The following is a 51,125-nucleotide window of genomic DNA, read 5'->3' as shown; positions in this document are numbered from 1 at the left end:
GTGTCGTCTACTCGACAGAACCTTCATAAGCTGAATTTTTACCCGTGGTACTTCCTAGTTCGAAAGTCCTCCTTTCCGACTCAGAACCGAACTCTATATGAGTTGTCGGGAGATTTTCTTTTACCCTCCCTACATCAAACGGATCCATAGCTGATCTTCCTAGCGACTTACAACGTAAGAGGCCGATTAAAAGGGAGAAAAAATTATGGCCACCGTTTATGTCAGCATCGGAAGCAACATTAACCGCGAACATCACATCACAGAATCTCTCAAAGCGTTGAATAGTCACTTTGCACCTCTGAACATTTCTAATTTCTACGATTGTGAGCCTGTTGGTTTTGAAGGGGACAACTTCCTAAACCTAGTCGCAGGGTTTGAATGTGACCTTTCTATCGCTGAACTGGCTAAGGTTCTGCATAAAATCGAATTAGAAAATGACCGCAAGCGAGAAACTAAAGAATATGCCTCGCGCACGATGGATATCGATATCCTTCTTTACGGTAACGAAGTAGGCATTATTGATGGAGTAGAGCTGCCTCGAGGTGAAATCACCGAGTACGCTTTTGTGCTTCGACCGTTAGTTGATGTTGCCGCGCAAGAACGTCATCCCACTCTAGATATCTCTTTTCAGCATCTCTGGAACAACTTCGATCAGCTGAGTCAGAAAACCGAACTTATACCGTTCGAGGTCAGCTTCACTTAGTCCCTGTAACTGCTTTAAACAGAACGCTTGAGCTTTATTGATCTTTTCCTCTAATAGGCACGTAACTCACTCTACCTTCTAAGGATCGGAAACTGTTATGAATCACAATGCGATTATCACCATCACAAATCTCAGATTAAGAACCTTCATCGGCTTCAACGAAGAAGAAAAAACCAAGCAGCAAGACATCGTCATAAATGCGGAGATCCATTATCCCGCGAACAACCTTTGCCTCTCTGATGATGTGGAGAACGCACTTAACTACAAAAATATCTGCAAAAAAATTATTGAACATGTTGAATCTGGACGGTTTCTGCTTTTAGAAAAGTTAACCAGCGACGTACTCGGTATTTGTATCGACCATTCATGGGTCCGATACGCTCAGGTGAGAATTGACAAGCCTCATGCTCTACGTTTCGCCGATTCCGTCTCGCTCACCCTGAGCTATGAAGCAGAACTTGAAGATTAACTCATAAGGAGCGACTCAATGCTAACCACAGAAGCTGAAAAAGTAAGAGAAGCTTTGCTCGAAAAGGGACTAGAAACCCCGATGACATCGAGCGAAATGAACCCCGACCAGAAGTACAACCGCATCAAAGGGCTTTTGACGGAAGTTGTCAGTACGCTCGGGCTGGATTTAACCGATGACAGTCTCGCTGAAACACCTCATCGCATTGCAAAGATGTACGTTCACGAGATATTTTCAGGGCTCGACTACAATAACTTCCCCAAAATTAGTGTTATCGACAACAAAATGTCAGTTGATGAAATGGTTAAGGTATCGGATATAGATTTAACTTCGACGTGCGAACATCACTTCATCACCATCGATGGTTTAGCACAAGTGGCTTATATCCCAGAATCCAAGATTCTTGGGCTATCTAAAATAAACCGTATTGTTCGATTCTTTGCTCAGCGTCCGCAGGTTCAAGAACGCCTTACTCAACAAATCCTGGTCGCGATACAGGCTCTGGTTGAAACAGAAAATGTGGCTGTGACGATTAAAGCAACTCACTACTGCGTTAAATCGAGAGGCGTTATGGACGCTAACTCTGAAACCACCACAACCGCGCTTGGTGGCAGTTTCAAAACTAACCCTCAAACTAGAGCTGAGTTTTTACGATGAGTGAAACGATTCTAATAACTGGAGTGGGGAAGCGTTTAGGATTCGCTCTGGCGCAGCAACTTATATCTGACGGATACAAAGTCGTTGGCACTTACCGAAGCGACTATCCCCAGCTGAAAATACTGCGCGACAGTGGAGCCGACTTACAACAGGTAGACTTTTATCAACAAAGCAGCCTAGAGGGCTTTCTTCATTACGTTGGTCAAGAATATAAGACACTTCGTGCCATCATACATAACGCTTCCGACTGGAAGCCTGAGAACAAGACAAACCCCAGTGAAAATGCATCACAAATCATGCACCAGATGATGACGATTCACGCCACCGTGCCTTATCTGGTTAATTTAATGCTCAAAGACCAACTAATGTCTGGCGATAAAACGTCGGACATCATCCACATCAGTGATTACGTTGCGGAAAAAGGCAGTAAAAAACACATCGCTTACGCGGCCAGTAAAGCCGCACTCAACAACTTGACGCTGTCGTTCTCAGCGATGTTGGCTCCCAAGGTGAAAGTCAATACTGTCTCTCCTGCCATGATAAAATTCAATGAACATGATGACGAGGCGTACAAAACCAAAGCTCTGAAAAAAGCACTGATTCCCGCAGAGGCAGGCTTTGAAGAAGTGATAGATGGCATTAAGTTTGTTTTGGCTAGTCACTATATGACAGGAAGGACTTTGCACCTTGATGGCGGCAGGCACTTGAAGTGAAGTTCATGCGTTGTGATCTTGAGGCAGGATAGTCAACTAATCTATTCGTCTTTCATATCGTCTAACTACATTTTTTTAAGTTGTCCCTCGACACTTTTTGGGTTTTAGACATTAGAACGTGTTTGCATGGGCGACTCACCAAACAACTGCTTGTAGCTTTGGCAAAAATATCCCAGATGAAAAAAACCAAAGTCAAAGGCGATTTCATTGATGCACCGTTGTTCGCTCGGATTTTGCAGAATGCGCCGTACCTGGTTGAGACGTACATTTTGTATAAATTGTTTTGGTGATATGCCACAACAGGACTCAAAGGTGTATTGCAGCGTACGGCGACTGACATAAACCGCATCGCACAGTTCAGACACGGTGACGGGTTTACGGTACTGCGAGTTATCTAGGTACTGCCTAATTCGACGCATTGTGTTCTCACGCTGTGAGGCATTGGTTTTTTGCATATTTTGATTAGACGATTGAGCGAACAATTCGACCAACATATCTTGAACAATGGATTGATGAGTTTGAAAAGACCAGCGAGATTGACTCGGGGAGAGTAGTAAGCTCAAGTAAGCTTTTATTTGTTGGGTGTAGTGTTGAGAGCAACCAAGAAAGTGGCTCTTGCTGTTTAATGATTCAATCTCTAGCTGTTGCTGAATCATTTCAACCAGTGAAGGGCTTATGACTAACCCATAAATAGAAAAGGTTTCTGGCGTAAGTAGCTCAAAATCCGCTCCAGCCTCACGGATCAAAATACTATCAGGATTACCTTGTGCGTAATTGATGTGTAAAGGTCTATCGTTAGCACTGATCCCTAACCAAATCCCTTCATTAATACGACATTGCTGCTTGAGTTTTCGGTTGCTGTCTTCTCGAAATAGGTGCACGTGAGAAAATTTTCGTTCACGGATCTGACCTAGAAAACTTCCTTGACTCAGTTGGTCATATTCTTGCTGCCAGTTAAAGAGGCTGGCTGCCTGCTGATTTGCATCAAATGTGTTGAATGTGCACAAATTAGGTGCATAACGCATCAATTCTTCATCCTTTCTCATCATTCCATGACCTACCCATGTGACCCATATTAGTACAGTGTGTCTTTAAGTTTATGTTTATTAATGCTTTTTTATGTTTGCCGATTCTTGATATTCATTCGGTTCAAAAATCGCTTAATTACTCATATATACAAAAGGTTATTGAGCAAGAACTGAACCAGTTTATGAAGAGGGAATTTATGACAGCAGCTTATCGCCGACAACAAGGGCACCTGGTTTTTAACTTTGAGTCGTTAGCAGATCTGATGGCAAAGGCTACGCCAGAGCGTTCAGGGGATGTTTTGGCTGGTGTATCTGCGACTTCTGCTGCAGAGCGTGTTGTAGCTCAGATGACACTGGCAGACTTGCCCCTAAAGACGTTTTTAAATGAAGCGGTGATCCCTTATGAAAGTGATGAAGTTACTCGTTTAATCATTGATAGCCATGATAGAGAGGCGTTTAAAGCGATTGATCACCTTACAGTGGGAGACTTTCGGAACTGGCTGCTAAGTGATGAAGCCGATAGTCTCACGCTTGCAAAGCTGCGTCCTGGTTTAACTCCAGAAATGGTGGCTGCAGTGAGTAAGATCATGCGTAATCAGGATTTGATCCAAGTCGCCAAAAAATGTCGGGTAGTGACTGCGTTTCGTAACACCATTGGCTTGCCTAGTCGTTTATCCACCCGTTTACAGCCCAATCATCCAACCGATTCTCTCAATGGCATTGCAGCCAGTATTTTTGATGGTTTGATGTATGGCAATGGTGATGCTGTGATCGGCATTAATCCCGCAACAGATAATGTACCACAGGCAATTAAGTTGATGAATCTGATGGAAGAGGTCATTCAACACTACCAGATCCCGACCCAATCTTGCGTATTAACCCATGTTACCAACACGATTGAAGCGATTGAGATGGGCGCTCCGGTGGATCTCGTCTTTCAATCTATTGGTGGCACTCAAGGTACGAACGACACCTTTGGTATTAACCTTTCGATCCTTAAAGAAGCAAACGAAGCGGCGCTTTCGCTGAACCGAGGCACCGTTGGAAGTAACGTCATGTACTTTGAGACAGGGCAAGGAACATCTCTCTCTGCCAATGCTTTTCATGGTGTGGACCAACAAACTTGTGAGACACGGGCTTATGCCGTAGCGCGTCATTTTAATCCATTGTTGGTTAATACCGTGGTCGGCTTTATCGGCCCTGAATATCTCTTTGATGGAAAACAGATTATTCGAGCAGGGCTTGAGGACCATTTTTGTGGCAAATTGCTTGGCCTGCCGATGGGGTGTGATATCTGCTATACCAACCATGCCTATGCCGATCAAAATGATATGGATAACTTACTGACATTGCTCGGTGTCGCTGAGTGCTCGTTCATTATGGGGATTCCGGGTTCCGATGACATCATGCTCAATTATCAAACAACCTCGTTTCATGATGCACTTTATGCACGCAAGGTGTTGGGTTTAAAACCTGCGCCGGAGTTTGAGGAGTGGCTAACTCAGATGCAGATTTTTGATGATGTAAAAGATGTGCGCCTAAATGAACGACTCTCCGGCTCATTTGCTGGCGCTCTAGCACAACTTAATGGAGGCCCCGCACATGGGTAAGGTGGTCTCTATGGCAAAACATTCTGCTTCTAAGTTGGTAACTCAAAACCCTTGGCACGAGCTTAAAGGTTTTACATCGGCACGTATTGCACTGGGTCGAAGTGGAAATAGCGTTCCAACTAAAGAGTTGCTTTCATTTCAACTCGACCATGCACAGGCGATGGATGCCGTTCATTGTGCTTTAGATGTGGATTCATTGGTTGAGCTCATCGCTCAATCAAACTCGGTCATTCAACACACTTCTCAGGCACCAATTAAGGCGCACAGCAAAGCGACAGACAGATTCATGTATTTGCAAAGGCCGGATCTTGGTCGTGAGCTTGATGACGTCTGTTGGAATCAGTTGCAAGCCGTTCTTCATTCAGAGTCTCCCCCGTTTGATCTCGCGATAGTAGTGGCTGATGGCTTGTCTTCAATTGCCATTCAAAATCATGCAAATCCAGTCATTGAGCATCTGCTTTCTTTATTAGGGGAAGACGAAGTGCCGTGGCATGTTGCTCCTATTACTGTTGTGAGGCAGGGCCGAGTGGCAATAGGAGATGATGTTTGCGAGTGCTTACAAGCCAAGATGGTGGTGGTTTTGATTGGTGAGCGCCCGGGACTGACCTCTCCAGATAGCATGGGTATGTACCTGACTTGGCAGGCGAGAAGAGGAACAAAAGACTCTGATAGGAACTGCATTTCTAATATTCGCCCACAGGGGTTGGCTTATGAAGATGCGTGTAAGCGAGCGGTATACCTATTGAAGGAAGCTCGTCGGCTAGAGCTTTCAGGAGTCAACCTTAAAGACCGTTCGAGTATCGAGGAAGAAGGTGGTGAGCAGTTAGAAGACAAGCACACAGGCAATTTTTTAATTGGATAAAAGACAAAAATAGAGGGATTTACAATGTCAGAACATCAGGAATATTTGGCGCAAAGACAACTTAAAAGGGGCACTGCTGGGTGGATTTTGCTAGCAGGGTTAGGCGTTTCATACGTGATCTCTGGTGACTTTGCAGGCTGGAACTTTGGTATCGGTCAAGCTGGCTGGGGAGGCTTTCTTATTGCTGCAATTGCTATGGCGGTGATGTACTTTACCCTTGTCCTTTCTTTGGCGGAGATGTCTGCGGCTATTCCCGCTGCAGGAGGTGGCTATAGTTTTGCTCGACAAGCCATGGGACCAACGGGGGGATTTTTTACCGGCTTATCCGTCTTAATTGAGTATGCCCTTGCACCTGCCGCGATTGTCATTTTTATTGGCTCAGCGGTGAATGAACTAATGGGTATCGATGGTCCTCTTGTTTACGCGATCTTTTATGCCATCTTTATTGGTATTCATATGGCAGGGGTAGGAGAAGCTCTGAAAGTCATGATGGTCATCAGTGGGTTAGCCGTACTAGCAATTCTTATGACAGCAGGCGTATTGGTTAGTGAGTTTGATGCTAATAATCTGTTTGATATCGCTCCGGCAACCGCACAAGCCACAGAACTACTTCCTTTTGGTTGGTATGGTGTATGGGCGGCACTACCGTTTGCAATGTGGCTTTTTCTTGCGGTAGAAGGGGTTCCATTGGCTGCTGAAGAGGCGAAAAACCCGGCCAAGGATGTACCCAAAGGTATTATCGGCGCAATGTTATTCTTACTGGTCACCGCTACCTTAGTCGTTCTGCTGCTTGCGGGCGCTGTGGGTTCTGAAGCGATTGCGAATAGTGCCGTTCCTCTAGTCGATGCCTTGAAGTTGACCGGTAATCCAACCGTTGCAACGGCTGTTAATATACTAGGACTTGCAGGACTTATTGCTTCATTCTTCTCGATTATCTACGGTTATAGCCGCTTAGTGTTTGCATTGTCTCGTGCGGGTTACTTGCCTCAAAGCTTGTCGCTTACAAACAAAAACAAAGTGCCTGCTCGTGCTTTAGTGGTGCCGGGTGTGTTTGGTTTTGCTGTGTCATTGACCGGAGAAGGCGACCTGATCTTGGCGATGGCGGTAGTGGGGGCGACAGTGTCTTATGCATTAATGTCGCTTAGTCATATATTGTTGCGTATCAAGCAACCAGAGCTTCACCGTCCATACAAAACACCGGGTGGCATGCTGACTTCCGGCACTTCACTAGTGCTGTCGCTTATTGCAATGACGGGTGTTTATGCTTTTGACCCATCTGCATTCTTTATGACTATGGGACTCTTTGTGATTGGTGGTGCTTATTATGGCCTATATAGCCGTAATAAATTGGTCGCATCGACCGCTGAGGAAGAGTTTGAGATGCTGTCGGTTGCAGAGAAAGAGCTTGAGGCTACTAATTAGATTCAATTTCTAATGGTATTTAAGGCTCTAGTGCTTTGCTGGAGCCTTTATTACACTACTTGTAGTAACTTGCGTGTAAACCCCAATCGTCATCACCTCTAACGATAAATATTAATTTAGAAATAGTGCTGTTTTAGGATCATTTTCTTGGAACGTTTTTGTCCAGACACTTGTCATGATTTTTTATAACGAGTTAGATTCATAGCGACGAGCCCCGAAGTTCATTGATAGTGAAGTTTTCATCGCGCTAATCATGTCGATTGCCTTTCTCTAAAGATAAGTTGAAATGATGCAAAGGAAGAATTCGGCATAGATTATGAATGGGATTGATTCAGTAGACGGAATATATGATTCACTAGTAATTAGGATGAATTACTGTTCGCATGTGTATATGTAGCCTACTCCAGACTAATTTCCCTCACACCCCAACACTGCCACAAACGCATCCAAATACTTCTCTATAGTTAAATCCGCAGAAACTGGCGGAAGTTCTACGGTAATGCATGGCAGGTTTCTTTCCTGACACCATGTGCCGAATGAGCCTGGGGTTTCGTAATCCACGTCTTCAACGAGCGGTAGGTTGAATTGTTTGCTTAGCCAAGTGGCAAGCTCCGATTGGGTTGGGTCATCGACCATGGCGAGAGGTTCGTGGAAAGAGATGACGAATTTTGGCTTACGCTGTTCAATGAGTGTGATGAGGGACTGCACTTCAGGTTCAAGTTGTTCGGCTTGGCCGGTTTTCACTTTTACATCTCTGACTGGTGTGTGGGAGCTCCAGCGATAGACAGTGCCGTTTGCTGTCCAATTTTGAGTTGGGAAGGCACGGTTTAGGTCGACTTGGTTTGCGTTGGCACGTGTTCCTAATTGATTGCCATCTGGGTTCATAGACAGAATCACATCGTGTCGCAAGTTGGCGGCTGGCAAACTTCTTAGTGCACAAGACAAACCTGCGATAGAAGCGGTTTCGTCACCGTGCGTGCCTGCTAAGATCAGCCCGCGAGATTCGCTTTCTACTTGCGCGGGGAAATAGAGCAAGGGTGCGCCCAATACTGACTTTCCATATGTTAGCGGCTTTATTGAAAATGCAGCTCTTTCTGTTCTTGGAATTAAACTCACCTTAATCTCCTGATTGATCAAGTACTATCAAGTATTCACTATTGGCTATATTAGTCATTAACTAAGTCCATTAGATGAACCCCTTTAAATAAACCATAGCGTCAAAACTCGTCAACCGTCGCATTGTTAATTTTATTACTTGCTTCAAAGATAGGCTAGGAGAGCAAACAAACATGGATTTTAAAAAACATTCAACGGCTTTACTCATTTCATCTCTATTGACCCCTTTTATATCAGTAACTGCCGTTGCTGAAACCTTACCTGCTGGTGTTTCACTGGCAAAAGACCAGCATTTAGTTCGCGCGAACGATGCAGAAGCGGCGACGCTTGATCCTGCGAAAGCAGAAGGCCTGCCAGAAATGCACATCCTACGTGACCTATTTGAGGGTTTAGTGATCCAAGATCGCGATGGCAATATCACTCCAGGTGTCGCGGAATCTTGGGAAACCGAAGACAACCAGACGTTTGTATTCCACCTGCGTAAAGACGCGAAATGGTCGAATGGCGATCCGGTGACGGCCGATGATTTCGTGTATGCGTTAAGACGCGCGGTCGACCCGAAACTCGCTTCGCCAAACGTGTGGTATCTCAAGCTCACCAAGATCAACAACATTGCTGACGTAGCAGAAGGTAAGAAACCCGTTGAAGAGCTCGGTATTTCGGCCGTCGATAAGCACACGGTGAAGTTCGAGCTTGATAGCAAAGTGCCGTACTTTGTTGCGATGACAGGTCACACCTCCATGATGCCCGTTCATAAGGCAACGCTAGAAAACAGCGATAAGCCTTGGAGTGACCCTAAGCAGTTTGTCGGTAATGGCGCGTTTGTGTTGGACGAGTGGGTGGTTAACGAACGTATTGAACTGAAGAAGAACCCTAACTACTGGGACAGCTCAGATACCAATCTAACCCAAGTGACTTACATTCCGTTCGAAAACCAAAATGCTTCGATTAACCGTTATGCAGTGGGCGAGGTCGATATCACGTCTGATGTGCCGACACACATGGCGCAGCAGCTCAAAACCAAATACCAAGATGCGTTTACCGCGGTTCCTCTGCTGTGTACTTACTACTACGCGTTCAATACCACGCGACCTCCATTCGATGACGCGCGAGTACGTAAAGCGGTGTCTTATTCGATGATGCGTGATGTCATCACCAATGGTGTCACTCAGGTGGGTAACTTGCCGGCTTATACCTTTGCTCATGAATACACGGCAGGCTTTGATGCGACTCAGCCTGAATACAGCACATGGACTCAAAAGGAGCGCGACCAAAAGGCGAAAGAGCTGTTGAAAGAAGCGGGCTACGATGCGGCTAATCCATTGGATTTCAAATTGCTTTATAACACCAGTGAGTCGAATAAGTCGATTGCAGTGGCTATCGCTTCCATGCTGAAAGGCAATTTAGGCGCGCAAGTTGAGCTGGAAAATCAAGAGTGGAAATCTTACCTAGTATCACGTCGCCAAGGTGATTTTGATGTGATGCGCGCCTCTTGGTGTGGTGACTACAATGAAGCGTCAACCTTCTTGAGCTTATTGCGCTCTGAGTCTTCGGGTAACTTTGCGCGTTATAACAATGACAAGTACGACGTTGCAATGGACAGCGCATTGTCATCAACCAACGAGCAAGATCGCCAAGGATTCTATAATCAAGCGGAGCAGTTACTGGCTGAAGATATGCCTATCGCACCCATCTATTACTACATGCAGGCTCGTCTAGTGCGACCAAGTGTTGGCGGCTTTGCAAAGAACAACGTGGAAGGGCGTATCTATTCTAAGGATCTCTACATCAAAGAGTAATTGCGTTTGATTCACGCGGCGACACACCGCTAAGAACATGAAATAAAGAAAAGGGACGTTGATCATAAATATCTGATCAACGTCCCTTCGTCATTAATCTGTAACGGTAAGCGCAAAAAACTGAAACCTGATTGAAGTATTTTTCACTTTTATTTCAATCAGGTGAAGCCATGTTACCCCCTCTACGTGCCCTTGTTGCGTTCGAAGCTGTTGCCCGCCTCGGTTCTATTGGCGCTGCTGCGCGCGAGCTTTGTGTTACCCAAGCTGCGGTGAGTCAGCAGCTTAAAAGTTTAGAAACCTTTCTCGATACCACATTGTTTGAGCGAAGCTCCAAAGGCGTAAAGCTGACGTCAGCTGCCCAGCACTATCAACCGATTGTGGCAGGCTCACTTGCTCACCTTAAATTGCAGACTCAAATCTTGTTCGGGGAAAAAGAAACCGACGTGTTGAGCCTGCGCGTTAATCACACTTTTTGCCATAACTGGCTGTTACCTCGCCTGCCATCTTTTTATCAAAAATACCCTTTTATCAGGCTCGATATTCAGCTGGTGGACTGGCCATCAACCAATCCTTGTCAGAATGTCGATATCGAACTAACCAACGGCAAGGTCGAAAGCGAAGACACCCATAGTGAGCGACTGTTTCAGGAGCATAGGTAACTGGTGTGCAGCCCTTTCAGAGAAATTACGCTCAGCAATTCAGAAGATCAAACTTGAGCAACAACCAACTCTAACAATTAAGTCTAGTTTTGGTATTAGCTTGCTATCAGAAAAGGAAAAGTGGAAAGACTGTGCGATCGCGCGCTTTATCAAGCAAAGCTAAAAGGACGAAATACAATTGTGATTGAAGAGTCATACCCGGCATCAACAAAAGCGATCGGCAGCTCTTAGTTTGACTAAGAGCCAACATCCACACAAATTATTTTTGGCATGTTTAGCCCTAAAAGGCTTTCGTCGTGCAAAGTGATGACGAAAATCGGTAAATAAAAGTCAAAAATAAAAACGCGAGCGGTAGATTGCGATTTATGTTGGTGCTACGTTATGAGCAATTTATAACATATAAGTCATGACACATTAGACTGAGAGATAGCAGCTAACGATGAACAAGACAAAAAGATATCCGGCCAGCATAGTATTCAGCTACCTAATACTTTCATCTTTATGGGTTTTATTTTCTGATCTCGCGGTTGAATCATTATCAAATGACTTGCGTGAACATGCCTTAGCACAGACAGTCAAAGGTCTGGTATTTATCATTCTAACGTCTGCTCTGTTATGGGTAATGGTTCGGAAAAATAATCGCGATTTAGAGAGCGCCAACGATCTTGATAGTGTCACCGGGCTTCATAGCCCATCAGTTTTTTATCGATATTTAAATAAAAGACTGAAAAATTCTCAAGCCATTGACCATTATGTCCTCTTCTTATTAGACATTGATAACTTCAAATCTGTCGCTGACCAGATCGGATTCGAAAATACAAATTCATTTTTAAAAGACATTGCACGATCTATTGAATTTCCTATTGAGCATCAACCACTTTCGTCACGGGTACATTCCGATGGTTTCGCATGTTTAGTCAAACTCGATGATAAGGAAGATATTGAATCCTACATTGCTCTCGTACATCGTAGATTTAACCAGTGTGCTTATCGTTATGATATCCACGCCACTTGTTGTATTGGCGCTGCTCTATTCCCCTCGGATGGGAATAATGCCAAGCAACTCATGGCATCAGCAACCCACGCCTTAACTGAAGCAAAGAAAAGCAAGGACACGATTGAATTTCATGACCCAAAACTCACTGAGCTTGAACGTCAACGACAAGAAATGGTGCAAGAATTACGTAAAGCGATTGATGACAAAGCGATTGATATTGTGTTTCAGCCTAAATTCAACATTGAAAGTAAATTTGTCGCTGGCGTGGAGGTGTTGTCTCGTTGGACGCATGAGCGCTATGGTGTCGTTTCACCGGATATCTTTGTCGCGCTAGCAGAAGAGAATCATTTTTGTCGTGATTTGACTACGTTAGTTCTAGAGAAGACTGCGTCACAACTTAGGGCTAATGGCTTGCTAGGGAATGCGCTTAATAGTGTCTCGGTCAATATTTCAGCGGTAGAGCTAAATAGCGTTGATGACATGAACCATCTGGATGAATATCTACGAAAGGATCCCGAGTTTGCTCGCTTACTTTGTCTTGAAATTACTGAAACCGCTATTTTGAAAGATATAGATCAGTGTGCGATCGCTGTTCAGAAGTTAAAAAAACAAGGGGTGTCCTTTTCGATAGATGATTTTGGTGTTGGCTACACGTCTTTTGGTATATTTAGCAAATTGGATGTAGATGAAATCAAAGTCGATCGCAGTTACATCAATGGGTTGGAAGATGATTATCGTTCTAGAGCCATAACGTCTGGTATTATTGATATAGCGCGAGGGTTTGGCATTAGTGTAGTGGCTGAAGGGGTTGAAAATGCTCAACAACTGTCAATTTTGAAAATGTTAAATTGCGAACAAGCCCAAGGTTATTATTTGGGCTACCCGATGCCATATAAACAGTTGAAAGAAAGTCTCACCTCTGAAATAGAACCATGTTCAACAACATAATTTAATACTTTTTCATCTAGGCTACAGAGATACAGATGACTTGTATCGAGAAGGATGCTGTTGGCCTAACTATAAGAAATCCCCATTCGTTGACTAGACGAATGGGGATTTTAGTTACTAGGGGGTAGTAATTTTATCTTTTAACTTGTTTCAGGTTTTAGATAGCCACCATAGTCGCGGCTTTCTTCATTGCTTCCTTGGTTGAACACTCAATTACGTTCGCGTTCGCAAAGCGGTGAGCGTCTTTCACTTGAATATCGTGAGCTAAGATAACCAGTCTTGCGTTCGCTACATCTAGGTCGGTAATACGGTTCTGAATACCGTTTTGACCTTGAGTTTCTACCTTAATCTTAAGGCCTGCGGCTAAACCTGCTTTTTCCAGTGCTTTCGCTGCCATGAAGGTGTGTGCAACACCTGAAGGGCAACATGTTACTGCTACGATGTCGTACTCGCCTTCGCCTGCTACAGGTGCTGTTTGAGCTTGAACTGGCGCTGCTTCAACCATGTCATCTTCTGTTTCTACTGCGACTGGTTTCCAGAAGCCAACGATAACCGCTGTGGTTAGCGAGCCAAGTGCAATACCTACTACGTACATTGGAATGTTGCTTGATACAGGTGCAGTGATTAGGCCGCCCCAAGGTGCGTGAAGTAGAACGTCTGTCATGAAGCCAAACACACAACCCACGATACCACCGGCAACGATTGAAGGAAGTACGCGCATTGGGTCATTCGCTGCGAACGGGATAGCGCCTTCAGAGATACCGATAGACCCCATGATTGCTGCAGCTTTACCTGCTTCTTGCTCTTGTTTAGAGAACTTGTTTTTGAATAGGAACGTTGCCAATGCCATGCCTAGAGGTGGTGTACAAATCGCGATGCCTACGCCGCCCATTAGCCACGGTTGTGTGTCTACTTGAGTTTGAGCAAATAGGGTCGCTACTTTGTTGATAGGGCCGCCCATATCAAACGCCGTCATACCACCAAGGATTGTGCCCAGAACCATCTTAGATGCGCCAGCCATTGAAGCTAGGAACTCGTTCATTGAAGCCATGAACAGTTTGATTGGCTCACCGATGCCCCACATTACAATACCTGCAGAGATTAGCGTACCGACAAGAGGGTAGATGAAGTATGCACCTAATGCTGTCATGTTGGTAGAAAGTGGGATCTTCTTAAGTTGAAGCACTACGCCACCGGCAATAAAGCCAGCCACGATACAACCAAGGAAGCCGCCGCCCATGTCAGCCATGATGCCAGAAGAGATCATTGCAGGAGCAAGTGCTGGTTTGTCTGCGATTGAGTAACCAATAAAGCCGCCAAGAATGATTGGGAAAAGAACAAGGCCTTTGATACCGATATTAGAGATGTCTGCCAGCAAGCCGTCGGCCGGAACCGCACCTTTGCCTGATGCCATGACCGCTAACGCCAACAGAACACCACCGGCTACGATGAAAGGTAGCATGTGTGAGGTTCCGAAAAGCAGGTGGCCTTTCATGGTGCTAAGGATTTTTTTAAAGTCGCTACTACTGTTTTTATTATTGGTATTCGTAGCTTGAGTTGTTAGGGTGCTCATAATTTTCTACGCCTTATGAATTAATTAAAATATTAAGGATCTGTTGTTCGTCTTTTGCGTTATGGATATCTTGAATAAATTCATCGCTGAATTTTCCAAATAGTTCTTGTAGTACATAAATATGATGGTCAGCACCGTTATCGGGTGAGGCAATCATAAAAAACACGGTTGGATTAATGCCGTCTTCATCGCCATACTCGATACCTTGACGCTTAACACCGACAGCGATTGCTGGCTCAGTTACTGCCTTGCTTTTTGAGTGTGGATAAGCGATGCCGTCCATCGAGGTAATACTTTGAGATTCACGAATTTCGATGTCTGCCAAGAAGGCTTCTTTACTGCTGATTCGCTTGTTCTCAAATAACATGCTTGCCAATTCTTCAAACAGTTCTTTTTTATTATTCGCTTGAAGGTTGTTATTAATTAAGTTGACGTTGGTTAGCTGTGGGATCATTTATTAACTCATTCACTATTGAAGTTCTTGAATTAAAATTAATGGATTAACCCGATTCGCGAAATAGCAAATAAAAGCCCTTCACTGTACATTTGTACCAAGCAAAATTAAGTGTGATTTGCATCATTCATCCAGTGTGAGATGGGTCATATTTGATGGTGTTTTTGATTATGTTTTTGACACGCTGAGCGGCCTCATCAGAAACAAAAATGCCCCGCATGAGCAGGGCAGTAAGACTTTGTACTGAGTTCTAAGGGAGCTAGCTGTAAGCACGCGCCACGCGTCCAACGCAATCCAGTTTGTAGCTCTCTGCGTAAGCTGGAATGAACACCGATTGGCCTTTCTCTATTACGCAGGTTTCACCACATTGATGAGTTAGCACCATGGGTTCATCGAGTGGTAATAGGATCTCGGCGCCTTCGGTTGTGATCTGTCGTTGCTGCGAATTTTGTACGATAGAGAACTTAAAATCCTCGACTGGAATTTGGTATTCCATCACATCACCTTGCTCAATAGGGCTGAGCAGTAGCCTATCTGCAGGCTTTTCATTGAATTGAGTACAAGAGACTAATTCATTGATATCCATGTACTTAGGCGTTAACCCAGCGCGCAATACATTGTCTGAGTTCGCCATGATCTCTAAGCCCGTGCCTTTGATGTAAGCGTGGGGCGTCTCGGCATCCAGATACATGGCTTGCCCCGGCTTTAGCGTGATAACGTTCAATAGCAGCGGAGCAAACAGGCCGACATCCCCCGGATACTGTTGTTCCAACTCTGAAATCAACTGGAACACAGGGGCATCTGAAAGTTTCGCCTTCATCAACAACATGGTCAGCGCCATGCCTTTTTGTTCACCTTGCAAAGACAATAAACTCGCGAAGAAGCTCGCTAATCCATTAGGCGTTTGATCGCCCGCGAGGTCGTTAACCATCGAGTGCAGCTCAGGAATATCGAGGTAATGGAAGTGCTCAAGGATCTCGCTGATCGACCTAAAGCCATTCATCGCCGTGTAGTCCGTTAGGGCATACACCAGTTCTGGCTTATGATTAGGATCCTTGTAGTTACGATTGCCAGCTGTCATTGGAATGCATTGTTGCTCTTCAAACGCATAGCCAGATTCGGCTTGTTGCTTGTTCGGGTGAACTTGAACCGAGAGCGCTTTCTCAGCCGCTAATACCTTGAAAAGGTAAGGCAGTTCGCCAAAGCGACTTGCGACTTTCTCGCTTAAAAACAGGTTTAGGTTCTTCGAAATCAGGTTCGACAATGTGGTTTGCTGGCCGTTGTCGTTCACCATTGAGCAACCATTCGGGTGAGCACCCATCCAGATCTCCGCTTGCGGCTCACCAGATTGGTTATCAATACCAAACAGTTGGCTAAACGAAGAAGGGCTACCCCATGCGTAGTTTTGAATCACGTTGGTCATAGGGTAGAAAAAGCGTTGTACGAACGAGTCGTTCGCTAAAGAAAAATCAGACATCGAAATCACCATGAAGGGAAACATGGCTTGAGCTCTACTCGGCTTAATGAAATGCGAGACTAGAGTGGGCTCAAGCCATTGGAGTTGAAATGGCTTAAGCCGCTGCTGTTGCTAGCTTGGCTTTGCGTAGATTTTTAAGTGCGATACAAGTAACCGCAGTTACGCCTGCACCAGACGCCATGCACAACAGTGCTAGCAGTGGGTAGTTCATTGCGCCAAGTAGAGCGACCACTGGACCACCGTGAGCAACACTGTTGGTGATACCAAACGAGAACGCCATTACCGCAGCAGTCATTGAGCCAAGCACGTTGGCTGGGATAACTGACATTGGATCTTGAGCCGCGAATGGAATCGCACCTTCAGAGATACCCACCAAGCCCATCGCGCCTGCTGCTTTACCTGCTTCAATCTCAGAAGATTCGAATAGGTCGAACTTACGGCCAAGTCTGGTTGCGATAGCCATACCAAGGGGAGCGACAGGGATTGCACACGCCATTGCACCCATGAACTGAGTTTGACCGCTGGCAATCATGCCGACTGAGAATAGGAACGCCACCTTGTTGAACGGGCCGCCCATATCAAAGCCGGCCATGCCACCAAGGACAATACCAAGCAGAACCACGTTGCCTGTACTCATGCTGGTTAGCAGTGCAGTAAGAGCATCCATCAGCCCAGCGATAGGTGCGCCAATAACAAAAATGAACAAACCTGCGATGAACAAAGAGCCAGTGATCGGAGCGATCATGATAGGCACAAGCGGTTGAACGAATTTGTGGTAGTTAAACGAAGTAATCCATTTAACGAAGTAACCCACTAATAAACCCGCGATGATTGCGCCAATGAAGCCAGTACCTGCGTCAGCGCCATAGAAAGAACCGTTGTTGGCAATCCAGCCGCCAATTAAGCCAGGGGTTAGGGCAGGGCGGTCAGCAATCGCGTAAGCAATGTAGCCAGCCAAGATTGGGATCATCAGGGTGAAGGCCACCACACCCACCTCTAGGATTTGGTTCCACATGCTGCCAGCAGGAATTGCCATGCCAGATTCACTCGGCTCACCGCCAATGGCTAGTGCTAGGGCAATCAAAAGACCGCCCGTCACCACGAATGGGATCATGTGAGATACGCCATTCATCAAGTAACGGTAAAGGTCTGAACGTGCTTGCGAGGCTTTCTCTGCAACAGATTGGTTGGTCGGTGCTTGTTCTGCTTGGTAGCTTGGCGCGTTGAGTGCTTGCTTAATCAAGCCTTGCGCGTCTTTGATTGGCGCTTTTACGTTGGTTTTGATAACGCATTTTCCGGCAAAGCGAGCCATGTCGACCTGTTTGTCACAAGCCACCACAATCGCATCTGCGCGTTCGATCTCTTCTCGAGTTGGGCTGTTCTTAACGCCAATAGAACCGTTGGTTTCGACCTTGATGTCGTAGCCAAGAGCCGCCGCGCCTTTTTCTAGTGCTTCGGCTGCTAAATATGTGTGTGCGACGCCAGCTGGGCAGCCTGTCACACCAATGATGAAGCCTTGCTTCTCAACGTTGTTTTCCGTTTCTGAAGGCTCAGGTTTGCTAAGCAGTAGTTCTAATGCTTCTTGTTCAGATTGAGCATTCATGAAGCTTTCGATAAAGCCTTCTTCAATCAGTTTTGAAGAAAGCTCTGCTAATACTTCGATATGGTGATTATCGCCGCCATCAGGAGAAGCGATCATGAAGAACAGTTTTGATGGCTGGCCGTCATCTGCGCCGTACTCGATACCCTGTTGATGGACACCGATAACAACCGCGGGTTTGACCACCGCGCTGCTTTTCGCGTGTGGCAGAGCAATACCTTCTTCAAACCCGGTATTACCTTGTTCTTCACGAGCCTTAATGTCGGCAAGAAACTGTACTTTGTCTGAGATTCTGCCTTGTGCGTAAAGCACGTCTATCAGCTCTTTAAATACGTCTTCTTTTGAATTAGCGCTAAGCGAAAGCTTAATCAAATTTTGATTGATCAATGTCGTGATCATAATGAACCCCTACTCTGTTTTTATTTTGTTAGGGGTATTCTGGAATCTACGGCTTGCCTTCTGTAGTGAAGAAAAAATGCATTTACTGGATGATTGTTGCCTTATAAATGGAGTGTGATTTTGATCGGTTAGGAGTGCCTGTTTGGGGGAGTGTTGACAGCTTTTATGAGGTTATAACGCTTTTATTGATAAGGGCTTAGATTGATTTTTCTATCATGATAACAGTGTTCTAAATCTGGCCTTAGACTGGAGATTTATTTCCACTACTGGATTTTTGTAACCTAGATCTCAAATTGTGATTTTGCTCAATAGCGCTATGTTTCACTAAGGAGTATATCTATTCCCGTAGCCTTATTGCTGCTTATAAGAGTTCGAAACAATGATATTTCATGACCTAATCTCGTCGGTATTAAACGAGCGAGAACCGTTTCATAACATCTGGTTTGCGGGAGATTTTCACACGCCTTCAGCATTCAGTTATCAGGTGAACTTTCCGCGTTTAGAGCTGGTGCTCGACGGTGAGTATATTAATGAAATGGAGAGTCATGATCGCAAGATCACCAATGTTGTTGCGAAAGCAGGGGATGCGATTTTCATCCCGCCTAACTGTTGGAACAAGCCGAACTGGGATACTGATTGTTCGGTACTGAGTATGTTGTTTGGGCGTCGTCAGCTTGGTTTAAGCTTGGTGAGCAAGCGCAAAGGGGAAGAGAGCTTCTACGATATCCAAAAGCATAGTATTCAGACTCGCTCTGGCTTTGCGATTGATAATATTTTGGAGGCGCTCAGCTCGTTAGCGCGCGAGAGCAACAAGCAGCCGATGGATGAATTATTGCTGCAAGCGTTGCTTCAATACAGCAAGACGATGCTGGATGCGCCTGTCGAGAAGTCTCACAGCCGCGTACAGGATGTGTATCAAGGGATCTGTATCTATATCCAAGAGAATTTCCACCGCCAGATCACGCGAGACAGCATCGCTTTGCGCTTTAGTATTTCATCCAACCATTTGTCGCGAATGTTTCGTCAACAAGGCCACATGACGCTGGCTGAATACATTACACGTGTGCGAATCGACCGCGCCAAGTTCATGCTCAAGAAATACAATTTCAAGCTCAATGAAGTGTCGGTACGTTGTGGCTTTAAGGATGTGAATTACTTCTGCCGAGTATTCAAAAACCGCACCGGAAGAACCCCGACTGAATATCGTGGTTCAATCTAATATCCCTTCAAATTGCCATTTTTGACCAGAGCTTATACGACCGAAATTTGTATGACTAGATCACCACAGTGAGCTCTGTGTTGTGGTGATCAATTTGCTTTGTGTTTTCCTCTGCTGTTTATTTCTATACCTTATTTCCAAACCTATCTTTAGGCACGTTCTCTATTTATCCCGTTTCACTAAATAAACCCAATTAATAACATTAAGGCTTCGCTTTGCGAGTTGCTTATTGTTTTTCGTTGCCTATTTATTGAATTAAACGTGTGAGAGTTGATGTATTAACGCGATGCATTTAATGGATGATAAGTAAATTAAAAACCACTTATCGAGACGATAAAATCTTGTTGTTGTTGTCCGGCTTACTGATTTAAATATTTTTAAGTTATTGATTTTAAATGCTTACTTCGCTTCGGCTTATTCTTTGTTTACTAACGTGTAATTCATGTCTCGAAATCAAATATTCAGGTTTATACGCCCCATCACAACCTTGACTTATAATACTACAAATTAAAAATTCTATAGATAATATGATCTTCAGATATTCATCATAAAGAAGACTTATACATGGAACTCAATACTCTGATCGTAGGAATTTATTTCCTTTTCCTTATAGCAATAGGTTGGATGTTTAGAACGTTCACCAGTACAACCAGTGATTATTTCCGCGGGGGCGGTAACATGCTTTGGTGGATGGTTGGCGCGACTGCGTTTATGACACAGTTCAGTGCTTGGACCTTCACTGGCGCAGCGGGTAAAGCGTATGCCGATGGTATGGCTGTCGCGGTTATCTTCTTAGCGAACGCATTTGGTTACCTGATGAACTACCTGTACTTCGCTCCGAAATTCCGTCAACTGCGTGTGGTAACGCCAATTGACGCGATTCGTATGCGTTTTGGTAGCTTCAACGAACAAGTATTTACTTGGTCTGGCATGCCGAACAGTATTGTTTCTGCAGGTATCTGGCTGAACGGTTTGGCGATCATCGCATCGGGCATCTTTGGCTTCGACATGACGACAACCATCGTTCTGACTGGTCTTGTTGAACTTGTTATGTCGGTGACAGGCGGCTCTTGGGCGGTTATCGCGTCTGACTTCATGCAGATGGTTATTATCATGGCGGTAACCGTAACGTGTGCTGCAGTGGCTATCGTACAAGGTGGTGGCGTTACTGAAATCATCAACGATTTCCCTGTAGCAGAAGGCGCATCATTCGTTTCTGGTAACAATCTGAACTACGTAAGCATCTTCGGAATTTGGGCATTCTTCATCTTCTTCAAACAGTTCAGTATCACCAACAACATGTTGAACTCTTACCGTTACCTAGCGGCAAAAGACTCAAAGAACGCGAAGAAAGCGGCACTGTTGGCATGTATTCTGATGACCATCGGTCCAATAATTTGGTTCATGCCACCTTGGTTCGTTGCAGGACAAGGCGTTGACCTTGCAGCACATTACCCAGACGCAGGCTCTAAAGCAGGCGACTTCGCTTACCTTTACTTCGTAGAGCAATACATGCCAGCGGGTATGGTGGGGCTTCTAATCGCAGCGATGTTTGCGGCAACTATGTCTTCTATGGACTCAGGCTTAAACCGTAACTCTGGTATCTTTGTAATCAACTTCTATCAACCGATTCTTCGTCCAAACGCGACAGAGAAAGAGCTGATGATTGTGTCTAAGTTGATGTCTACCTTCTTCGGTCTAGCTATCATCCTTATCGCGCTGTTTATCAATTCGCTAAAAGGCTTGAGCTTGTTCGACACCATGATGTACGTGGGTGCACTTATTGGCTTCCCAATGACCATTCCAGCATTCTGTGGCTTCTTCCTTAAGAAGACTCCGGACTGGGCAGGTTGGGGTACGCTAGTGGTCGGTGCGATTGTGTCTTACATCGTTGGTTTCGTGATTACCGCTGAAATGCTACAAAACTTGTTCAACCTAGAGCCTCTAACAGGCCGCGAATGGTCTGACTTGAAAGTTGCAGTAGGTCTGATTGCGCACCTAGTGTTTACTGGCGGCTTCTTTGTTCTTTCGACATTGTTCTACAAACCACTAGAAGCGTCTCGTCAGAAAGATGTTGATACCTTCTTCAACAACCTTGCGACACCATTGGTTTCTGAATCAACAGCACAGAAGAAACTGGACAACAAACAACGTCACATGCTGGGCTCACTGATCGCAGTGTCTGGTGTGGCAGTGATGGCGATGTTTGCTCTACCGAACCCATTCTGGGGAAGAATGATGTTCGTACTGTGTGGCGGTATCGTATTCGTAGTTGGTTTGCTGTTGGTGAAAGCTGTAGACGACTCGGTTGAGGATGCGAAACAAGCGAAAAAAACAGCTTAAGTTAGCTAACCAGTTAAACAAGTAATTAAACATAAAACGGCTGAGCTCTAATGCTCAGCCGTTTTTTATTGTATGAGAAAATGAGCTTATAACGATTGGATAGGTGTCACAACAGGGGATTAATGGATGCTTTGAGTTTGACCAGAAGAGATGAATTAGATAAGGCGTGACGAGATGTACATCAACAAGGCTTGTAGGTCGACACTGCTTCGAGTCTTTTGCAGACGTTCATTGACCTGATCGTGAAGCAGGTTTCGAGTTAGGTTGGTCGCCGCGACAATGTGCTCACGCTGTGGCTTGGTTGGCAGAACAAGAGCAATGGCCACATGCACTTCGCCGATACGTGATGCCCAGTCAATTGGGTCGTCACTGACGATAACCGCAATCGAGAGATCTTGAGTCGATTCAAACATTACATGCGGCAGTGCAATACCCGGTGACACGCAGGTTGAAGAGCGTTCTTCTCGCTTAATAAATGCCAGAATCAATTCATCTGGGTCTTCTGGGTAAACAAGGTGAGCGAGCCCTTTCAAGCACTCAAATTTGGTCAGTTGGGTTTGCGCCTTAGCGTGGTGCCATTTGATATCACAAGGTGGGCATATTTGTGGCATTCGCTGAATTAGATCGCTAGAGAACTCATGGCTCACCTGTGAGCCAACCATGTCGTAATGCTCTGCAATTATGTCTTTGAGAACGAAACAGGCAAGCTCCGCATCAATACCGACCGCGGTTATCTGGCACAAATCACCACGAAGTAAACCTACTTGCAGCATCGCGACGGATTTGGAGAGATCAGCGGTTCGATTTTGAGTGATGTTGATAATGCGGATGTTGCTTTTGAATTTCTTCGCTAAGCGAGTCAGCGGCTGCGCGACATGTGAGTTCGCGGCAGGATCGTTAACGAAGAAGGTGATCTGGTATTCGTTCATGAAAAGTTTAAGTTCGACAATGCTTAATAAAGACTTTATCGATACTCAACAATACCTCTTCCATGGGAATGAATAAGGTTTTAGCTGGGTCAAATCGGTTTGGTTGTTCGATGTCGATATCAGAGACGATCAACACTTTGTCTGCGAGGGTAATATCTTGGGCGGTCAGTAAGTTTTCAATACCCATAGCGCCTGCGTCTCAACCTTGATTGAAACGTTGAACTTAGGGGCTGTTTTATTTAGAGCATCAGCTGCCATATAGGTGTGCGCAATGCCTGTAGGGCACGCAGTTACCGCTACAATTCTCATTATTATTCTCGGCTTAATCTCGTCCCTGTTACGTTACATAAGCTACCTTTCACAAGCTACCTTGCAAAAGCTATCTTGTATGGGAACTTCAGTATAGAAAGCTCGCATAGAGGAGGGACGATATGTTTATGGGTTCTGGGGATTTTATGGATTGCCGTTTTTTATTCCAAGGTGAAAGTCACACTCTGAGCTCTTGGTTACAATAATCCAGTTAATGCACCTTTCGTCCTATATATTGAGTGCCTTCACACCGTTAATCTTTTCATCTTATTAACCTTATTCCTAGGTTAACAGACACTAATTATTTCAGTCTGAATGCAGGCGAGGCAGAGCAACATATGGATATCACCAATATTATCGAGCCCGAGATTATCTGCTTGGAACTACAAGCAGACTCTAAACAGGCGGTATTTGAAGAGCTTGTCGAACTGCTCGACCGTGCCGGTAAGCTCTCTAATAAAAGTGTATTCCTTGATGATATCTGGAAGCGTGAAGCCATTGGTAATACGGGCTTTGATGATGGTATTGCGATTCCACATGCGAAAAGTACTGCCGTCGCTAAACCTGCTGTCGCAGTAGGCATTAGCCGAACGGGCATTGATTATGGTGCTGATGGCGGTGAACTCTCCGATGTGTTCTTTATGCTCGCTTCACCAGACAACAACGACGACCATCATATCGAGGTACTGGCTCAGATCTCGACCAAACTGATCGAAGATGGCTTTGTTACAAAATTAAAGGCAGTCGAGTCGGTCGAAGAGGCTCAAGAGCTGTTTCTCGAAGCCAATTCAGATTCCTTCGACAGCTACGCTTCTAGCCATCATGAAGTGTATGTCGAGCCGCTCAGTCCTTGGGCACAATCTCTCAATAGACTCAAAGAACACCTGTTATATGGCACTTCGCACATGATCCCATTCGTGGTTGCGGGCGGTGTGTTGTTGTCTTTGTCGGTGATGATGTCGGGTCACGGCGCAGTACCAGAGAGCGGTATTCTTGCAGATATCGCGCAGATGGGCATCGCAGGCTTAACTCTCTTTACTGCCGTATTAGGTGGTTACATCGCGTATTCAATGGCCGACAAACCGGGTTTAGCGCCCGGTATGATTGGTTCTTGGGTTGCGGTGAATCAATACAATACCGGCTTTCTCGGTGCAATTGTGGTCGGTTTCTTCGCTGGTTTTGTGGTGAATCTACTTAAGAAGATCAAACTGCCAGACAGCATGATCTCGCTGAGCTCTATCTTCATCTATCCATTAGTCGGCACCTTCGTGACCTGTGGTGCGGTGATGTGGGTGATTGGTTCTCCTATTGCCCAAGTGATGCTAGAGATGAACCAAATGCTCACTGGCATGGCCGGATCAGGAAAAGTGGTGTTGGGTAGCATTTTGGGTGCGATGACTGCCTTTGATATGGGCGGCCCGATCAATAAGGTCGCAACGCTGTTTGCCCAAACTCAGGTTAATACTCAGCCATGGTTGATGGGGGGCGTCGGTATTGCGATCTGTACGCCACCATTAGGCATGGCTCTGGCGACTTTTATATCGCCGAAGAAGTTTAAACGAGACGAACGCGAAGCCGGAAAAGCCGCAGGCATCATGGGAATGATTGGCATCAGTGAAGGTGCGATTCCTTTTGCAGCCGCCGATCCTGCGCGCGTTCTGCCTGCTGTTGTTGCTGGTGGCGTAGTTGGTAACGTGGTCGGCTTTATGTTCCATGTAGTGAACCATGCACCATGGGGCGGCTGGATTGTGCTGCCGGTGGTGGATGGCAAGATTGGCTATATCGTCGGCACGCTCGCAGGGGCTCTAATGACAGCCCTGATCGTGATTCTTCTGAAGAAGAACGTGGTCGAAGGTGAAGTGAATTCTAATCAGTTGACCGGTGGTTCGGTGACGGAAGAAGGGAAAGCGGATGTACTTGCAATCACTTCCTGTCCATCGGGTGTTGCCCACACTTTCCTGGCTGCTAAGTCTCTGGAAAAAGCGGCGTATCATCTTGGGGTTCGGATTAAAGTCGAAACACAAGGTGCCAACGGAATAGGTAATCGCATTACCCAGAAAGACATTGAAAGGGCGAGGTTGGTGATCTTTGCTCACGATGTGGCGATTAAAGAAGTTGAACGCTTTGCGAACGTGAAAACCTTGGATGTCAGTACTAAGGAAGCAATGCTTAATGCTCAGGCGTTGATCATGAGAAAGGTGTAACTCTTTAAACCGCAAAGTTTATCATCTATAAAGTTAACTAGATCAAAACTAAAAAGACTCCGCTCAGGCCGGTTAAGGCGAAAGTGGAGTCTTTTTGTATCGCTTTCCAATGGATAAGTTCAGCCCTTAAAAAGGGTGGTACTTAAATACGTCTTCAACCATAGAATTAAGTAAATCGATATCGTCACAGGTTTTGGCGTAAGTACGCAGGCCTGCGATCTGAACCTGAACATGACGAGCAAGTTGCGTCGGCTCGCGCTCTTTACTGATCTCACCCAGTTCTTGCGCTTCTGTAATCAACTTGGCGAACTCACCTTCCATGATCTTTAGTGATTTCTTCGCTTCTGCTAATAGCTCTGCATGTTCATCAGTCAGTTCTGCGACCGTTTTAGCCAGCATACACATGCCATTTGGCGAACTTTGTTTTGATTCGACCACCGCACGTTTTACAAAATTTTCGAGCGCTTTGATTGGAGAATCCGTTTCGCTGCGGAAGCGGTTCAGATTGAGGATGCCAAGTTCGGTATAGCGAGCAAGCGTCTCTTTAAACAAACCTTCTTTGCTGCCGAACGTCGCGTAGATGCTGCCCGGACGCATATCAATCACGTCTTGCAGGTTACGCATAGAAGTCGCATGAAAGCCCTTTTCCCAATACAGGTTCGTTGCTTTATCTACTACATCTTGTCTATCGAACTTCGCTGTCTTGGCCATAACATCTACTTCATTAATCTGAACATATGTTCAATATTTTATGCTGAACGCCCGTTCTAGTAAAGAAGAGCCAGCAAGAAAGTAAGCCGCTTGGTTTAGTTATTTGCTAAGTATTTGAAATGAAGTGGTCATCTTGTCGCTATAAGGCTGTAATTTACGCGTCGACTACTTCTACGGTTTTATGTTGCGCGCCGTAATAGGTGCCTTCATCGATGGTATACATCAAGGTTTCTTGGCACTCTGGGCAATCGAATTCTTCATTTGGTTCGATAGCGGCTTCTTCTACCCATTCCCATCTGATATGTTCTTCGCAAGCGGGGCATTCCATAAAATATCTCTCAGTTGTTGTCGCATATTTATTGCGAATCTCTACTTTAACAACTCGGCATTATACATATTTAGTTAACGAGGAATAGACAGTTAATTGGCGAAGAATAGGGAGTTGGTTAGCGGTGAATTAATAGCTAGCGAGTGTTGAATCTATAGTTATTTCTAAATATACAGCTGTCTCTGAGCACATAATTGGTGCAGCTCTACCCCTTTTGGATAGTAAGAAAAATGTCAATTTTCAGTCGCTTACGTCAATAATATGTTGTTGCACATTTTTTTCGTTCACTAAAGTTGCATAGCTAACAGTTTTATCGATAAATCAATGTACTTTATAAGGTTAAATGTTACCTTCACCGCCTACCGATCTGCGTGGCACGGTAATTGAACTGCATTGATTAAGTTGAATAATTATACGATCACCATTGAGGCGCATTCGCTAGAAATGTGCCTAGTGAGATGACCGAGAAAGATTTGTTAGCTGCTAGGGAAATAAAAATGAATTTAACCGATATGTCTTTTAAGCAAAAAATCATCGCTTTGCTTACTTTACCGATCTTAGGGTTTTTATGGCTTAGTGTTTCTGCGATATCCAAAGGCGTAGAAACCACCAGTGAAATGTCTTCATTGAATCAACTGACACGCTTGTCGGTTGTATACAGTGAATTGGTGCATGAGTTGCAGAAAGAGCGCGGAATGACGGCTGGTTTTATCGGCTCACAGGGTACTAAGTTTGTTAGTGAGCTACGAGCACAAAGAACCAGTGCGGATAACAGACGCAATCAGAGAACCGAATACTGGCAGTCTGCAGAAATCGACTTGCCGCAAATCTCTCGTTTGAATACTGAAATTAGCCAAAGCCTCAATCAAATTACTTCAATTCGTAATCGCGTCGACTCTCAGTCGATCCCGCTTTCTGAAGCTTTGGGTTACTACACCAAACTTAACGCAAAGCTACTTAGCGTATCAGCCTTGATCGCTGAGCTAAGTTCTGACGCCACCATCACGACTGAAACCATCGCTTATTATAACTTCCTTCAAGGTAAAGAGCGTGCGGGTATCGAACGTGCGGTCCTTAACAACACTTTTTCCAAAAATGAATTTGGCCCAGGTATGCTGGTTAAATTCATCTCTTTGGTGACCGAGCAAAATACCTATTTCTCGAACTTTGAAGTTCTGGGTAACCCAGACAATGTTCGCTTTTTTGAACAACAATTGAATGACCGCTCGGTCGCGGAAGTCGAGAAGCTTCGCGATGTGGCTGAATCGAAAATGAGCGGATTTGATGTCGACCCTGTGTACTGGTTCGCGCAATCAACGGCGCGCATTGTTCAGCTGAAAAAGACAGAGAACCAACTGGCAGACTCTCTTATTGCATTGACTGATCAGAAAACTCAGCAAGCTCAATCAGCAATGATGGGCAGTATCACGATGTTTGTTGTGATCACCCTGCTTGCGACCTTTATTAGCTTTAAAGCCATTACAGATTTAACAACTCGAGTTAAAGATCTAACGCGTGTACTTTCTAAAGTCCGTCATGATAATGATCTAACCGTTCGTGCGACTTACGAAGGTAACAGCGAATTGGGTCAAATTTCGTCATCGCTTAATGAAACACTAGAGAAGTTCTCTGGGGTTATTGATAGCTTGTCTCGATCTAGCCTAACACTCGCTTCAGCAGCCGAAGAGACAGCGCAAACTTGCCAATATAACTCTAATACTTTGGTTGAGCAGCAAGACCAAATCGGCTTGATTGCGACGGCGACAGAAGAGTTATCAGCAACGGTAAATGAGGTGGCGGCTAAAACTCAGCAGACAGCAAGTTCCGCTAAACTGGTCGATGAGCAGTCTCAAGAAGGTTTGAGTACGGTTCAAAACTCTTACCACTCTATCGAAAAACTGGCATCTGAAATTAATGATCTAGCGGAAAAGATCACGCACTTACACGAGAGCAGTAATAACATCAACAGTGTGATTGATGTGATTAAGTCCGTCGCTGAACAGACTAACTTGTTAGCATTGAACGCGGCAATTGAAGCGGCAAGAGCGGGTGAGCAAGGTCGTGGATTTGCGGTAGTGGCTGATGAAGTTCGCACGTTAGCACAGCGTACTCAGCAGTCGACAGCTGAAATTGAAGGTTTCATCAGCTCGTTACAGTCTGATGTGCAAACCGCGTTTAATGTGATTGATAACAGTCAGAAGATGTCGTCTAAAGCGGTTGAGGATTCAAAAGAGGTGGAACACACCTTACAAGGTATCTCAGCATCGGTGAGCGAGATCTTTAGCATGACTGAGCAGATCGCAACCGCTACCGAAGAGCAAGCGGTAGTGACTCAAGATATTGCTCAAAACGTCATGGCAGTAGAGCAGAAGTCGACAGAATCTACGACAGGTGCAACGCAAATCGCTGCAACAGCCAAAGAACAAGCTCAGTTAGCAGCTTCATTGAAAGATATTGCGAGTACGTTTAAGAGCTAACTAGCAAGCACTCCAATAAGAAGTAAAATGCCCGTTAGTCTCTACTTTTAATAGCAGGACTAACGGGCTATTTGTATCTGCTGTCTTCTAAATGGCAACAGATAGTCTATTCAATGGGGATCTACCCCATAAACCAAGACACGAAAATCAACGCACCAAAACCAAATGTCGCCATTAATGCCGTGTCGCCACCGGCTGCTGTGTAGCTGCCTTCGGTTTGTAGGTGAGGGAAGTCAGGTCTGCGAACCTTAACTACCATTGCGAGTGGGCCCCAGATAGCTAGGAACACCAGGACCATGCCTGCATAGTCCAGCATGCTTACAAACTGGCTAGCGAACAGCTCAGCTAATACCAAAGGTAAGATGAAGGTTAGCGCATAAGCCAACGCTTTGTTGTTGGTCACCGCATCTTTGTTTTGGTCGTAAAGCGCCATCGACACGCCGAGGAAAGAAGTCACCAAGGCCAGAGCAGAGAACAGAGCGATCACCACTTTCAACCAAGCAGATTGGCCGCTGAACGCAGAGATCAACTCAGAGATATTGTGGAACTGGCTTATCGCGTCTGTGCCAAGGTTGCCGATAATCGCGAATAACCAAGTTAGGTAGCAAATTAATGGAATCACTGAGCCTAGCAGAATCATATTGCGGATCTGCTTTTGAGTTGCTTCACGGTTGTAGATAACCAGTGACGGGATCACCACCATAGAGGCAAAGCTAGTAAAGATAACTGCGCTGTATTGCACCACGTCGTTGGCCGTGTATTGGCTGGTTTGAGTTAGGTAATCAAGGCGAATGTTGCTAAATAATGACGCGATAACGATAAACAGCATCACGACCATCAAGATGAATAGCCCGCGATTCAGTTTGTCGATATAAGACTTGCCCGAGACGACGATAGCACCCATCAATAGGCTGAAAATGGTATACGCAACGGATGCTGATACATCGACACCAACGTCGAGCAGTAGCTTATGAATGATGTCACCGACACCCAAGATATAAGCGATCAACATGCATACTAGCAACAGGTAAAAGAGTGCATTGATAAAGTGTTTACCTTTGCTGCCCAGAGTGAGGTAAGCAACACTGCTCATGCCACTGTTGTCTTTAGTTTTAGTGCATGCTTCTGCCAGGAGGAGTGCAGAGTATGTGGTGCCGATAAAGATAAGTAGCATCAGCACTGAGCTGATCATGAAGCCAAATTGGGCCAACACCATGGGAATAGCGAGCATGCCAGCCCCTAATGCAGTTCCTGACAGAATCAAAGAACTGCCGAATAATTTCATATTCAAGAAAAACAACCTCAAGCGAGCCAATTAAATTTTGTTTGGATTGTAAATAATTGTTTCCAAGACTAACAAAATACTCAGTAAAGTTAGGGGTTAATTTCTAATAAATTTTGAATTTTTCTAAAAAATTTAAGCAGGAATTTCTGGTGTATATGTGTGGTTGATTTAAGTATTCACTCGGTGAGTTTATTTATCGTTTAGTTAACGTTCGTCCATTATTGAATGATTTAGAAATTGGCAAAATTCAGTTAAAAAGAAGTATGTTTATGAGCTAATTGTTTTCAATTCATCAAGTTTAATACTTCTCCTTTCCTGAATCCCGTTCAGGTAATGTCGATGACTAACCGTTCTATGGGTAAAAGACACGCTCAGATCGCTTTATCAATTTGAAGGTAAATAGGTAAAGAACGAGAAAAGTGTCGAAAATTCTGTTGACCTGACTACAACTTCATAGTTTATCTTTACTACTGAAATGAGGGAGAAGTGGATGTATCGCATATCTGAATTAGCGGAGCTCGTTGGCCTGAGCCGTTCAACGCTTTTGTACTATGGAAAGTTGGGTTTGATAGAAGCTCAACGCACCAATAATGGTTATCGAAGTTATTCCGAACGCGACTTGCAGCGTGTGAAATTGTTGCAGCAGTTACAAGCGGGTGGACTGACGTTGAAAGAGTGTCAGGCGTGTTTGGATGCCAAGGTTGACCGCTCCTTGTTACAAAACCGACTCGAACAATTGGACGAAGAGATCGCTCAGAAACAGCGTTCGAGAGATCTTTTATCGGCCTTGTTAGGCGAGAGTGGTTTGCAAGATTGGCATGAATCGATGGACAAGGTGGCGCCTGATGCGCATCTCGATTGGCTCATTAAGCAAGGCTTTGATGAGAAGCAAGCACTGCGACTGAAATGGCTTTCAAAAGACATGAACGATCATGACCAGTACATGGCGGATTTTGAGGTGATCTTTGAGGGTTTACAGCGTTTAGGGCCAGGAACAGCGGAAGATACTTTAGCGGCGTTGGTACACGTTTCGGTTTCTCCTAAACGTGTGCTTGAGATCGGTTGTGGTAAAGGTATTGCCACCTCTGTGTTAGCGAAAGCCTTAGTAGAACATCAAGTGGATGTGCAAATAACGGCGGTAGATAATGATCAACCGAGTTTAGATGTTCTGACTCAGCAAGCACAGGTTCTTGGCTTAGAAAGCAACGTCAAAACCGTATGCGCGAGCATGATGGATCTGCCGTTTGAAGCTAAGTCGTTTGACCTAATTTGGTCGGAAGGCAGCGCTTACATCATGGGTGTTGAAAAGGCGCTAAAGCAGTGGCGAAATTTACTCAGTGATGACGGCATATTGGTCGTTAATGATTTGGTGTGGAATACCGAACAACCTAACGAATCGAGCAAAGCGTTCTGGCAGAAAGAGTACCCGGACATGACGACGGTTTCCGAGCGTATTAAACAGGCAAAAGCAGCGGGTTATGAAGTTTTGGATCACTTTGCAATGAGTGACGCTGGTTGGCTTGCGTATTACCAGCCCTTTCAAAAGCGAATAGAAGCGCTTAAAGCAACGATGCCGAACTCAAAAGCGCTCGTCGATTGCGACAATGAAGTTAAACAATTTTTCGATAGCAGCACATCAAAGAACGGTTTGGGTCAAGAGCCTTCGAAAGGTTCTGAACAACGTGATTTTGATTATCAGTTCTTTGTGCTCAAGAAATTAAAGTAAATGAGTAACACCATGAAATTTAGGCAATATAATTCAAATGAAATCGAAACGATCACTCAAGTTTTCACTCAAACCTTTACGGATTCAGAAGGTGAGAACGAAGGTAAAACTTTGGGTGAGCTTGCCAACGATCTTTTAACGACCACAGCTCCGACAGAGCTATTTTGCTTTGTTGTTGAAGATGATTCTAGTGAGTCGGATTCGGATAGTACGATTGTAGGCTCGATTATCTTTACGTCGCTTTCATTTGACGATGAAACCAAGGCATATTTGCTTTCGCCAGTCGCGGTGAGCACTCAGGTGCAAAAGCGTGGTATTGGTCAGCGCCTGATTAACTCCGGTTTGCAGCTCCTAAAAGAGCAGGGTATTGAGCTTGCAGTGACGTACGGTGATCCTAACTACTATTCAAAAGTGGGCTTTGAGCAAATTACCGTTGAGCAAGTCCCTGCGCCCTTTGAATTGAGTTTCTCTCACGGTTGGTTGGCTCAATCGTTGACTGGTGGTGAAATTAAAGTAACAAGTGGCAAGTCGAGCTGTGTTAAAGGCTTGGCCCACGCAGAATATTGGTAGCCGCTTGCAAAAAAATTGAGAAAAAGAGAAAGCCCATCAGGTGTTGCCTGTTGGGCTTTCTTGTTATGAACGAAGACATTCTTCTGGCTTCAATGTATAAATTGAACAACTGTTCAAAATAACGCTTGAACGATCGTTCTTGTTTGATCTATATTGTTTTTACACCAACGGAGAACATTCATTAATTGCTCCGTGATTGAATAACTTTAGAACCGAAAATTGATAGGGATAGAGCAATGAGCAACTTCAAAATTCACTCAGTAGAATCCGCGCCAGAGCAAAGCCAACCTATTCTTGAGGGCGCTAAAAAGCAGATGGGCAGAGTGCCGGGCTTGTTTGGTGTGTTGGCTGAATCTCCAAACACACTTAAGGCTTACACTCAGCTTCATCAGGCGTTTAGTGACTCATCTTTCGATGCTGAAGAGCTAACGGTTGTTTGGCAAACCATCAACGTTGAACACGAATGCCACTACTGCGTTCCTGCACACACTGGCATTGCACATTCAATGAAGGTTGATCCTGCAATCACCGAAGCACTGCGTAATCGCACAGCTTTACCCACTGAAAAGCTGCAAGCCCTGCATGATTTTACGCTGAGCATGGTACGTAACCGCGGCAATGTGCCTGAAAGTGAAATGGCAGCATTTTTCGAAGCGGGCTACGGTCAGCAACAAGTGCTAGAAGTGATTCTTGGCCTGTCTCAGAAAGTGATCAGTAATTACGTAAACCACGTTGCTAAAACGCCAGTCGACAAAGTTTTTGAACAGTTCGCTTGGCAAGGGTAATCGTATTTAACTAACCACCGTATTTAAGCAACTCAAGATATGATAATGATGAAAGCCCCACTCAGTTGAATGGGGCTTTGTTGTTTTGGTCTAAATGGTAATTAGAAAGGTAACCTAACGCACGTGCTTAGCGATTATCTTCGCTAGTGTCACAACCCCTTCTTTCCACTCTTTGCTCTCTTCAATGTTGGCAACAGTAAAGCGCAAGCAGTGTTTATATTGGTCGTTGGTGCCAAATACTGTTCCGGGTAAAATCCCCAACTTATGCTTTAAACAGTCTTGATAGACCGCGTAGCTATCGACCGATTCAGGCAGTGTTATCCAGTTTAAAAAAGAGCCTTCCGGTTTTGATAGGTGGTATTGCCCGACAAGGCGTGGGTGGCTATCTAGTGCTTGTATTAACAGGCTTTGGAATTGCTTTTGGTTGGTTTGGTAGAGCCGTTTCATTTTGGATAAGTGGCTGCGATATTTACCGGTAGTGAGGAATTGCCCCACCGCGGATTGCATCAGGTTTGAGCTGCCCATGTTGTCGCATAAAAGGTACTTTTCGACTAAAGGTTGGTAGCGACCCGATAGTAACCAGCCGATTCGCAAGCGTGAGTCTAAGGTTTTAGACAATGAATTGACGTAGATGACTCTATCTTGGTCATCAAGCTCTTTGAGGCTAGCGATTGGTGGATCGAATGCCAAGCTACCGAACACATCGTCTTCGATAATTGGCAAAGATCCGGTGATCTCCAGTAATGCTTTTCGATTCGCCAATGGCATCCGTGAACCGGTTGGATTAGTAAAGTTTGGCGTTAGCAGTAAGGTTTTCACTTCCCATTTATCCAGTGCACTTTGTAGCGAAGGAATGTCAATACCGTGGCTAACGCTGCTTGGGATTTCAAGGGCTTGCAATCCAAGTGATTCAAGTAAAAGTAGATTACCGAAATAACAGGGCGACTCGACCGCCACGATGTCGCCGGGCTTGGTGAGCGCACGCAAAGCTAGACTGATCGCCTGTTGAGCACCATGAGTAATTGCAATCTCTTTCGATCCCGCAGGCACACCAAGATCATGAGTGATCTTTAACAATTGCTTTACTAATTGTTCGTCTCCAGGAGGCAGTTGGTAATAACCGGGAAGTTGAGTTTGTAAACGGCTATGGCGACCGATTTCGGCATACAAACTTCGAATCGCAGGGTTGTTGATATTCGGGTGGGCCGAGCCTGCCAATAGTTTCAGACGACCTTTTGGACGAGAGAGTACCGATTTAGTGACAGACAATAGATCGACTTTTTGAGGTTGGCTTGATGCATCCCAGCTGGTGGTGCTCGGTGCTTTCACGCGATAGCCTGATTTAGGCACAGAATAAACCCAGCCTGTCGCCTCCAGTTCTTGATAGGCACGAATCACGGTATTTTTACTCACACCAAGCTGTTCGCTTAATTGACGGATTGAGGGAAGACGATCGTCTGGATGAAAAAGTCCCTTATCGATCTGAGCCTTAATATGTTGTTCGGTAGCAAGGTATTTATTGCCGCTGAGTTCTGCTTCCACGTGTTTCTCCCTCGTTGCACACTCTCAATCTGTAACCATATAAAGTGTTATATCTGTATCTTTATTAGTTATCTGTACCCAACTAAGGTAACAGCATTGATGAATAGTTGACCAGAGGTTTGTAATGCTGATTAAAATGATTCCGTTTGTGTTTGTAATATTGTGGTCGTCAGGTTTTGTCGGCGCACGTCTTGGTGTGGAATACGCGGAACCCGCAACATTACTTTCATTGAGGATGGTGGCCAACGTGGCGCTGTTCTTGGTTTTGATTGCAATCCTTAAGCGTCGTATTCCTCGTGGTCGAGCATTCTTCCACGCAAGTGTGGTTGGCATCTTGATTCATGGTTTCTATCTTGGTGGCACCTATCTGGCGATTGATATAGGTATGCCCGCCGGGTTGAGTTCTCTACTTGTTGGCTTACAACCGATTCTTACCGCATTGATTATGATCAGCTGTACTTCGCAGCGTTTTAATTTTGCACAGTGGTTGGGGTTAGCGCTTGGTTTTGCGGGTATTAGTTTGGTGTTGATGGGCAATATTGAATGGCAGTCAGACGACCAAAAAGGCTTGGCAACGTTATTGTGTTTGGTTTCTTTGGTGGGTATTACCTGCGGCACTTTGTATCAGAAGCGCTTCTGTCAGGGGACAGATATGGTCGGCGGTGCGATGGTGCAATATTTGGCTTCTGCCGCGTTGTTTCTGCCGTTCGCAATGCGTTACGAAACTATGCAAGTGAACTGGACTGTAGAATTCACGTTGACTCTAATTTGGCTGGTGGTCGTTCTGTCTTGTGTTGCCATCCTTTTGCTGCTTTACATGGTAGAGCACGGTGCATCTTCAAGTGTGGCATCGGTGTTTTACTTGGTGCCACCGACGACAGCAATTCAAGCCTGGCTTATCTTTGGTGAGTCGTTCGATATCTACGGCGCAATGGGCTTCGCCTTGTCTGCCGCTGCGGTTTATCTGGTGGTGAAAAAGCCGGAATGGATTAAGGCTCGCAGGCGAACAGCGTTAGAGCGGTAAGCGTATTTCATCAAAATTAACTGGGTTTAAAGCCGAATGATAGAAACAAAAAAGAGCCTGAATATTCAGGCTCTTTCTGTATCAAATATTGGCTAGCGACTATTGATTAGCGCTGCATTAAACAAGCGTAAGCCGTTGTAAACGGTGCTTCTTGGTATTGCTTAAGGCCAGTTTCTTTGAACTTCATCATCAGAGGGTTGCGCTTAAGGCTCTCCTTGATGTCAGCAGGTGATACAACGGTTACGTCTAGGCCGTCGATCAGTTGAATTGCTGCTTCTAGTTTGAAACCAAAGCCACCGCCAGCAAATTTGCCTTTAGTTTGGCGTTGGCGAATTACAACTTTTTCTACTTGGTAATCTTCCATTAACTTTGCAAAAGAGAATTGAAAGTCTTTCATATTCTGTGTGTCGTTTGCGTCGCTAATCGCAACCTTAGAAACTCGGCAATCAGGAATGTTAAATACGCCGTCTGACAGAGAAAGAAGACAGATGACTGCATCGTTACCTTTGATTTCAACACCACAAATTTTCATGTTCTTACCTACTTATTTTAGAGCCCTACATTATGGTGTTATTTCTAACACTTCTCCAGTATTTGCGCGTATCAGCAGCAAATAAGTCTAAATCAGAGAGTATTTTAGTCGCCGAAAGTTAACCTTTGATTGAAAAAGCATCACACGAATTTACGGTATCGTTTGCTATGAGATGAAGCTCACAAAAGCTTAGCGGGATTTTATATGTGTGCTGTATATTGCGCGCGCATCCCTATTTGAAGTGTGGTTATTAATCCCAATGAATATCAATAATCTTTCGATTAAGAGTAAAATCGCGATCCCGCTGTTGGTGATTGTGATTGTTTTTTCTACCGTTACTGTGCTTAATGTCATTAGATCTAATGCTCAGGCTGCGATTAATAACGAGCTCAATAATGTGGTTCAGCCAGTGCTAGATAACCTAGAAGATGGCTACCGAGATATCTACCAAATTATCGCTTCGGCACAAGGTCTGTTGCTTGCGAAAGACCAAGCGGCGGTCGAGTACCAAAAGTTTGAATTTAAAGACAACGCTTACAAAGCGGTTCCTCGTTTTCAAAGTGTCGAAACCTTGTATCAAGCGGGCGTGTTGGACCCATCTTCACGTGGCGAGTTAGCAAAGCTTGTTAACGCGATGAGCAAGTGGGTGGCACTGCACGAGCCAATGTTCGCTGATCCAGCAAACGCAGACCAATACAATATTGATTACTCGCCAGCGCTTGACGCAGAGTTTGCGATCATTCGTACTCAACTGCGCGATATCCGAACTCTGATCGAATTGAAACAGAAAGAGCTTCGCCAGCAAGCCGATGACTCTATTGAATCGAGTAAGTTGATCATTGAAGTGGGTATGGCCGTTGCTGTTTTCGCTGCACTTTTCGCTATGTGGTTATCCAATCGGTTTATCGTTCAGCCAATCCAGAACGTAGAGAAAGCGATGAATGAGATCGCATCGGGTGACGGTAACTTGTCTCAACGTATGAAGGTCGAAGGTAATGATGAGATCGCTCGTTTAAGTTCTGCTTTCAACCAGTTTGTTGGCAAGATCCATGTCACCGTCGAACAAGTTATTTTTACATCGAATGCGGTACGCGCTGAGATGGAAAACATTAAATCGTTAACGCAAAGTGTTGCTGAATTTTCATCGAACCAACAGCGTGAAAGTGAAGTAGTCGCGGCGGCGGTTCATGAGATGCAAGCAACCAGTGAAGTGGTGAGTGGTAATGCATTAGATGCGGCAACCGCCGCCAGTAATGTTGCCAATCATGAAGTGGAATCGGCAGACACCACGCTTGGCTTGACCGTGACTTCGATTGAACGCCTTGCGCAAGATATCGAGAACGCGGGCGGTGTTGTTCAAGAGCTGGACACAGACGTGAAGAACATTGCCTCAATCCTTGGTGTGATCAAAGGCATTGCAGAGCAAACCAACCTACTTGCTTTGAATGCGGCAATTGAAGCGGCACGAGCGGGTGAACAAGGCCGTGGCTTTGCGGTTGTGGCTGATGAAGTTCGAGCGCTTGCGAGTAAAACTCAAGACAGCACTGGCGAAATCCAATCAATGATTGAACGCTTAGAAGTGGGTGCTAAACACGCGGTTGGTGTGATGACTGAAAGCAAAGTGAGTGGCGAGAAAACCATTGTTCAAGCAGGAACTGCAGCATCTTCATTGAGTGAGATTCGTAACTCAATTGGCAAGATGAATGACATGAACACACAAATTGCTACGGCGGCTTCGCAACAGTCTCAAGTGTCTGAAGAAGTGAATAAGAATGTTCAACGCATCGCTGAAAGCACCATGCAAATGGTTGAGATGGCAAGCAGCGCAGAAAATGCATGTATGGCATTGGCTGAACAGTGTGAAGCGCTAGATAGCCTTGTGTCTCAGTTTGAAGTGTAATTTTCAAAATTAGACAGACGAATATGAGCTGATAATGGTTGCTCGTATTGAGTCCCATTAATCAGCGGTGAACGACAAAAAAGCCCGCACTCTATGAGTGCGGGCTTTCTTTTTGACTAGGTGATCAGTCTTTTGACTAGGTGATCAGTTTTTAGACCTGATCAATCATTCGGTGTTAGCTGCTGCGACCGTCTTTGTATGTGTAACGGTAGTCAACTTTTACGTTCGCTTGGTAATGAATGTCACCGCTCATGTTAGTGATTTTCTTCACTTCCATATTCGCGTCATCAATCTTGAACGAATCGTATTTGGTTGTCTGTTGGAACTGTGGCAGTTCTCTTGAAAGCTCAAAAGGTGTTTTTGCGCTTAACTCATCCATAAGGTTGGTGCCTGCATCGTATGCTTCCGCTTCAGTAACAAATGTATCAGATTTTAGCGTTGTTTCTTGAATTGTTGTTTTAGTTGCTGCAAACGCAGTGGTGCTGAGTACAAGAGTTGATGCAAGTATGATTAACTTCTTCAAAGGGATACCTTACTTTGTTGTACCAGTGTTTTAGAGATTCTCACCCTAGCAATAGGGGATGAGGTTAATGTTAGGACAAAAATATGGTTCTGTAAGGGAATGACTATAGGTGCCGAAGATTAATGCACAGCGCATACCAAGCAAGGTGACACTGATATCTAACTTCAATACACTGTATGGGTAACCAAAGTTCAGCATAAGGTAAAGGCATGGCCAATTGGGAAGGGGTAAGTGAGTTTGTTGCAGTGGCAGAGCGTGAAAGCTTTACTGGTGCGGCGCAGAAGCTCGCTACGTCGGTGGCTCAAATCAGTCGTAGAGTAGCAAACCTCGAAGAACGACTCGCAGTGAAACTGCTCAATCGAACGACTCGAAAGGTGTCTCTTACAGAGGCTGGGCAACTCTATTACCAACAATGTAAGTTGTTGGTCGAAGGTTTAGAAATTGCTGAGCTTGCGGTCACGCAGATGCAATCCACACCCAAAGGCTTACTGAAAGTCACCGCGCCTGTGACTTATGGTGAGCGCCAACTCGCCCCAATACTGCATCAATTCTTAAAGCTTCACCCGCAAGTAGAGCTTGAGCTGATGCTGACCAATCAAAAGCTCGATCTTATCGATTCGGGTGTTGATGTTGCGATTCGTCTTGGCCGCTTGGAAGACTCAAGCCTTGTGGCAAAGAGGCTGTCTCAACGCCAACTTTATGTATGTGCAAGCCCTGAATATATTGAACGTTATGGCGAGCCGCATACATTATCAGAATTAAATAATCACCAATGTTTAGTCGGTGGATTTGAACATTGGCGTTTCAAAGAAAATAGACGCCCTCGCTCAGTTCGTGTTAACGGACGCATTAAGTGCAACAGTGGTTTAGCCTTGTTAGACGCAGCTAAGCAGAGCATTGGCTTGGTGCAGTTGCCTGAATACTATGTGAGTGAAGACCTTGATTCTGGTGAGTTGGTTGAGGTGCTGTCCGATTATCGAGATGACAAAGAAGGGATCTGGGCGCTTTATCCTCAGAACCGCAACTTATCTTCAAAGGTTCGCCTGCTGGTGGACTTCCTTTCTGAGCAATTGGATTAGTGTATGGCTTAAAACCTCCACCGATAAAAACGGGCTTCAGAATAGAGATTCTGAAGCCCGACGTGTTTTAGGATTAATTATCGTTTGATTACGGCTTACTAGACCGAAAATGTATTAGACGGTGAAGCGATCCACCAAGTGATACAGCTCATTTGCACGACTGTTGAGGTTTTGGCTACCTGTACGGTTTTGATTCGCGAGTTCTGCCGATTGTGAGCTTTGGTCAGAAATCACCACGATGCGTTGAGATATTTCTTGTCCTACAATATTTTGCTGTTCAGTGGCTGTCGCAATAAGCGAGTTCATGTCCATGATGGTATCGATTGACTCTTGGATTTTCGCCAGCGCCGCGGCAGCAGCGTTTGCTTCTTCCACCGTTTGAGCACTACGGTTTTGGCTTGAATCCATTGCTTTTACCGCGGCGTCTGAAGCGGCTTTGAGCTGCTCAATCATCTTGTGAATGTCGCCCGTGCTCTCTTGAGTTCGGCTTGCAAGCTTACGAACCTCATCCGCAACAACTGCGAACCCACGACCTTGTTCACCTGCTCGGGCTGCTTCAATTGCTGCATTCAATGCGAGTAGATTGGTTTGCTCTGCAATGTCTTGAATTACCGCCAACGAAGAGGAGATATTCTGCACATCGCCCTCTAAACGAGACACCACGGTGTTGGCTTCTGATACTTCGCTCGCCAGGCCTGCAACCGAATCGGCAGCTGCGTTCACTATTTGCTGCGCTTCTTTTGCGTTGCCCTCTGCAAGTTTCGCTGAATCGGCCGCTTGACTTGCGTTGCTTGAGATTTCTTGCGCCGTTGTGGTCATCTCCGTCATCGCCGTTGCAACTTGTTCTGTCTCTTCACGTTGCCCTGTGGCAATTTCGTCAACCTGCGCAGCGCGCGAAGACATGCTAGATGTCTCGGCTACTACTTGCTGACCCACATCACTTACGCTGCGAATGATGGTTTGCAGGCTTGCTACAAAGGCATTGAAGTTCTCGCTCAGTTTAGTGAACTCTGGCGCTTTGAAGGTTTCCATTCGAGCGGTTAAGTCAGCTTCGCCACTCGCGAATGCGCTGATTGAACGGTCAAACTGCTCAAGTGGCTTCATAATTGTTCGGTTAACTGCTACTGCAAACACGGCAACCACAAGGGCGATTAATCCACAGAAAATAGCGATGGCAGTCAGTGAGCTTTGTAGTGCAGCATTTGAGCTCTCTTTCATCTCTGCGATGACCGCATCGATGTCGTCAGTATAGAAGCCTGTACCTAGCATCAAGTCCCACTGGGGAACGAATATCGAGTAGCTCAGTTTCGGTAGGGCTTCGGATTGACCAAGTTTTGGAAAGTAGTAGGTGGTGAATTCACCAAGCTTTGAGTTCTTGATCAAGTCACGAATCAGGTAGTTGCCTTTTTTGTCTTGCAGGTCGTAGTAGTTGTTACCAATACCATCGTTGTTTTGTCCAACAACCACTCGAACGCCTTTAGAGTCGTAGCCAAAGATGTAGCCAGATTCGCCATATTCGAGTGTTCTTAATGTTGGTAAGGCTTCTTCTAATGTTGCACCTCTATCCAAAAATGGGCTGATCGAAGAGTAGGCCATTTGTAGATACGCTTTGAGTTCCTTTTCTTTCATCGCCATCATATTGCTACGCGTCGATTCAACTTGCTGTGCGGTTAGCTCGGTGCTCTTCATATACGTCACGCTCATCATGCCAATTGCCATTAGTAGCAACGGAATGAAAGAGAGAATATAAAGGCGGTTTTTGATGGTTAGGGTCATGTCACGCTTCCTGTGTGATTATCTCATGCAATTTTCAACACATTATTAATGTGGTTTTAAAATGTAAATGGACTTGTTGTTGAATTGTTATCCAGAAATATTTTTGTTTTATAAACATGATGGCGGTTAGGTTTTTGACGTTAGAAGCCTTGCAACTAGGGGCTTAATGATAAAAAGAGCGGTTTGTTACGATGCTTTTGAATTTGGCGCTGCTTTGGTAGAATGCGACGCTTTGTAGCACCCTGCTATGTCTATTCGTTAAGTGAGAAAGATTCATGAACAAAAGCCATGTGACTATTGGTTTAACTAACCCAAAGAGCCCGACAAACGTTGGTGCTGTTATGCGCGCGGCTGGTTGTTACCAAGTCGACGAAGTTAAATACACAGGGCAACGCTACGAAAAAGCCGCTAAATTTCATACCGATACCAAGAGTGCTGCGCGTACTATCCCACTAACGGGTGTCGAGTCGTTTTTGGATAACCTTGATTCAGAAACGAAAATTGTTTGTGTAGAACTCGCTGAGGGTGCAACACCACTGCCGCGTTTTAAACACCCAGAAAATGCCATCTATATCTTTGGCCCTGAAGACGGCTCTATTTCTCAAGATGTCGCCGACAGAGCCGATCATGTTGTGTACGTACCAACGGTTGGCTGCATGAACTTGGCAGCGACAGTGAATGTGCTGCTTTATGATCGCCTTGCTAAGTCAGATGAAATGGATGAGAGCAACGAGCTGATTAAGAAAAGCCGCGATAACCGTAATCACCTGCTGATCAAAGAAAAGTAATTCTCTGCTTCTAGTGTTATCTATCCCGTACGCAATCGGATATTATCTTGAGTTCATCATCAGATAATTGAAGGGTTAGATAACACCATGGAAGACAAGCAATTACTTGCCGCGCTACAGCAACACTCTGTCCTCGATCTCTATCAGTTATTCCAAGAAGTTGGTCAAAACTGCTCTTTGTATGCATTACTAGAGAGGTTATCTTCCCTTAAAGAACATCATCAACTGAGTACTCGTCTTAGCCCTTTTAAGCCTCATATCGAAGGATTGCTAGCTCAATTTGATAGCGCCACGCCAGATAGCGAGATCCTCAAGGCAGTCGCTCTTCAGTCTGAGATTCAGCAACGAGGCCACAGTATGAGTCGTTACATCATGACATCAGATAACCATCGCCATTTTTCCCCAAGTGCAGACCTAGTCATGTTTGGTGATTCGATCACCGAATGGGCCCCGTGGGCGGATATCTTTCGCGATGTTTCGATGGTCAACCGTGGCTTAGCGGGTGACACCACAACTGGCATGTTGCGCCGTATTGATACCACGTTGAATGTGAAGCCAAAGCTGGTGTGTTTTATGGCAGGGATAAACGATTTAGCTCAGGGTTATGATGTCGACCATATCTACCAGAACTACATTGATATGCTTAAGGTGTGGCAAGAAAATGAGATTCGCATATTGGTGCAATCAACGCTTTATGTTGGCTCTAAACTGCAAGGTTTAAATCCGTCGGTTGAACTGCTCAATAGCAAGCTAAGCGAGTACTGTACACAGCAAGGCATTGCGTTCTTAGATGTGAATTCAGTATTGTCGCCTAACAAGCTGTTGTCGAACAAGTACTCGTGTGATGATCTGCATTTGAATGCGAAGGCTTATCAAACTTGGGCTGAGATACTTCAACCTACGATAGCTGAGCTACTAAAATAGACTCACGCAAAACGCTAGCTAGACCGATAAACAGCTTAGCTAATACAAGAAAAGCCAAACCCTAGATTTGTTTCGCGAACCATAAGGACATCAATGTGAACCTAAGACAATTGGAAGTCTTTTACGCCATTATGCAGACCGGAACCGTATCTGGAGCCGCGCGCAGCTTGCATGTGTCGCAACCAAACGTGACCCGTATTTTGGCGCACACGGAGCAACAACTTGGGTTTGGCTTATTCGAACGAGTTAAAGGGCGGTTGGTGCCAACGGTTGAGGCAAAAACCTTACTGCCAGAAGCGGAAAAGGTGTATCAGCAATTGGGGCAATTTCGATCTCTGACCAACAAAGTGAAGCAAGGCCATCAGCATTTACGCATTGGTGCGCCGCCGATTTTAGCGACTAAATTACTGACTCCGGTAATCGCCCAAATGTCTCGCGAGCAAAATGGCAGTAAGCAAGATCTCTCTTTTGAGTTGCTGACAGCAAACCGTGATGAACTGTGCGCTGGGTTATTAAAGCATGAGCTTGATATTGCTATCGCGTTTGGCGATGAAGCACCGCCTGCGATATTAAGTGAAACGCTATTAACCGAATCACTAAAGGTTTTGGTTCCTTCCAATACGGTTGATCATTTCCCCGCGGAATTAACGTTAGATGATCTGATCAATTATCCGCTGCCAATCATCGGGCTCGATAGCCGCGATCCATTAGGCCTCCTGTTACATCAACGCCTTATTGCACGTGAGCAGCATTATCACCACCCGATATCTGTACGTGGGTATAGCGCCGCTGCGGAACTGGTCAAGCACCAAGCGGGGTTTGCGATTGTTGATCCGTGGACGGCAGAGCAATATCAAAATGACGATGCGGTCTGTGTGTTGCCGCTTCAACCAGACATCCAATTTTCGGTATCGATGCTTTGCGCAGAGCACACCCCTCAGTCGATTTCCGTTAAGCAATTTATCGCTTCATTGAAAATCCATACTCACCCTATAACTTAAGGTTATAGGCTCGCCATAAATAGGCATTCGGCAGCTTCGAAATTCTTAATTAAAGTAAACCCATACAAGGGCTTATTAATTAGGAATACTCATGTCGATCGCTCAACCTTACCTTCTTTTTCTTGGGGATGTTACTGACCCACTCGCTGCAAAAACAGCTCGCGGTATTCATCAATGGCGACCAGAAATCTGCCTAGGTCAACTGCGTTTAACGGGTGATACCGTTTCACTGGGCTTAACGGATATGACCCTGCAAGAGGCGCAAGCGCAGGGCGCGAAGACGCTAGTGATTGGTACCGCAAATCCGGGTGGTGTTATTCCTGATTCTTGGCAGTCAACCATTATGGCCGCTGCAGAAATGGGATATGAGATTGCATCTGGCATGCACCAACGATTGAGTGAATTTTCACCGCTTGCTGACATGCAGCAACAAGGATTGACTAAGCTTCATGATGTACGCCATTTTGACGGTGTTCTTAATGTTGGTAACGGTAAGCTTCGTCAAGGTAAGCGCCTGCTTACTGTCGGAACTGATTGCTCAGTAGGCAAAATGTTCTCGGCATTAGCGATTGAAAAGTCGCTTAAACAAGCGGGAACATCCGCTCAGTTTAAAGCGACAGGGCAGACAGGTATTTTGATTGAAGGCAGCGGTATTTCGATTGATGCGGTGGTTGCGGATTTTATTTCTGGCGCAGTTGAAGCGATTAGCCCTGATTTTACCGACCACGATTGGGACATCATTGAAGGGCAAGGCTCTTTGTTCAACCCTTCGTTTGCAGGCGTGAGTTTGGGTCTTTTACATGGCGCACAAGCTGATGCCTTAGTGCTGTGTCATGAAGTTGGGCGACCACATATTCGTAACCTTCCTCATGCTAAATTACCAAGCATAGAACAGACGATTGAAGCCAACTTGCAAGCGGCGCGACTGACTAATCCAGACGCGAAGCTGGTGGGTATCTGCTTGAACACGTCGGCGATTAGCATTGAAGAGGCTGAGACATTGTGCCAAGAATGGACCACACTCTATCAAGTGCCAGTGACGGACCCAGTGCGCTTTGGTGTACAACACATTACTGATCATTTGCGACATTCACTTTAACGACTTCATCATTTCTACGTTTCCATTTGTTAAAGTGAACATTAACCGAGTGAAATTATGAAGATTACAGCTGAACCCATTATTATCGCGATGCAAACGCCTTTTCGCATCTCTCGTGGCAGTCGAACTGAGTGTCACGTTGTTCGTGTTTACATTGAACATGGTGGCAAACGAGCTCAGGGCGAATGCACGCCTTACCCACGATACGGCGAGTCATCGGAGTCTGTGTTAGCGCAAATCCAACAAGCGTCTAGCGCACTTGAAGCTATGTTTGAACGAGGCGTTACTGATCCGGCAGAGCTAAGAGATCATCTTCAGTCTTTATTGACCGGAGGGGCAGCGCGCAATGCGGTCGATTGTGCGCTTTGGGATTTTGAAGCTCAGCAGAACGACCAGACGTTTCCGAATAGCTTGTTTGAGTTGCCTGCTCAAATCGTGACTGCAATGACAGTCTCGATTGGCACGCCAGAAGCCATGGCGACTCAGACTCGAGACTATGTCGCGAATGGTGCGAAACTTCTGAAAGTGAAGCTTGACGGCGAGCAGGTGGTAGAGCGTGTTCGCGCGGTACGAGAAGCTGCGGCAGATGTTCAAATTGTATTGGATGCGAATGAAGCGTGGACAGGATTGAATCTCGAAGAGTTGTTCAATCAACTGGTAGAATTTGATATTGCGATGATCGAGCAGCCGTTACCCCAACAGCACGATGCCTCATTGGCGCACATCAAGCACCCGATACCACTGTGTGCTGATGAAAGCTGTCATACCACTTCGCAACTTTCATCTTTGTTAGGCAAATATGAAATGGTCAACATCAAGCTCGATAAAACAGGTGGTTTGACCGAAGCATTGGTACTTGCTGAAGAAGCTCAAAGGCTAGGATTTACGCTGATGTCGGGTTGTATGCTCGGTACATCGCTGGCGATGCGTGCAGCTCTGCCTATCGCCGTTCAATCTGAAATCGTCGACCTCGATGGCCCAGTCTTACTTGGTCAAGATGTAGCACCATCACTGACTTATCGAGATGGGATGATTATTCTCTAAGTTCGTTGAGCCCGTTTAATCGATGGACATGACATGAATGAAATCGTATGAGTGAAAACTTGTGCGATTTTTGCTTCAAAGTCTGAGCGATTATCTAAATTACTTCACTTTTAAGCCTCAGCAGCGCATCCACAAATTCTGCAAACCCATAGCCACCAGGCTGCGACATGACCCTGCTTGGATGGTGCTCTAGCTTATCCCAATAATGTTGAATGTTTGCCACGCCAACGGTAAGTGGAAGTGATTCGAACATCTGCTGATCATTCATTGAATCGCCGACATAGCAGGCTTGATTGTGGATTTGCTCAAGCGATAAGCCTTTATTAGCCAGGAAACGGTGCACGGCGTTTTTCTTTGAGTGTTCGCCGTACCAAGCGTTGATATGAATCGAACTTGCCGTCGCGTGTGCGCCTAAAGCGTGTATTCTTTCGAGTACCGCTTGAACAGTTTCAGGATCAACAGGCTTACGGTTTTGGCCGATATCAATCGCGACCTCACACAAGCGGTAAGATTGATCCAAAGTTAGCGATAGGTCGGGGTAACTCAACTAGATCGCTTCAACTTCTTGTTTTAGCTTAGCTTGGTTCTTACGCACTTGTTCTAGCGGTGTTTCAGATGAGAGTTGTAATGCATCATCTTGCTTCTCTAGTAAGAAGGCGCCGTTTTCTCCAAGCACGGCATCGACAGGCCAGAGCTGCGCAATATGGTCACACCAACCAGCACAGGCTCCCGTTACAGCGACCACTTTGATTCCATTGTCTCTCAGCTTTTGTAACACAATCAGGGTTTCTGGAGGGAGTGAACCTTGCCAAGTGAGCGTGTCATCGACGTCGGTTAATACCCATTCGATGTGCTTCCAGTTGTTGTCTAGTTGGTGTTCCATTAAAACTCACTTATTCCATGGATTGTTTTACACAGAGCGTATTAATTCAGCCCAATGTAGAATTAGAAGCTAACGTGATTAGAAAATACAGTGTTTAGCAAAATCGCCCGCTTCATTAGCCGTCCAGTCACCTTTAGGCTTTTCTTTCATATCCGCACACCAAGCTTCACTGCCAACCTCGGTACAAGCCATTAATTGAGTAGCAAGGAAAAGTATCAACGCGATTTTCTTCATAATAAACATTCCGTTGTGGTCTAAATTTCTGCTTATAACTGTATCAAATACCACAAGTGATTGTTATAGCTGCTAAGAACTTAAGGGCGTTAATAATGATGTGGGGTTGAGCTGAATTCGAGAGACGGTAAAGAAGGGAAGGTTTGCTTGGCTTTAAGATCGAAAAAGCCAGCAACATGTGCTGGCTTTGAAATTCTTAATAAGTGTCTATTCGTTATTTCGCTTTAACTACTTATCGATTTATACCAATTTCATCTCTTGGATGATGTCCGAAGCAATCTCTGGCTTCGTGCTTGTTGGTTTCTCGTGTAGGTCGGCTTTCAATTGTCCCTTACGGTTACTTAGGCCCGCTTCAAGTTTCTTAAGTGCTGCAGCGATAGCTGGGTACATAACATCGTCTGTCGATTTTGCTGTTACTCGTACACCTTCGTAGTTGGTGAATACTTCAACCTGATGTTGACCGTGTTCTTTAGTAATGATGATGTCGCAACTGATCAGTGATGGGAAATGGTTAGATATCTTCTCGAATTTACCTTCGATGTCTTTGCGTGACTCGTCGTTAATTGATACATGATGTGTTTGAACATTTATTTTCATAAATCATACCTTTCCAATGACTGTGTCATTTAAACGTAGCAAACATCGCATAGATTAACCAACTGAGAATTAGCACATGTGTGATTGACTTCAGTGTTATCAAATATTCTCTTGTTACTCCCTTGAAAGTCCGATGAACTGATCGCATATTATGTTTCGTGTTTTAAAGACATGTTCAAAAAAACTCCATCCTTGATAATTTGCGCTAACCTACAGCGAATTCCCAGTGAATCTCTCTTTATCGGTTTTATAATTCCGAACTTGTCACTCCATTGATTTTCTTTCCAGCTCACTCACTTTTTCTTCTTTGATTAAAAACTCAGCTTAAGTTACTAATTTATAGACACTCAACTGCCCACTCCATATTGAAGTGAAACTCTCCTGCTGTGAGTTGAGACTCGGGTATGGTAATGCGTGCTCGAATATCGACTTCTTTATTGGATGCCAGTTGATCGACAGGAAATTCGACGCCCTGACGCCAATAATTAATGTCACCTTCATAGCGAACCGGCGTTTCGACTTTGAATCGCACAAGTTCTGAAATGCGAGACTCATCAATTGAGCCTAGATCAATATGTTGCAGTTTGAGCAACAATCGAGAATCTTTGCGATTGGACTCAAGCTTAAGCGTTATCGCTCGGCCATCGTATTCTCGGCCACTGAATTTAAGCCGTTTAAGCGTATTAAAACCATCAAAGCCATTAAGATTGATGCAGAAATGCTGGAGCTGTTAGGCAGTGAAGATGGCAACACGGCGATGATCAAAGTGAGCTGGGATGAGAAGGGAATGAAGGTCTATAAGGATGGCTACTTAGCGGATTATGAGTACGGGATTGCCCCTCATGAGATGCAAGAAAACTACGAATTAGCACCTAAGTAACTCGATTCGATTGCAGAAAAGCGCCTTACTTATTAGTGGGCGCTTTTCTTTTGCTCACCAAAGCATGACGAAACTCACACTTTTCTGACAATTAATGACTCGTTATGCTAGTATGCGCCGCTTGTCTTTGTAATTGATAAAAAACGCATTACCCAAACAGTCTTTTTCTGTTTATCTGCTTGTAATGACCTCATTCAGTTTGGCCTGACTTGGCCGAACATCTGCATTTTGCTCGGACGCAAAGAGAGTAGTTCTCACTACTTCACTATGTACATTTGAGAGCACCATCTATCAAAGGCCTTTTAGAAACAGCCTAGTTAGCGTGAACTATGTTCTGCGTGAAGGGTTTCGTTTTTCCAAAAATCCCTCCGGCGGCTAAGTGAACCTTAGTTGCTGACAAATAAGGAGTCTATATGACGACTACGGTATCTACATCTGTACCTACATCTCAAGCTGCTAACGCAGCGCCCACAGAGAAAGAAGTAAACCACCCGTTTCTCTCTTTGGTTATCATGGTGATCGTTGCTGCAATTGCAACTTACTTCATCCCTGCTGGTGAATTCGAGCGAGTGGTCATGAATGGCCGCACGGTTATCGACCCAGACAGCTACACACAATTGACCAGCAACCCAACAACATTAGCCTCTTTTTTCGAATCATTTTTTAAAGGCTTCAAATCCGCTTCTGGCGTGATGGGCGTTGTGGTATTTGTGGGTGGTGCTTTTGGCATTATCAAACACATGGGTCTGTTAGACGCATCCGTTGTTGCACTAACTACTAAGCTAAAGAAGCAAGGCTTATACGTGATTGCGCCTGTGATCATGACGGCGATCTTCTTCAACGTTACCTTCACCGGTATGCGTGAACTTGATGTCATTTTCATCTCTTTGATGATCCCGATCTGTATCAAGCTTGGCTATGACGCGATTACGGCACTTGGCGTTGTTTTACTGGCAAGTTGTGCCGGTTTCGCGGCCGCTTTGGCTAACCCATTCTTTACGGGTATTGCACACACTATCGCTGAACTGCCTATGTATTCAGGCATGTGGTACCGCTTTATTGTTGGTATGTTCATGTTGTTAACGGGTGCATGGTATGTGCTTAACTACGCGCGCAAAGTTAAGCAAGATCCGACCAAAGGCTTGTTACACGGCACGGGTTACCACTATGAATCAAATGTTGAAGCGAAAACACTGACCACACGTGAAAAGCTTGCGGGCATCGCGTTCTTGGGCGTATTCGCATACATGATCTTCGGCACGTTGACGATGGGCTTTGGCTTTACTGAGATCGCAGGTGCGTTTGTGGCAATGGCGATCATTCCTGGCTTGGTGGCAGGATTGTCTCCTAACAAGATTTGTGAATATTGGACTAAAGGTGTCAGCGATGTATTAGTTGCTGTGTTGATCATCTTCTTTGCGCGTTCGGTGTTGACCATCATGGAAGACGCGAAGATTGTCGATTCGATTATCTACTATCTTGCGCAGATCATTTCTGGCAGCTCTAAGCTTGTTGCGGCGGCAGGTATCTACTTCTCACAAGCTGCGATCAACCTGTTTATCCCGTCGGGCAGTGGTCAAGCGGTGATTACTATGCCAATTATCATTCCACTGGCAGATATTGGTGAAGTGACTCGTCAAGTTGCTGCGTTGGCGTCTCAATTGGGTGATGGTATCTCGAATTACATTTATCCAACCAACGGTGGCTTGCTGGCGGTACTGGCGATTGCGAAAGTCCCTTATGGTAAGTGGGTGCGTTTCTTCTTACCGCTATTCTTGTTCTGGTCGGTGGGCGCTCTGATTTCAGTCGTGATTGCTCAAATGATTGAGTTAGGTCCATTCTAAGGCTTGGGCTTTTAATCGGATAGCTTTGCTCGAAAACATCCAACCAAATACAAAGGCAGCGAATTCGCCTGTCTCTTGATCAC

42 protein-coding genes and 5 pseudogenes are annotated in these 51,125 nt (G+C 45.1%); 28 read left to right on the top strand and 19 right to left on the bottom strand.

Features of this window, described 5'->3' with window-relative positions; genetic code table 11:
• Window positions 1-205 precede the first annotated feature (205 nt).
• The 4 genes from folK (at window position 206) to folM (ending at window position 2,542) form a co-directional block, all read left to right on the top strand.
• A complete protein-coding gene (gene folK, locus AB4507_RS14665; protein ID WP_372182877.1) occupies window positions 206-703 on the top strand; it encodes a 2-amino-4-hydroxy-6-hydroxymethyldihydropteridine diphosphokinase in 498 nt (165 codons plus the stop codon).
• Window positions 704-800: 97 nt separating this feature from the next.
• Window positions 801-1,172 (top strand): dihydroneopterin triphosphate 2'-epimerase, encoded by a 372-nt coding sequence (gene folX, locus AB4507_RS14660; RefSeq protein ID WP_017067658.1) that lies wholly within the window; start codon window positions 801-803, stop codon window positions 1,170-1,172.
• 18 nt (window positions 1,173-1,190) lie between these two features.
• Window positions 1,191-1,829: a GTP cyclohydrolase I FolE gene (gene folE / locus AB4507_RS14655; protein ID WP_048611743.1), complete on the top strand. Its 639-nt coding sequence runs from the start codon at window positions 1,191-1,193 to the stop codon at window positions 1,827-1,829.
• On the top strand, window positions 1,826-2,542 hold the full coding sequence (folM, locus tag AB4507_RS14650; RefSeq protein ID WP_372056321.1) for a dihydromonapterin reductase: 717 nt from the start codon (window positions 1,826-1,828) through the stop codon (window positions 2,540-2,542). Before folE ends, folM begins: the two co-directional genes overlap by 4 nt.
• Before the next feature lie 104 nt (window positions 2,543-2,646).
• Here folM and AB4507_RS14645 read toward each other — a convergent pair whose 3' ends face one another.
• The gene (locus tag AB4507_RS14645; RefSeq protein ID WP_017061644.1) at window positions 2,647-3,567 is read right to left on the bottom strand and encodes a helix-turn-helix domain-containing protein; all 921 of its coding nucleotides are present in this window, start codon (window positions 3,565-3,567) and stop codon (window positions 2,647-2,649) included.
• A 200-nt stretch (window positions 3,568-3,767) separates the two neighbouring features.
• On the opposite strand from AB4507_RS14645, the gene AB4507_RS14640 reads away from it, so the two are divergent.
• From AB4507_RS14640 to eat, 3 genes are read left to right on the top strand one after another with little or no spacing between them, the layout of a single operon-like run.
• Window positions 3,768-5,180, top strand: a complete 1,413-nt coding sequence (locus tag AB4507_RS14640; protein WP_017061645.1) for an ethanolamine ammonia-lyase subunit EutB — start codon at window positions 3,768-3,770, stop codon at window positions 5,178-5,180.
• Window positions 5,173-6,042: an ethanolamine ammonia-lyase subunit EutC gene (gene eutC, locus AB4507_RS14635; protein WP_136974151.1), complete on the top strand. Its 870-nt coding sequence runs from the start codon at window positions 5,173-5,175 to the stop codon at window positions 6,040-6,042. The genes AB4507_RS14640 and eutC overlap by 8 nt, the downstream gene beginning before the upstream one ends.
• A gap of 24 nt (window positions 6,043-6,066) precedes the next feature.
• Window positions 6,067-7,464: an ethanolamine permease gene (eat, locus tag AB4507_RS14630; RefSeq protein WP_017061647.1), complete on the top strand. Its 1,398-nt coding sequence runs from the start codon at window positions 6,067-6,069 to the stop codon at window positions 7,462-7,464.
• Between the two features lie 408 nt (window positions 7,465-7,872).
• Here eat and mpaA read toward each other — a convergent pair whose 3' ends face one another.
• Window positions 7,873-8,580, bottom strand: a complete 708-nt coding sequence (gene mpaA / locus AB4507_RS14625; protein WP_372103435.1) for a murein tripeptide amidase MpaA — start codon at window positions 8,578-8,580, stop codon at window positions 7,873-7,875.
• Between the two features lie 173 nt (window positions 8,581-8,753).
• Between mpaA and AB4507_RS14620 the strand changes: the two genes are divergently transcribed.
• The 4 genes and pseudogenes from AB4507_RS14620 (at window position 8,754) to AB4507_RS14605 (ending at window position 12,983) form a co-directional block, all read left to right on the top strand.
• Window positions 8,754-10,379, top strand: coding sequence for an ABC transporter substrate-binding protein (locus AB4507_RS14620; RefSeq protein WP_372103438.1), 1,626 nt, complete (start codon window positions 8,754-8,756; stop codon window positions 10,377-10,379).
• Window positions 10,380-10,549: 170 nt separating this feature from the next.
• Window positions 10,550-11,035: pseudogene (locus AB4507_RS14615) on the top strand (LysR family transcriptional regulator); the annotation flags it as partial.
• Window positions 11,036-11,045: 10 nt separating this feature from the next.
• Window positions 11,046-11,269 (top strand): annotated as a pseudogene (locus AB4507_RS14610) (GGDEF domain-containing protein); the annotation flags it as partial.
• 208 nt (window positions 11,270-11,477) lie between these two features.
• Window positions 11,478-12,983 carry a putative bifunctional diguanylate cyclase/phosphodiesterase gene (locus AB4507_RS14605; RefSeq protein WP_372056327.1) on the top strand — a complete coding sequence of 502 codons (1,506 nt, stop codon included), beginning with the start codon at window positions 11,478-11,480 and terminating at the stop codon, window positions 12,981-12,983.
• A 157-nt stretch (window positions 12,984-13,140) separates the two neighbouring features.
• Here AB4507_RS14605 and AB4507_RS14600 read toward each other — a convergent pair whose 3' ends face one another.
• The 4 genes from AB4507_RS14600 to AB4507_RS14585 all read right to left on the bottom strand — a co-directional run bounded on the left by AB4507_RS14600 (window position 13,141) and on the right by AB4507_RS14585 (window position 18,486).
• Entirely contained in the window at window positions 13,141-14,556 is a 1,416-nt protein-coding gene (locus AB4507_RS14600; RefSeq protein WP_372103441.1) for a fructose-specific PTS transporter subunit EIIC, read from the bottom strand.
• Window positions 14,557-14,569: 13 nt separating this feature from the next.
• Window positions 14,570-15,010: a PTS sugar transporter subunit IIA gene (locus AB4507_RS14595; protein ID WP_372103444.1), complete on the bottom strand. Its 441-nt coding sequence runs from the start codon at window positions 15,008-15,010 to the stop codon at window positions 14,570-14,572.
• 259 nt (window positions 15,011-15,269) lie between these two features.
• Window positions 15,270-16,487: a mannose-6-phosphate isomerase, class I gene (gene manA / locus AB4507_RS14590; RefSeq protein ID WP_372182876.1), complete on the bottom strand. Its 1,218-nt coding sequence runs from the start codon at window positions 16,485-16,487 to the stop codon at window positions 15,270-15,272.
• Between the two features lie 94 nt (window positions 16,488-16,581).
• Entirely contained in the window at window positions 16,582-18,486 is a 1,905-nt protein-coding gene (locus AB4507_RS14585) for a fructose-specific PTS transporter subunit EIIC (protein WP_372182875.1), read from the bottom strand.
• Between the two features lie 379 nt (window positions 18,487-18,865).
• On the opposite strand from AB4507_RS14585, the gene AB4507_RS14580 reads away from it, so the two are divergent.
• Window positions 18,866-19,705 carry a helix-turn-helix transcriptional regulator gene (locus tag AB4507_RS14580; protein WP_017061655.1) on the top strand — a complete coding sequence of 280 codons (840 nt, stop codon included), beginning with the start codon at window positions 18,866-18,868 and terminating at the stop codon, window positions 19,703-19,705.
• A gap of 564 nt (window positions 19,706-20,269) precedes the next feature.
• Entirely contained in the window at window positions 20,270-22,048 is a 1,779-nt protein-coding gene (locus AB4507_RS14575) for a sodium:solute symporter family transporter (RefSeq protein WP_372182874.1), read from the top strand.
• Window positions 22,049-22,203: 155 nt separating this feature from the next.
• Here AB4507_RS14575 and AB4507_RS14570 read toward each other — a convergent pair whose 3' ends face one another.
• Together AB4507_RS14570 and AB4507_RS14565 are read right to left on the bottom strand one after the other, a co-directional pair.
• Window positions 22,204-22,977: a PTS sugar transporter subunit IIA gene (locus AB4507_RS14570; protein WP_017064943.1), complete on the bottom strand. Its 774-nt coding sequence runs from the start codon at window positions 22,975-22,977 to the stop codon at window positions 22,204-22,206.
• A 7-nt stretch (window positions 22,978-22,984) separates the two neighbouring features.
• Window positions 22,985-23,286 (bottom strand): annotated as a pseudogene (locus AB4507_RS14565) (PTS fructose transporter subunit IIB).
• 338 nt (window positions 23,287-23,624) lie between these two features.
• On the opposite strand from AB4507_RS14565, the gene AB4507_RS14560 reads away from it, so the two are divergent.
• Window positions 23,625-25,490, top strand: a complete 1,866-nt coding sequence (locus tag AB4507_RS14560) for a fructose-specific PTS transporter subunit EIIC (RefSeq protein WP_372182873.1) — start codon at window positions 23,625-23,627, stop codon at window positions 25,488-25,490.
• Window positions 25,491-25,616: 126 nt separating this feature from the next.
• On the opposite strand, the gene AB4507_RS14555 is transcribed toward AB4507_RS14560, so the two are convergent.
• Entirely contained in the window at window positions 25,617-26,201 is a 585-nt protein-coding gene (locus AB4507_RS14555) for a TetR/AcrR family transcriptional regulator (RefSeq protein ID WP_017069790.1), read from the bottom strand.
• A 154-nt stretch (window positions 26,202-26,355) separates the two neighbouring features.
• Window positions 26,356-26,529: a hypothetical protein gene (locus AB4507_RS14550; protein ID WP_372182872.1), complete on the bottom strand. Its 174-nt coding sequence runs from the start codon at window positions 26,527-26,529 to the stop codon at window positions 26,356-26,358.
• A 497-nt stretch (window positions 26,530-27,026) separates the two neighbouring features.
• Between AB4507_RS14550 and AB4507_RS14545 the strand changes: the two genes are divergently transcribed.
• Window positions 27,027-29,006: a methyl-accepting chemotaxis protein gene (locus AB4507_RS14545; RefSeq protein WP_372182871.1), complete on the top strand. Its 1,980-nt coding sequence runs from the start codon at window positions 27,027-27,029 to the stop codon at window positions 29,004-29,006.
• Between the two features lie 121 nt (window positions 29,007-29,127).
• On the opposite strand, the gene AB4507_RS14540 is transcribed toward AB4507_RS14545, so the two are convergent.
• Window positions 29,128-30,291 carry an amino acid permease gene (locus AB4507_RS14540; RefSeq protein WP_017061663.1) on the bottom strand — a complete coding sequence of 388 codons (1,164 nt, stop codon included), beginning with the start codon at window positions 30,289-30,291 and terminating at the stop codon, window positions 29,128-29,130.
• Between the two features lie 490 nt (window positions 30,292-30,781).
• On the opposite strand from AB4507_RS14540, the gene AB4507_RS14535 reads away from it, so the two are divergent.
• The 3 genes from AB4507_RS14535 to AB4507_RS14525 all read left to right on the top strand — a co-directional run bounded on the left by AB4507_RS14535 (window position 30,782) and on the right by AB4507_RS14525 (window position 33,372).
• Window positions 30,782-32,017 (top strand): MerR family transcriptional regulator, encoded by a 1,236-nt coding sequence (locus AB4507_RS14535; protein ID WP_017069793.1) that lies wholly within the window; start codon window positions 30,782-30,784, stop codon window positions 32,015-32,017.
• Window positions 32,018-32,587: a GNAT family N-acetyltransferase gene (locus tag AB4507_RS14530; RefSeq protein ID WP_372182870.1), complete on the top strand. Its 570-nt coding sequence runs from the start codon at window positions 32,018-32,020 to the stop codon at window positions 32,585-32,587.
• Window positions 32,588-32,823: 236 nt separating this feature from the next.
• A complete protein-coding gene (locus AB4507_RS14525; RefSeq protein WP_017061666.1) occupies window positions 32,824-33,372 on the top strand; it encodes a carboxymuconolactone decarboxylase family protein in 549 nt (182 codons plus the stop codon).
• 114 nt (window positions 33,373-33,486) lie between these two features.
• Here AB4507_RS14525 and AB4507_RS14520 read toward each other — a convergent pair whose 3' ends face one another.
• The gene (locus AB4507_RS14520) at window positions 33,487-34,914 is read right to left on the bottom strand and encodes a PLP-dependent aminotransferase family protein (protein WP_372182869.1); all 1,428 of its coding nucleotides are present in this window, start codon (window positions 34,912-34,914) and stop codon (window positions 33,487-33,489) included.
• Between the two features lie 124 nt (window positions 34,915-35,038).
• On the opposite strand from AB4507_RS14520, the gene AB4507_RS14515 reads away from it, so the two are divergent.
• Window positions 35,039-35,938, top strand: coding sequence for a DMT family transporter (locus AB4507_RS14515; protein WP_372182868.1), 900 nt, complete (start codon window positions 35,039-35,041; stop codon window positions 35,936-35,938).
• A gap of 106 nt (window positions 35,939-36,044) precedes the next feature.
• Here the strand turns inward: AB4507_RS14515 and AB4507_RS14510 are convergent, their stop codons facing one another.
• The gene (locus AB4507_RS14510) at window positions 36,045-36,470 is read right to left on the bottom strand and encodes a DUF3010 family protein (RefSeq protein ID WP_372135597.1); all 426 of its coding nucleotides are present in this window, start codon (window positions 36,468-36,470) and stop codon (window positions 36,045-36,047) included.
• Window positions 36,471-36,729: 259 nt separating this feature from the next.
• Here AB4507_RS14510 and AB4507_RS14505 point away from each other — a divergent pair, with 259 nt between their 5' ends.
• Window positions 36,730-38,370, top strand: a complete 1,641-nt coding sequence (locus AB4507_RS14505; RefSeq protein ID WP_372182867.1) for a methyl-accepting chemotaxis protein — start codon at window positions 36,730-36,732, stop codon at window positions 38,368-38,370.
• Window positions 38,371-38,545: 175 nt separating this feature from the next.
• Here the strand turns inward: AB4507_RS14505 and AB4507_RS14500 are convergent, their stop codons facing one another.
• The gene (locus AB4507_RS14500; RefSeq protein ID WP_017076504.1) at window positions 38,546-38,893 is read right to left on the bottom strand and encodes a DUF3316 domain-containing protein; all 348 of its coding nucleotides are present in this window, start codon (window positions 38,891-38,893) and stop codon (window positions 38,546-38,548) included.
• 209 nt (window positions 38,894-39,102) lie between these two features.
• On the opposite strand from AB4507_RS14500, the gene AB4507_RS14495 reads away from it, so the two are divergent.
• Window positions 39,103-39,972 (top strand): LysR family transcriptional regulator, encoded by an 870-nt coding sequence (locus tag AB4507_RS14495; RefSeq protein ID WP_017064933.1) that lies wholly within the window; start codon window positions 39,103-39,105, stop codon window positions 39,970-39,972.
• 114 nt (window positions 39,973-40,086) lie between these two features.
• Here the strand turns inward: AB4507_RS14495 and AB4507_RS14490 are convergent, their stop codons facing one another.
• Window positions 40,087-41,748, bottom strand: a complete 1,662-nt coding sequence (locus tag AB4507_RS14490; protein WP_372182866.1) for a methyl-accepting chemotaxis protein — start codon at window positions 41,746-41,748, stop codon at window positions 40,087-40,089.
• 275 nt (window positions 41,749-42,023) lie between these two features.
• On the opposite strand from AB4507_RS14490, the gene AB4507_RS14485 reads away from it, so the two are divergent.
• The 5 genes from AB4507_RS14485 to dgcA all read left to right on the top strand — a co-directional run bounded on the left by AB4507_RS14485 (window position 42,024) and on the right by dgcA (window position 46,604).
• Window positions 42,024-42,536: an RNA methyltransferase gene (locus tag AB4507_RS14485; RefSeq protein ID WP_017111519.1), complete on the top strand. Its 513-nt coding sequence runs from the start codon at window positions 42,024-42,026 to the stop codon at window positions 42,534-42,536.
• A gap of 87 nt (window positions 42,537-42,623) precedes the next feature.
• Window positions 42,624-43,460: an SGNH/GDSL hydrolase family protein gene (locus AB4507_RS14480; RefSeq protein ID WP_017069800.1), complete on the top strand. Its 837-nt coding sequence runs from the start codon at window positions 42,624-42,626 to the stop codon at window positions 43,458-43,460.
• Window positions 43,461-43,555: 95 nt separating this feature from the next.
• The gene (locus AB4507_RS14475) at window positions 43,556-44,461 is read left to right on the top strand and encodes a LysR family transcriptional regulator (RefSeq protein ID WP_102320893.1); all 906 of its coding nucleotides are present in this window, start codon (window positions 43,556-43,558) and stop codon (window positions 44,459-44,461) included.
• Window positions 44,462-44,552: 91 nt separating this feature from the next.
• Window positions 44,553-45,560 (top strand): N-acetyltransferase DgcN, encoded by a 1,008-nt coding sequence (dgcN, locus tag AB4507_RS14470; protein WP_017061677.1) that lies wholly within the window; start codon window positions 44,553-44,555, stop codon window positions 45,558-45,560.
• A 57-nt stretch (window positions 45,561-45,617) separates the two neighbouring features.
• Complete coding sequence (gene dgcA / locus AB4507_RS14465) at window positions 45,618-46,604, top strand: N-acetyl-D-Glu racemase DgcA (RefSeq protein ID WP_372174317.1); 987 nt, start codon at window positions 45,618-45,620, stop codon at window positions 46,602-46,604.
• A gap of 94 nt (window positions 46,605-46,698) precedes the next feature.
• Here dgcA and AB4507_RS14460 read toward each other — a convergent pair.
• From AB4507_RS14460 to AB4507_RS14445, 4 genes and pseudogenes are all read right to left on the bottom strand, one after another.
• Window positions 46,699-47,487 (bottom strand): annotated as a pseudogene (locus AB4507_RS14460) (HAD-IIB family hydrolase).
• A 78-nt stretch (window positions 47,488-47,565) separates the two neighbouring features.
• The gene (locus AB4507_RS14455) at window positions 47,566-47,721 is read right to left on the bottom strand and encodes a DUF3012 domain-containing protein (RefSeq protein WP_017061679.1); all 156 of its coding nucleotides are present in this window, start codon (window positions 47,719-47,721) and stop codon (window positions 47,566-47,568) included.
• A gap of 240 nt (window positions 47,722-47,961) precedes the next feature.
• Window positions 47,962-48,318: a ribosome hibernation-promoting factor, HPF/YfiA family gene (gene hpf / locus AB4507_RS14450; protein ID WP_017061680.1), complete on the bottom strand. Its 357-nt coding sequence runs from the start codon at window positions 48,316-48,318 to the stop codon at window positions 47,962-47,964.
• Window positions 48,319-48,655: 337 nt separating this feature from the next.
• Window positions 48,656-48,913 (bottom strand): hypothetical protein, encoded by a 258-nt coding sequence (locus tag AB4507_RS14445; RefSeq protein ID WP_229648214.1) that lies wholly within the window; start codon window positions 48,911-48,913, stop codon window positions 48,656-48,658.
• Window positions 48,914-48,970: 57 nt separating this feature from the next.
• On the opposite strand from AB4507_RS14445, the pseudogene AB4507_RS14440 reads away from it, so the two are divergent.
• Together AB4507_RS14440 and AB4507_RS14435 are read left to right on the top strand one after the other, a co-directional pair.
• Window positions 48,971-49,198: pseudogene (locus AB4507_RS14440) on the top strand (hypothetical protein); the annotation flags it as partial.
• Between the two features lie 413 nt (window positions 49,199-49,611).
• Window positions 49,612-51,042 carry a YfcC family protein gene (locus AB4507_RS14435; protein WP_372164537.1) on the top strand — a complete coding sequence of 477 codons (1,431 nt, stop codon included), beginning with the start codon at window positions 49,612-49,614 and terminating at the stop codon, window positions 51,040-51,042.
• The last annotated feature ends 83 nt before the right edge of the window (window positions 51,043-51,125 follow it).

This window comes from Vibrio sp. 10N.222.54.A3, from assembly GCF_041474095.1.
In the GTDB taxonomy this organism is placed as follows: domain Bacteria; phylum Pseudomonadota; class Gammaproteobacteria; order Enterobacterales; family Vibrionaceae; genus Vibrio; species Vibrio crassostreae_C.
This window is presented reverse-complemented; position numbering and strand designations above follow the sequence as displayed.

Coding starts and splice junctions, on each gene's coding strand:
- folK (WP_372182877.1), top strand. CDS start 206: ATGGCCACCGTTTATGTCAGCATCGGAAGCAACATTAACCGCGAACAT.
- folX (WP_017067658.1), top strand. CDS start 801: ATGAATCACAATGCGATTATCACCATCACAAATCTCAGATTAAGAACC.
- folE (WP_048611743.1), top strand. CDS start 1,191: ATGCTAACCACAGAAGCTGAAAAAGTAAGAGAAGCTTTGCTCGAAAAG.
- folM (WP_372056321.1), top strand. CDS start 1,826: ATGAGTGAAACGATTCTAATAACTGGAGTGGGGAAGCGTTTAGGATTC.
- AB4507_RS14645 (WP_017061644.1), bottom strand. CDS start 3,567: ATGCGTTATGCACCTAATTTGTGCACATTCAACACATTTGATGCAAAT.
- AB4507_RS14640 (WP_017061645.1), top strand. CDS start 3,768: ATGACAGCAGCTTATCGCCGACAACAAGGGCACCTGGTTTTTAACTTT.
- eutC (WP_136974151.1), top strand. CDS start 5,173: ATGGGTAAGGTGGTCTCTATGGCAAAACATTCTGCTTCTAAGTTGGTA.
- eat (WP_017061647.1), top strand. CDS start 6,067: ATGTCAGAACATCAGGAATATTTGGCGCAAAGACAACTTAAAAGGGGC.
- AB4507_RS14620 (WP_372103438.1), top strand. CDS start 8,754: ATGGATTTTAAAAAACATTCAACGGCTTTACTCATTTCATCTCTATTG.
- AB4507_RS14605 (WP_372056327.1), top strand. CDS start 11,478: ATGAACAAGACAAAAAGATATCCGGCCAGCATAGTATTCAGCTACCTA.
- AB4507_RS14600 (WP_372103441.1), bottom strand. CDS start 14,556: ATGAGCACCCTAACAACTCAAGCTACGAATACCAATAATAAAAACAGT.
- AB4507_RS14595 (WP_372103444.1), bottom strand. CDS start 15,010: ATGATCCCACAGCTAACCAACGTCAACTTAATTAATAACAACCTTCAA.
- manA (WP_372182876.1), bottom strand. CDS start 16,487: ATGTCTGATTTTTCTTTAGCGAACGACTCGTTCGTACAACGCTTTTTC.
- AB4507_RS14585 (WP_372182875.1), bottom strand. CDS start 18,486: ATGATCACGACATTGATCAATCAAAATTTGATTAAGCTTTCGCTTAGC.
- AB4507_RS14580 (WP_017061655.1), top strand. CDS start 18,866: ATGATATTTCATGACCTAATCTCGTCGGTATTAAACGAGCGAGAACCG.
- AB4507_RS14575 (WP_372182874.1), top strand. CDS start 20,270: ATGGAACTCAATACTCTGATCGTAGGAATTTATTTCCTTTTCCTTATA.
- AB4507_RS14570 (WP_017064943.1), bottom strand. CDS start 22,977: ATGAACGAATACCAGATCACCTTCTTCGTTAACGATCCTGCCGCGAAC.
- AB4507_RS14560 (WP_372182873.1), top strand. CDS start 23,625: ATGGATATCACCAATATTATCGAGCCCGAGATTATCTGCTTGGAACTA.
- AB4507_RS14555 (WP_017069790.1), bottom strand. CDS start 26,201: ATGGCCAAGACAGCGAAGTTCGATAGACAAGATGTAGTAGATAAAGCA.
- AB4507_RS14550 (WP_372182872.1), bottom strand. CDS start 26,529: ATGGAATGCCCCGCTTGCGAAGAACATATCAGATGGGAATGGGTAGAA.
- AB4507_RS14545 (WP_372182871.1), top strand. CDS start 27,027: ATGAATTTAACCGATATGTCTTTTAAGCAAAAAATCATCGCTTTGCTT.
- AB4507_RS14540 (WP_017061663.1), bottom strand. CDS start 30,291: ATGAAATTATTCGGCAGTTCTTTGATTCTGTCAGGAACTGCATTAGGG.
- AB4507_RS14535 (WP_017069793.1), top strand. CDS start 30,782: ATGTATCGCATATCTGAATTAGCGGAGCTCGTTGGCCTGAGCCGTTCA.
- AB4507_RS14530 (WP_372182870.1), top strand. CDS start 32,018: ATGAGTAACACCATGAAATTTAGGCAATATAATTCAAATGAAATCGAA.
- AB4507_RS14525 (WP_017061666.1), top strand. CDS start 32,824: ATGAGCAACTTCAAAATTCACTCAGTAGAATCCGCGCCAGAGCAAAGC.
- AB4507_RS14515 (WP_372182868.1), top strand. CDS start 35,039: ATGCTGATTAAAATGATTCCGTTTGTGTTTGTAATATTGTGGTCGTCA.
- AB4507_RS14510 (WP_372135597.1), bottom strand. CDS start 36,470: ATGAAAATTTGTGGTGTTGAAATCAAAGGTAACGATGCAGTCATCTGT.
- AB4507_RS14505 (WP_372182867.1), top strand. CDS start 36,730: ATGAATATCAATAATCTTTCGATTAAGAGTAAAATCGCGATCCCGCTG.
- AB4507_RS14495 (WP_017064933.1), top strand. CDS start 39,103: ATGGCCAATTGGGAAGGGGTAAGTGAGTTTGTTGCAGTGGCAGAGCGT.
- AB4507_RS14490 (WP_372182866.1), bottom strand. CDS start 41,748: ATGACCCTAACCATCAAAAACCGCCTTTATATTCTCTCTTTCATTCCG.
- AB4507_RS14485 (WP_017111519.1), top strand. CDS start 42,024: ATGAACAAAAGCCATGTGACTATTGGTTTAACTAACCCAAAGAGCCCG.
- AB4507_RS14480 (WP_017069800.1), top strand. CDS start 42,624: ATGGAAGACAAGCAATTACTTGCCGCGCTACAGCAACACTCTGTCCTC.
- dgcN (WP_017061677.1), top strand. CDS start 44,553: ATGTCGATCGCTCAACCTTACCTTCTTTTTCTTGGGGATGTTACTGAC.
- dgcA (WP_372174317.1), top strand. CDS start 45,618: ATGAAGATTACAGCTGAACCCATTATTATCGCGATGCAAACGCCTTTT.
- AB4507_RS14455 (WP_017061679.1), bottom strand. CDS start 47,721: ATGAAGAAAATCGCGTTGATACTTTTCCTTGCTACTCAATTAATGGCT.
- hpf (WP_017061680.1), bottom strand. CDS start 48,318: ATGAAAATAAATGTTCAAACACATCATGTATCAATTAACGACGAGTCA.
- AB4507_RS14435 (WP_372164537.1), top strand. CDS start 49,612: ATGACGACTACGGTATCTACATCTGTACCTACATCTCAAGCTGCTAAC.